The sequence below is a fragment of the Vulcanisaeta distributa JCM 11217 genome (assembly GCF_001316005.1).
Taxonomy (GTDB): domain Archaea; phylum Thermoproteota; class Thermoprotei; order Thermoproteales; family Thermocladiaceae; genus Vulcanisaeta; species Vulcanisaeta distributa_B.
The window spans coordinates 1-52,551 of record NZ_BBBJ01000003.1 but is presented as its reverse complement, the minus strand read 5'-3'; the positions used below and the strand labels follow the sequence as shown (position 1 = coordinate 52,551).

Annotated in this window: 79 protein-coding genes and 4 pseudogenes (1 of these 83 only partly in view); 44 read left to right on the top strand and 39 right to left on the bottom strand. The window is 49.1% G+C overall.

Annotation, left to right across the window (positions count from 1 at the left end; translation table 11 throughout):
- From JCM11217_RS03925 to JCM11217_RS03905, 5 genes and pseudogenes are all read left to right on the top strand, one after another.
- A protein-coding gene (locus JCM11217_RS03925) for a PaREP1 family protein (RefSeq protein ID WP_243678277.1) crosses the window boundary here: on the top strand, window positions 1-60 show its final stretch. 465 nt of this gene lie to the left of the window's left edge; 60 of the gene's 525 nt are visible here — the last part of the coding sequence; its start codon lies beyond the left edge, outside the window; the stop codon is at window positions 58-60.
- Between the two features lie 129 nt (window positions 61-189).
- A complete protein-coding gene (locus JCM11217_RS03920) occupies window positions 190-744 on the top strand; it encodes a PaREP1 family protein (RefSeq protein ID WP_243678276.1) in 555 nt (184 codons plus the stop codon).
- A 396-nt stretch (window positions 745-1,140) separates the two neighbouring features.
- Window positions 1,141-2,165: pseudogene (locus JCM11217_RS03915) on the top strand (ATP-binding protein).
- A gap of 553 nt (window positions 2,166-2,718) precedes the next feature.
- On the top strand, window positions 2,719-2,919 hold the full coding sequence (locus tag JCM11217_RS03910; protein ID WP_054842137.1) for a hypothetical protein: 201 nt from the start codon (window positions 2,719-2,721) through the stop codon (window positions 2,917-2,919).
- Window positions 2,898-3,110 (top strand): hypothetical protein, encoded by a 213-nt coding sequence (locus JCM11217_RS03905; RefSeq protein ID WP_054842136.1) that lies wholly within the window; start codon window positions 2,898-2,900, stop codon window positions 3,108-3,110. Before JCM11217_RS03910 ends, JCM11217_RS03905 begins: the two co-directional genes overlap by 22 nt.
- A 92-nt stretch (window positions 3,111-3,202) precedes the next feature.
- On the opposite strand, the gene JCM11217_RS13540 is transcribed toward JCM11217_RS03905, so the two are convergent.
- Complete coding sequence (locus JCM11217_RS13540) at window positions 3,203-3,364, bottom strand: hypothetical protein (RefSeq protein ID WP_243678275.1); 162 nt, start codon at window positions 3,362-3,364, stop codon at window positions 3,203-3,205.
- Window positions 3,365-3,751: 387 nt separating this feature from the next.
- Here JCM11217_RS13540 and JCM11217_RS03900 point away from each other — a divergent pair, with 387 nt between their 5' ends.
- The 4 genes from JCM11217_RS03900 to JCM11217_RS03890 all read left to right on the top strand — a co-directional run bounded on the left by JCM11217_RS03900 (window position 3,752) and on the right by JCM11217_RS03890 (window position 5,435).
- Window positions 3,752-4,324 carry a hypothetical protein gene (locus JCM11217_RS03900; protein WP_243678274.1) on the top strand — a complete coding sequence of 191 codons (573 nt, stop codon included), beginning with the start codon at window positions 3,752-3,754 and terminating at the stop codon, window positions 4,322-4,324.
- Window positions 4,325-4,431: 107 nt separating this feature from the next.
- Complete coding sequence (locus tag JCM11217_RS13535; RefSeq protein ID WP_243678273.1) at window positions 4,432-4,587, top strand: hypothetical protein; 156 nt, start codon at window positions 4,432-4,434, stop codon at window positions 4,585-4,587.
- Window position 4,588: 1 nt separating this feature from the next.
- A complete protein-coding gene (locus JCM11217_RS03895) occupies window positions 4,589-4,819 on the top strand; it encodes a hypothetical protein (protein ID WP_054842134.1) in 231 nt (76 codons plus the stop codon).
- A gap of 7 nt (window positions 4,820-4,826) precedes the next feature.
- Window positions 4,827-5,435, top strand: coding sequence for a hypothetical protein (locus JCM11217_RS03890; RefSeq protein ID WP_054842133.1), 609 nt, complete (start codon window positions 4,827-4,829; stop codon window positions 5,433-5,435).
- Between the two features lie 124 nt (window positions 5,436-5,559).
- Here JCM11217_RS03890 and JCM11217_RS03885 read toward each other — a convergent pair whose 3' ends face one another.
- Window positions 5,560-6,678, bottom strand: coding sequence for a glycosyltransferase (locus JCM11217_RS03885; RefSeq protein ID WP_054842132.1), 1,119 nt, complete (start codon window positions 6,676-6,678; stop codon window positions 5,560-5,562).
- 39 nt (window positions 6,679-6,717) lie between these two features.
- Between JCM11217_RS03885 and JCM11217_RS03880 the strand changes: the two genes are divergently transcribed.
- From JCM11217_RS03880 to JCM11217_RS03865, 4 genes are all read left to right on the top strand, one after another.
- Window positions 6,718-7,584, top strand: coding sequence for a hypothetical protein (locus tag JCM11217_RS03880; RefSeq protein WP_054842131.1), 867 nt, complete (start codon window positions 6,718-6,720; stop codon window positions 7,582-7,584).
- Window positions 7,581-8,519, top strand: coding sequence for a glycosyltransferase (locus JCM11217_RS03875; RefSeq protein WP_054842130.1), 939 nt, complete (start codon window positions 7,581-7,583; stop codon window positions 8,517-8,519). The genes JCM11217_RS03880 and JCM11217_RS03875 overlap by 4 nt, the downstream gene beginning before the upstream one ends.
- Window positions 8,520-8,614: 95 nt before the next feature.
- Entirely contained in the window at window positions 8,615-9,892 is a 1,278-nt protein-coding gene (locus tag JCM11217_RS03870) for a glycosyltransferase (protein ID WP_054842129.1), read from the top strand.
- Window positions 9,893-9,934: 42 nt separating this feature from the next.
- Entirely contained in the window at window positions 9,935-10,438 is a 504-nt protein-coding gene (locus tag JCM11217_RS03865; RefSeq protein ID WP_054842128.1) for a PaREP1 family protein, read from the top strand.
- Here the strand turns inward: JCM11217_RS03865 and JCM11217_RS03860 are convergent.
- The 16 genes and pseudogenes from JCM11217_RS03860 to JCM11217_RS03795 form a co-directional block, all read right to left on the bottom strand.
- Window positions 10,431-11,603, bottom strand: a complete 1,173-nt coding sequence (locus tag JCM11217_RS03860) for a hypothetical protein (protein ID WP_054842127.1) — start codon at window positions 11,601-11,603, stop codon at window positions 10,431-10,433. The genes JCM11217_RS03865 and JCM11217_RS03860 overlap by 8 nt on opposite strands.
- A gap of 13 nt (window positions 11,604-11,616) precedes the next feature.
- The gene (locus JCM11217_RS03855; protein ID WP_054842126.1) at window positions 11,617-11,970 is read right to left on the bottom strand and encodes a hypothetical protein; all 354 of its coding nucleotides are present in this window, start codon (window positions 11,968-11,970) and stop codon (window positions 11,617-11,619) included.
- A 117-nt stretch (window positions 11,971-12,087) separates the two neighbouring features.
- Window positions 12,088-14,496: a hypothetical protein gene (locus JCM11217_RS03850; RefSeq protein ID WP_054842125.1), complete on the bottom strand. Its 2,409-nt coding sequence runs from the start codon at window positions 14,494-14,496 to the stop codon at window positions 12,088-12,090.
- A complete protein-coding gene (locus JCM11217_RS03845; RefSeq protein WP_054842124.1) occupies window positions 14,487-15,953 on the bottom strand; it encodes a hypothetical protein in 1,467 nt (488 codons plus the stop codon). The genes JCM11217_RS03850 and JCM11217_RS03845 overlap by 10 nt, the downstream gene beginning before the upstream one ends.
- The gene (locus JCM11217_RS03840) at window positions 15,935-16,183 is read right to left on the bottom strand and encodes a hypothetical protein (protein WP_054842123.1); all 249 of its coding nucleotides are present in this window, start codon (window positions 16,181-16,183) and stop codon (window positions 15,935-15,937) included. Before JCM11217_RS03840 ends, JCM11217_RS03845 begins: the two co-directional genes overlap by 19 nt.
- Complete coding sequence (locus JCM11217_RS03835; RefSeq protein WP_054842122.1) at window positions 16,180-17,223, bottom strand: hypothetical protein; 1,044 nt, start codon at window positions 17,221-17,223, stop codon at window positions 16,180-16,182. Before JCM11217_RS03835 ends, JCM11217_RS03840 begins: the two co-directional genes overlap by 4 nt.
- Complete coding sequence (locus JCM11217_RS03830) at window positions 17,205-17,831, bottom strand: hypothetical protein (RefSeq protein WP_243678272.1); 627 nt, start codon at window positions 17,829-17,831, stop codon at window positions 17,205-17,207. Before JCM11217_RS03830 ends, JCM11217_RS03835 begins: the two co-directional genes overlap by 19 nt.
- Window positions 17,773-18,567: a hypothetical protein gene (locus tag JCM11217_RS03825; protein ID WP_054842120.1), complete on the bottom strand. Its 795-nt coding sequence runs from the start codon at window positions 18,565-18,567 to the stop codon at window positions 17,773-17,775. Before JCM11217_RS03825 ends, JCM11217_RS03830 begins: the two co-directional genes overlap by 59 nt.
- Window positions 18,479-18,859, bottom strand: coding sequence for a hypothetical protein (locus JCM11217_RS13530; RefSeq protein ID WP_243678271.1), 381 nt, complete (start codon window positions 18,857-18,859; stop codon window positions 18,479-18,481). The genes JCM11217_RS03825 and JCM11217_RS13530 overlap by 89 nt, the downstream gene beginning before the upstream one ends.
- Window positions 18,766-19,740: a hypothetical protein gene (locus JCM11217_RS03820; protein ID WP_054842119.1), complete on the bottom strand. Its 975-nt coding sequence runs from the start codon at window positions 19,738-19,740 to the stop codon at window positions 18,766-18,768. The genes JCM11217_RS13530 and JCM11217_RS03820 overlap by 94 nt, the downstream gene beginning before the upstream one ends.
- 523 nt (window positions 19,741-20,263) lie before the next feature.
- The gene (locus JCM11217_RS03815) at window positions 20,264-21,484 is read right to left on the bottom strand and encodes a hypothetical protein (protein WP_054842118.1); all 1,221 of its coding nucleotides are present in this window, start codon (window positions 21,482-21,484) and stop codon (window positions 20,264-20,266) included.
- Window positions 21,481-21,624, bottom strand: coding sequence for a hypothetical protein (locus JCM11217_RS13525; protein ID WP_243678270.1), 144 nt, complete (start codon window positions 21,622-21,624; stop codon window positions 21,481-21,483). Before JCM11217_RS13525 ends, JCM11217_RS03815 begins: the two co-directional genes overlap by 4 nt.
- Before the next feature lie 149 nt (window positions 21,625-21,773).
- A complete protein-coding gene (locus JCM11217_RS03810) occupies window positions 21,774-22,055 on the bottom strand; it encodes a hypothetical protein (RefSeq protein WP_054842117.1) in 282 nt (93 codons plus the stop codon).
- Between the two features lie 68 nt (window positions 22,056-22,123).
- Window positions 22,124-22,321 carry a hypothetical protein gene (locus tag JCM11217_RS03805; RefSeq protein WP_054842116.1) on the bottom strand — a complete coding sequence of 66 codons (198 nt, stop codon included), beginning with the start codon at window positions 22,319-22,321 and terminating at the stop codon, window positions 22,124-22,126.
- 6 nt (window positions 22,322-22,327) lie between these two features.
- A pseudogene (locus JCM11217_RS03800) lies at window positions 22,328-22,647 on the bottom strand (AbrB/MazE/SpoVT family DNA-binding domain-containing protein).
- 120 nt (window positions 22,648-22,767) lie between these two features.
- A complete protein-coding gene (locus tag JCM11217_RS03795; protein ID WP_054842115.1) occupies window positions 22,768-23,019 on the bottom strand; it encodes a hypothetical protein in 252 nt (83 codons plus the stop codon).
- Between the two features lie 164 nt (window positions 23,020-23,183).
- Between JCM11217_RS03795 and JCM11217_RS03790 the strand changes: the two genes are divergently transcribed.
- The 6 genes from JCM11217_RS03790 to JCM11217_RS13520 all read left to right on the top strand — a co-directional run bounded on the left by JCM11217_RS03790 (window position 23,184) and on the right by JCM11217_RS13520 (window position 26,810).
- Window positions 23,184-23,438 carry a hypothetical protein gene (locus JCM11217_RS03790; RefSeq protein WP_054842114.1) on the top strand — a complete coding sequence of 85 codons (255 nt, stop codon included), beginning with the start codon at window positions 23,184-23,186 and terminating at the stop codon, window positions 23,436-23,438.
- Entirely contained in the window at window positions 23,432-23,809 is a 378-nt protein-coding gene (locus tag JCM11217_RS03785; RefSeq protein WP_054842113.1) for a glycosyltransferase, read from the top strand. The genes JCM11217_RS03790 and JCM11217_RS03785 overlap by 7 nt, the downstream gene beginning before the upstream one ends.
- Window positions 23,775-24,089, top strand: a complete 315-nt coding sequence (locus tag JCM11217_RS03780) for a hypothetical protein (protein ID WP_243678269.1) — start codon at window positions 23,775-23,777, stop codon at window positions 24,087-24,089. Before JCM11217_RS03785 ends, JCM11217_RS03780 begins: the two co-directional genes overlap by 35 nt.
- Window positions 24,090-24,205: 116 nt before the next feature.
- Window positions 24,206-25,021 (top strand): hypothetical protein, encoded by an 816-nt coding sequence (locus JCM11217_RS03775; protein ID WP_054842111.1) that lies wholly within the window; start codon window positions 24,206-24,208, stop codon window positions 25,019-25,021.
- Between the two features lie 680 nt (window positions 25,022-25,701).
- Window positions 25,702-25,899, top strand: coding sequence for a hypothetical protein (locus JCM11217_RS03765; RefSeq protein ID WP_054842109.1), 198 nt, complete (start codon window positions 25,702-25,704; stop codon window positions 25,897-25,899).
- Between the two features lie 764 nt (window positions 25,900-26,663).
- Complete coding sequence (locus JCM11217_RS13520; protein WP_243678268.1) at window positions 26,664-26,810, top strand: hypothetical protein; 147 nt, start codon at window positions 26,664-26,666, stop codon at window positions 26,808-26,810.
- On the opposite strand, the gene JCM11217_RS03760 is transcribed toward JCM11217_RS13520, so the two are convergent.
- The 3 genes and pseudogenes from JCM11217_RS03760 to JCM11217_RS13515 form a co-directional block, all read right to left on the bottom strand.
- Window positions 26,805-27,146 (bottom strand): hypothetical protein, encoded by a 342-nt coding sequence (locus JCM11217_RS03760; RefSeq protein WP_243678267.1) that lies wholly within the window; start codon window positions 27,144-27,146, stop codon window positions 26,805-26,807. The two genes, JCM11217_RS13520 and JCM11217_RS03760, sit on opposite strands and share 6 nt — an antisense overlap.
- Entirely contained in the window at window positions 27,122-28,057 is a 936-nt protein-coding gene (locus tag JCM11217_RS03755) for a hypothetical protein (RefSeq protein WP_243678266.1), read from the bottom strand. Before JCM11217_RS03755 ends, JCM11217_RS03760 begins: the two co-directional genes overlap by 25 nt.
- A pseudogene (locus tag JCM11217_RS13515) lies at window positions 28,021-28,832 on the bottom strand (thermopsin). The gene JCM11217_RS03755 and the pseudogene JCM11217_RS13515 overlap by 37 nt, the downstream one beginning before the upstream one ends.
- Window positions 28,833-29,009: 177 nt before the next feature.
- On the opposite strand from JCM11217_RS13515, the gene JCM11217_RS13510 reads away from it, so the two are divergent.
- Window positions 29,010-29,204 carry a hypothetical protein gene (locus tag JCM11217_RS13510; protein WP_243678265.1) on the top strand — a complete coding sequence of 65 codons (195 nt, stop codon included), beginning with the start codon at window positions 29,010-29,012 and terminating at the stop codon, window positions 29,202-29,204.
- A gap of 163 nt (window positions 29,205-29,367) precedes the next feature.
- Here the strand turns inward: JCM11217_RS13510 and JCM11217_RS03740 are convergent, their stop codons facing one another.
- The 4 genes from JCM11217_RS03740 to JCM11217_RS03730 all read right to left on the bottom strand — a co-directional run bounded on the left by JCM11217_RS03740 (window position 29,368) and on the right by JCM11217_RS03730 (window position 33,190).
- Window positions 29,368-30,168 carry a hypothetical protein gene (locus tag JCM11217_RS03740; protein WP_243678264.1) on the bottom strand — a complete coding sequence of 267 codons (801 nt, stop codon included), beginning with the start codon at window positions 30,166-30,168 and terminating at the stop codon, window positions 29,368-29,370.
- The gene (locus tag JCM11217_RS03735) at window positions 30,123-31,955 is read right to left on the bottom strand and encodes a hypothetical protein (RefSeq protein WP_054842103.1); all 1,833 of its coding nucleotides are present in this window, start codon (window positions 31,953-31,955) and stop codon (window positions 30,123-30,125) included. The genes JCM11217_RS03740 and JCM11217_RS03735 overlap by 46 nt, the downstream gene beginning before the upstream one ends.
- The gene (locus tag JCM11217_RS13505; RefSeq protein WP_243678263.1) at window positions 31,922-32,452 is read right to left on the bottom strand and encodes a hypothetical protein; all 531 of its coding nucleotides are present in this window, start codon (window positions 32,450-32,452) and stop codon (window positions 31,922-31,924) included. The genes JCM11217_RS03735 and JCM11217_RS13505 overlap by 34 nt, the downstream gene beginning before the upstream one ends.
- A 474-nt stretch (window positions 32,453-32,926) precedes the next feature.
- Window positions 32,927-33,190, bottom strand: coding sequence for a hypothetical protein (locus tag JCM11217_RS03730; protein ID WP_054842102.1), 264 nt, complete (start codon window positions 33,188-33,190; stop codon window positions 32,927-32,929).
- Between the two features lie 336 nt (window positions 33,191-33,526).
- Here JCM11217_RS03730 and JCM11217_RS03725 point away from each other — a divergent pair, with 336 nt between their 5' ends.
- Window positions 33,527-35,476: a S53 family peptidase gene (locus JCM11217_RS03725; protein WP_243678262.1), complete on the top strand. Its 1,950-nt coding sequence runs from the start codon at window positions 33,527-33,529 to the stop codon at window positions 35,474-35,476.
- Between the two features lie 161 nt (window positions 35,477-35,637).
- Here the strand turns inward: JCM11217_RS03725 and JCM11217_RS03720 are convergent, their stop codons facing one another.
- Together JCM11217_RS03720 and JCM11217_RS03715 are read right to left on the bottom strand one after the other, a co-directional pair.
- Complete coding sequence (locus tag JCM11217_RS03720) at window positions 35,638-35,847, bottom strand: hypothetical protein (protein ID WP_054842101.1); 210 nt, start codon at window positions 35,845-35,847, stop codon at window positions 35,638-35,640.
- Window positions 35,848-36,170: 323 nt separating this feature from the next.
- Window positions 36,171-36,404, bottom strand: coding sequence for a hypothetical protein (locus tag JCM11217_RS03715; RefSeq protein WP_054842100.1), 234 nt, complete (start codon window positions 36,402-36,404; stop codon window positions 36,171-36,173).
- 248 nt (window positions 36,405-36,652) lie between these two features.
- Here JCM11217_RS03715 and JCM11217_RS03710 point away from each other — a divergent pair, with 248 nt between their 5' ends.
- From JCM11217_RS03710 to JCM11217_RS03700, 4 genes are all read left to right on the top strand, one after another.
- Window positions 36,653-36,913: a hypothetical protein gene (locus JCM11217_RS03710; protein WP_243678261.1), complete on the top strand. Its 261-nt coding sequence runs from the start codon at window positions 36,653-36,655 to the stop codon at window positions 36,911-36,913.
- A gap of 34 nt (window positions 36,914-36,947) precedes the next feature.
- Window positions 36,948-37,088 (top strand): hypothetical protein, encoded by a 141-nt coding sequence (locus JCM11217_RS13500; protein WP_243678260.1) that lies wholly within the window; start codon window positions 36,948-36,950, stop codon window positions 37,086-37,088.
- Window positions 37,054-37,281: a hypothetical protein gene (locus JCM11217_RS03705; RefSeq protein WP_054842098.1), complete on the top strand. Its 228-nt coding sequence runs from the start codon at window positions 37,054-37,056 to the stop codon at window positions 37,279-37,281. The genes JCM11217_RS13500 and JCM11217_RS03705 overlap by 35 nt, the downstream gene beginning before the upstream one ends.
- 124 nt (window positions 37,282-37,405) lie before the next feature.
- Window positions 37,406-37,642 (top strand): hypothetical protein, encoded by a 237-nt coding sequence (locus JCM11217_RS03700; RefSeq protein WP_243678259.1) that lies wholly within the window; start codon window positions 37,406-37,408, stop codon window positions 37,640-37,642.
- Here the strand turns inward: JCM11217_RS03700 and JCM11217_RS13495 are convergent.
- Both JCM11217_RS13495 and JCM11217_RS13490 read right to left on the bottom strand, forming a co-directional pair.
- Complete coding sequence (locus JCM11217_RS13495) at window positions 37,630-37,893, bottom strand: hypothetical protein (protein WP_243678258.1); 264 nt, start codon at window positions 37,891-37,893, stop codon at window positions 37,630-37,632. The genes JCM11217_RS03700 and JCM11217_RS13495 overlap by 13 nt on opposite strands.
- An 11-nt stretch (window positions 37,894-37,904) precedes the next feature.
- Window positions 37,905-38,612 carry a hypothetical protein gene (locus JCM11217_RS13490; RefSeq protein ID WP_243678257.1) on the bottom strand — a complete coding sequence of 236 codons (708 nt, stop codon included), beginning with the start codon at window positions 38,610-38,612 and terminating at the stop codon, window positions 37,905-37,907.
- Window positions 38,613-38,849: 237 nt separating this feature from the next.
- On the opposite strand from JCM11217_RS13490, the gene JCM11217_RS03690 reads away from it, so the two are divergent.
- Together JCM11217_RS03690 and JCM11217_RS03685 are read left to right on the top strand one after the other, a co-directional pair.
- Window positions 38,850-39,596: a hypothetical protein gene (locus JCM11217_RS03690; RefSeq protein ID WP_054842096.1), complete on the top strand. Its 747-nt coding sequence runs from the start codon at window positions 38,850-38,852 to the stop codon at window positions 39,594-39,596.
- Entirely contained in the window at window positions 39,593-39,817 is a 225-nt protein-coding gene (locus JCM11217_RS03685; RefSeq protein ID WP_054842095.1) for a type II toxin-antitoxin system RelE/ParE family toxin, read from the top strand. Before JCM11217_RS03690 ends, JCM11217_RS03685 begins: the two co-directional genes overlap by 4 nt.
- A gap of 54 nt (window positions 39,818-39,871) precedes the next feature.
- Here the strand turns inward: JCM11217_RS03685 and JCM11217_RS13485 are convergent, their stop codons facing one another.
- Window positions 39,872-40,060, bottom strand: a complete 189-nt coding sequence (locus JCM11217_RS13485) for a hypothetical protein (RefSeq protein WP_243678256.1) — start codon at window positions 40,058-40,060, stop codon at window positions 39,872-39,874.
- Window positions 40,027-40,941: an ATP-binding protein gene (locus tag JCM11217_RS03680; protein ID WP_243678255.1), complete on the bottom strand. Its 915-nt coding sequence runs from the start codon at window positions 40,939-40,941 to the stop codon at window positions 40,027-40,029. The genes JCM11217_RS13485 and JCM11217_RS03680 overlap by 34 nt, the downstream gene beginning before the upstream one ends.
- A gap of 100 nt (window positions 40,942-41,041) precedes the next feature.
- On the opposite strand from JCM11217_RS03680, the gene JCM11217_RS03675 reads away from it, so the two are divergent.
- From JCM11217_RS03675 to JCM11217_RS03660, 5 genes are all read left to right on the top strand, one after another.
- Window positions 41,042-41,404, top strand: a complete 363-nt coding sequence (locus JCM11217_RS03675) for a retroviral-like aspartic protease family protein (protein ID WP_243678254.1) — start codon at window positions 41,042-41,044, stop codon at window positions 41,402-41,404.
- A 44-nt stretch (window positions 41,405-41,448) separates the two neighbouring features.
- The gene (locus JCM11217_RS03670; protein WP_243678253.1) at window positions 41,449-41,838 is read left to right on the top strand and encodes a HEPN domain-containing protein; all 390 of its coding nucleotides are present in this window, start codon (window positions 41,449-41,451) and stop codon (window positions 41,836-41,838) included.
- Window positions 41,813-42,046 carry a nucleotidyltransferase domain-containing protein gene (locus JCM11217_RS13480; protein WP_243678252.1) on the top strand — a complete coding sequence of 78 codons (234 nt, stop codon included), beginning with the start codon at window positions 41,813-41,815 and terminating at the stop codon, window positions 42,044-42,046. The genes JCM11217_RS03670 and JCM11217_RS13480 overlap by 26 nt, the downstream gene beginning before the upstream one ends.
- Window positions 42,025-42,171: a hypothetical protein gene (locus JCM11217_RS13475; protein ID WP_243678251.1), complete on the top strand. Its 147-nt coding sequence runs from the start codon at window positions 42,025-42,027 to the stop codon at window positions 42,169-42,171. The genes JCM11217_RS13480 and JCM11217_RS13475 overlap by 22 nt, the downstream gene beginning before the upstream one ends.
- Before the next feature lie 108 nt (window positions 42,172-42,279).
- Entirely contained in the window at window positions 42,280-42,579 is a 300-nt protein-coding gene (locus tag JCM11217_RS03660) for an aspartyl protease family protein (protein WP_243678250.1), read from the top strand.
- 16 nt (window positions 42,580-42,595) lie between these two features.
- Here the strand turns inward: JCM11217_RS03660 and JCM11217_RS03655 are convergent, their stop codons facing one another.
- A complete protein-coding gene (locus tag JCM11217_RS03655; RefSeq protein WP_243678249.1) occupies window positions 42,596-43,234 on the bottom strand; it encodes a hypothetical protein in 639 nt (212 codons plus the stop codon).
- A gap of 91 nt (window positions 43,235-43,325) precedes the next feature.
- Window positions 43,326-43,878: pseudogene (locus tag JCM11217_RS03650) on the bottom strand (30S ribosomal protein S4).
- Between the two features lie 59 nt (window positions 43,879-43,937).
- Here JCM11217_RS03650 and JCM11217_RS03645 point away from each other — a divergent pair.
- The 6 genes from JCM11217_RS03645 to JCM11217_RS13465 all read left to right on the top strand — a co-directional run bounded on the left by JCM11217_RS03645 (window position 43,938) and on the right by JCM11217_RS13465 (window position 47,092).
- A complete protein-coding gene (locus JCM11217_RS03645) occupies window positions 43,938-44,702 on the top strand; it encodes an ABC transporter ATP-binding protein (protein WP_243678248.1) in 765 nt (254 codons plus the stop codon).
- Complete coding sequence (locus tag JCM11217_RS13470) at window positions 44,666-44,815, top strand: hypothetical protein (protein WP_243678247.1); 150 nt, start codon at window positions 44,666-44,668, stop codon at window positions 44,813-44,815. The genes JCM11217_RS03645 and JCM11217_RS13470 overlap by 37 nt, the downstream gene beginning before the upstream one ends.
- Before the next feature lie 188 nt (window positions 44,816-45,003).
- Window positions 45,004-45,561, top strand: a complete 558-nt coding sequence (locus JCM11217_RS03640) for an ABC transporter (protein WP_243678246.1) — start codon at window positions 45,004-45,006, stop codon at window positions 45,559-45,561.
- A 50-nt stretch (window positions 45,562-45,611) separates the two neighbouring features.
- Complete coding sequence (locus JCM11217_RS03635) at window positions 45,612-46,313, top strand: ribosome assembly factor SBDS (protein ID WP_054842228.1); 702 nt, start codon at window positions 45,612-45,614, stop codon at window positions 46,311-46,313.
- Window positions 46,314-46,365: 52 nt separating this feature from the next.
- Complete coding sequence (gene rrp4, locus JCM11217_RS03630; protein ID WP_243678245.1) at window positions 46,366-46,971, top strand: exosome complex RNA-binding protein Rrp4; 606 nt, start codon at window positions 46,366-46,368, stop codon at window positions 46,969-46,971.
- Window positions 46,922-47,092 carry a hypothetical protein gene (locus tag JCM11217_RS13465; RefSeq protein WP_243678244.1) on the top strand — a complete coding sequence of 57 codons (171 nt, stop codon included), beginning with the start codon at window positions 46,922-46,924 and terminating at the stop codon, window positions 47,090-47,092. The genes rrp4 and JCM11217_RS13465 overlap by 50 nt, the downstream gene beginning before the upstream one ends.
- Here JCM11217_RS13465 and JCM11217_RS03625 read toward each other — a convergent pair.
- Window positions 47,082-48,062, bottom strand: a complete 981-nt coding sequence (locus tag JCM11217_RS03625; RefSeq protein WP_054842092.1) for an acyl-CoA thioesterase — start codon at window positions 48,060-48,062, stop codon at window positions 47,082-47,084. The genes JCM11217_RS13465 and JCM11217_RS03625 overlap by 11 nt on opposite strands.
- A gap of 84 nt (window positions 48,063-48,146) precedes the next feature.
- On the opposite strand from JCM11217_RS03625, the gene JCM11217_RS13460 reads away from it, so the two are divergent.
- The 3 genes from JCM11217_RS13460 (at window position 48,147) to JCM11217_RS03615 (ending at window position 48,938) form a co-directional block, all read left to right on the top strand.
- On the top strand, window positions 48,147-48,341 hold the full coding sequence (locus tag JCM11217_RS13460) for an adenylyltransferase/cytidyltransferase family protein (protein WP_243678243.1): 195 nt from the start codon (window positions 48,147-48,149) through the stop codon (window positions 48,339-48,341).
- Window positions 48,314-48,667: a hypothetical protein gene (locus tag JCM11217_RS03620; RefSeq protein ID WP_243678242.1), complete on the top strand. Its 354-nt coding sequence runs from the start codon at window positions 48,314-48,316 to the stop codon at window positions 48,665-48,667. The genes JCM11217_RS13460 and JCM11217_RS03620 overlap by 28 nt, the downstream gene beginning before the upstream one ends.
- A gap of 136 nt (window positions 48,668-48,803) precedes the next feature.
- Window positions 48,804-48,938: a DNA-directed RNA polymerase subunit P gene (locus JCM11217_RS03615; protein WP_054842227.1), complete on the top strand. Its 135-nt coding sequence runs from the start codon at window positions 48,804-48,806 to the stop codon at window positions 48,936-48,938.
- Window positions 48,939-48,941: 3 nt separating this feature from the next.
- Here JCM11217_RS03615 and JCM11217_RS13455 read toward each other — a convergent pair whose 3' ends face one another.
- From JCM11217_RS13455 to JCM11217_RS03600, 5 genes are all read right to left on the bottom strand, one after another.
- On the bottom strand, window positions 48,942-49,130 hold the full coding sequence (locus JCM11217_RS13455; RefSeq protein WP_243678241.1) for a hypothetical protein: 189 nt from the start codon (window positions 49,128-49,130) through the stop codon (window positions 48,942-48,944).
- Entirely contained in the window at window positions 49,054-49,965 is a 912-nt protein-coding gene (locus tag JCM11217_RS03610; RefSeq protein ID WP_243678240.1) for an acetoin utilization protein AcuC, read from the bottom strand. The genes JCM11217_RS13455 and JCM11217_RS03610 overlap by 77 nt, the downstream gene beginning before the upstream one ends.
- A 127-nt stretch (window positions 49,966-50,092) precedes the next feature.
- Window positions 50,093-50,866: a hypothetical protein gene (locus JCM11217_RS03605; RefSeq protein ID WP_243678239.1), complete on the bottom strand. Its 774-nt coding sequence runs from the start codon at window positions 50,864-50,866 to the stop codon at window positions 50,093-50,095.
- A complete protein-coding gene (locus tag JCM11217_RS13450; RefSeq protein WP_243678238.1) occupies window positions 50,856-50,999 on the bottom strand; it encodes a hypothetical protein in 144 nt (47 codons plus the stop codon). The genes JCM11217_RS03605 and JCM11217_RS13450 overlap by 11 nt, the downstream gene beginning before the upstream one ends.
- Before the next feature lie 86 nt (window positions 51,000-51,085).
- The gene (locus tag JCM11217_RS03600; RefSeq protein WP_054842091.1) at window positions 51,086-51,595 is read right to left on the bottom strand and encodes an HIT domain-containing protein; all 510 of its coding nucleotides are present in this window, start codon (window positions 51,593-51,595) and stop codon (window positions 51,086-51,088) included.
- An 81-nt stretch (window positions 51,596-51,676) separates the two neighbouring features.
- On the opposite strand from JCM11217_RS03600, the gene JCM11217_RS03595 reads away from it, so the two are divergent.
- From JCM11217_RS03595 to JCM11217_RS13440, 3 genes are all read left to right on the top strand, one after another.
- Window positions 51,677-51,955 carry a hypothetical protein gene (locus tag JCM11217_RS03595; RefSeq protein WP_054842090.1) on the top strand — a complete coding sequence of 93 codons (279 nt, stop codon included), beginning with the start codon at window positions 51,677-51,679 and terminating at the stop codon, window positions 51,953-51,955.
- On the top strand, window positions 51,927-52,091 hold the full coding sequence (locus JCM11217_RS13445; protein ID WP_243678237.1) for an ATP-binding protein: 165 nt from the start codon (window positions 51,927-51,929) through the stop codon (window positions 52,089-52,091). Before JCM11217_RS03595 ends, JCM11217_RS13445 begins: the two co-directional genes overlap by 29 nt.
- A gap of 239 nt (window positions 52,092-52,330) precedes the next feature.
- Entirely contained in the window at window positions 52,331-52,537 is a 207-nt protein-coding gene (locus JCM11217_RS13440) for a hypothetical protein (protein WP_243678236.1), read from the top strand.
- Window positions 52,538-52,551: the final 14 nt, after the last annotated feature.

Genomic DNA, 52,551 nt, shown 5'->3' with positions numbered 1-52,551 from the left:
GACATAGAGAGGATGATTCAAGAAGCGCAGAAGATACTGGGCGGTGAGGGTAAGGAATAGTTAATTAGTGATGGTGTGATTGGTGAAGTGCCATAGAGGTAAGCTTAGAACGACGAGTTTACTACAGGTGAGTGAGTAATCCTCAAATAAGTAAGTAAATTATTTATGGAGCTGGTTGGGTATTGGTGTGTGGGTGTGGAGGTTCTTGAGAGGCCTTTGCCTAAGCCAACCACGGAGGATTACATAGCGGCTAGGTTGCTTGAGGCGTTAATCGAGGCTAAGCTCGCCATTGAGTTCTTAAGCAGGGGGGGTTTGGTCAGGAACTCAGCCGGCAAGGCTTTCCAGGCATGGAGGGCGTTTTTAGCCGCCTTACTGAGGCTTGAGCTTGATAAATTACTCCAGGTGGCAAAAACCGAGGAGGAGAGGAAGTGGTTAATGGAGAGGGCAGTACCCAGAGTACCAACGAGTAGAATGATATCACTGTCTCAAATGCTTGAGGGGGGGATTGGATATAGCGGATTATCCTTTGTAACTGCCATGGCACTTAACCTACATGACTACCAATATAATGGTCCAGACCCAGACCTAGCCCTATCAAAGTTCAGGGATAGACAGGAGGCTGCGGTGGCCGTGGCGGGCCTCGTAAGGGAGTTGGCGAATAGAATCGAGAACCTAAAGCAGAGGATAAAGTGGAGCAACGAACTCGAGAACGCACTAAATGAATTAAGGAAAGCCATTAAGTGAATGGGCGTTAGCAAATTAATCGATAAAGGTCTCACGCTGAGTAGGCCTTATGGATTTAGTGATTTAGCGAATATGGAATAATCACTCAAGCCTTTATAGGAGCTATACTAATTAACGACTTATAATTAACCCGCAACGCCTTAAAACCCTCCCCCCCTCATGCATGGAGCGCGCAGTTTAAGGCCTAAACCATCGTAGATAGGCATTCCTAGTAATTACCTCATTGCTAGTAATTTTCAAAATCATCACTTCCCTATTGGGAAGTTATGTTTTATGAGTATTAATGCGTCCTAATCCCTACGCAATGCACTTGATGGACTTATGGTTCATTGCATGTTCATGGAGTCCTTAATTAAGTTGAGAAGGGATAAAAGGGTGGGCTTAGGGATTAATATGGTGAGGAGGGTTAGGCTTAGTTTCGCCAATACCCAGGTGGAGTTCATAGATAGGGAGAGGGCCCTTGGGCAGGTTAGGGATTGGGCCGAGAGGGGGGCACATTCCCAGTGCAGGTGGTTTATGGCCCTGAGGGCTGCGGAAAGACGGCATGGCTCCTACAGTCGGTGGAGATGCTTAAGGAGCTTGGCTTTGACGTGATCTACATCAATATACCTAACAAGGAGGTTCTCGCTGAGTTCAACATCGCTGATTTAAGGAGTAAATTCATCACACTGGCCAGGGAGGCCATTGCCCAGAATGCCCTTGGTAGGTTGGCTTGGTTGGCCTTCGATATTGCCAAGGAGCTAATTAAGTTAACGAGGGGTAGGATAGCGGTCATCATAGACGACGCCTTCCAAGTAATTGGAGTCAGGGAGTCCGCGCTGTACGTTAAGGCCCTACTGAACCTAATCGAGTACCCGCCCGAGACGTACGAGAGGATAGTAGCAATAGTGGCTACGAGTGAGGGAGTCTCGAGGCGCGAGATCGGTAGGCACGCGTGGCTGAAATAACGCCAATGTGGAACATGAATAGGGAAGGATTCAAGCAACTCTACGAACAAGTGCCCGGAGATAAGCCGGGATTCGACGAAGTATGGAGGATAACCGGTGGTAACCCAAGGATGCTCGAGGAATTATATGGGGGGGCTGGTTGGAACAGTGATAGGGTGATTGAGGGGGGGTCATTAGGGGGGGTAGGGGGGCATCGACATATTCATTAATTCATTAGGCAGTGATGAGAGGCGCGTGTTGGTGGAGGCTGTGGATGACCCGGACGTACTCATGAGTAGGGAGGGAATACCACTAATGAACAAACTAATAGAACTAAACCTGGCACTCGACATATCAGGCAGGAAGCCATACCTATGGATCGACCAACCACCACCAGAGAAGGACCCAGAACTAGGCATAGGCAGGCACGTTGCCTGGCAAACACCACTCCATAGAGAGGCCGTGAAAAGGACTCTGGAAACGCATGGGCGGTAGGTCAATGACAGTAATCCAACGCCACCCTCAACAACGCGGCCTCAATAAGTATTTAGGGGGGGTTAATTTAATCCCGAACTGTGAGTGCCGAAGCCCGACGAGGCCTTTGCCTAAGCAGAGTAGTAGGATTACATTAACGTGAGTTTTAGAGTCGTTGGTTAGGTCTAGTTCAGTATTTGGATTTCTTAATGAGGATTAACTAGGAATGCCGCGGATTGAGGAGATGAGGCCAGGTAAGGCGACCTAATGAACTCGAGAATGACTAATGGAGTCAAGGAGGTAGGTGGGTTTGCTCATGATTAGTAGCCACGGTAGACCACCCTTTATTATAACGACTCAGGTAATCAAAACTCAACCATCACATTATGGTCATGCACCTCAACTCGAGTTGAGGCATTAGCGTCAATAATCGTAGTACTTAACCCAACGGTATCCATACTAACTATCATTGATATTTCATATATTTAATTAATAATTATTAATTATTTATACTCATGTAAAATTGAATTAATGAGTAAAGTTTATAAACCCATTAGCTAAAATAAGCAATGATATGCAGGGCAGGTGCCCGAGGTGCGGCGCACCGATTAAGGGGGGGATTTACAGGGTTGGTAAGAGTTCGAATATCTACTACGTCGCCGTGCACGCCGACGGCACCCAGCACCACCTGGGGGGGCCTCTGCACTATAAGTATGGGACTAGGACGAATAAGATAGTGGTTAGGGGGGCGCGGTGGACGTCAATAGGGAGTTGAAATACATGGAGGAGATCACGAAGGCAATAACAGAGGAGAGACTGGGCAGGGAGGACACCATAAACGTCATTGAGGAGATAATGAAGGCAACGGCGGAATTAATAACAACAGCAACACAGAAATACCCAGAGATAGCAGTGGCAATAACACCATGGATAGAATACATAAACAAACTAATACAAAGCCAATAACTAAGCAGGCAAAACCAAAACACTCAAAACAACCACAACCACGGGCAAGCCATGTTAATTCTCCAACCCCCCCCAACCACGTTTAGAAATTTCTAAACCTGCCCCCCCCTCAACAACCAACCCACGTAACCACGCGCCATGCCACTAATCGGCACGGCACCCACTAAGTTGCTGAGCAGCGCGTTACTTAATTTCGTGGATGCATGCCCTGCATTACTTACTGCTATGCTGCACGGCATGGAACCGATGCGCATAATCCAGGGTTGCGGTAGGTATTTTTTCAATTTTTGCGTTTAGAAATTTCTAAACGTGACGTGCAATAAAACCACTAATCGTGCCCCATCCATCGCCTGTTTCTCGTAATTTCCCCTACTTTCCTCCCCATGCCTTACATTACCTAGGCCGTGATTGTGCTTACTCAGTCAGTTGCGCAGTTGGGGGGGCATTGTCAATGACACTTTGGGTTGATTATGGTTCGTGCTCGCTGAAGTGTGCAGGGTGCTTAATGACCGTGTCTCGGCTAAGGGTATAACATGGCCATTAGCCTTCATTAAGTGTCCTTAAACGTAATTAATCAATGGCGTGGCTTGCGTGATCTTTTCCTTAGTGCTTTAATAATCTTAATGCTTAGTAATTATTTGGTGATTATGGTGAGCGTCGATGAATTACTTAGTAAGGTTGTTGATTGCGGGGGGGTTAGGCATGATAAGGAGCATGGTGGGGTTTACCAAGGCGTTGTTAATAGTAGTTCATTTCGGGACTTCATCAGGAATGCTGGGGTTAGGGAGATTTACTGCCTCGACGACTTGGCGTTAAGGGATCTTAGGTATGGTGAGAGGTATTGTGATGTTTACCTTGATACTGAGCGCGGAGATTTCCTAATTGATTTTAAGCTATGCATATCAACCGGCGCTTCGGCGGTTGAGGACTTGGAGGATAAGTTACGTGGCAGTGTCTCCCTGATAGGGAGAGTGCTTAAGAGGGATGTTAGTCCCAAGTACTTAATCGTGGTATTACCTAGTGGGCATTACGGCGATTTTAAGGGAAAGTTAATTCGTAAATTGAGGTTGAAGGTTCGTAGTGTAAGGTTTATCAGGGAGTCTCAGGCATTGGAGTTGGGTGGTGAGTTAGTGGTGATTAGGGTTAGGAAGGATGATAGGGATGATGCCGTTAAGATCGATAATGCGGTACTCGGGGGGGTGATGAGAGTATGACTATTGGGGGGGTCAAGCTTCTGAGCCCCCAGGTATGGATTGACGAGGGCGGGTAGCTTAAGGCGTCGCTTTACCTCGGGTTAGCACTGATAAACGCCATTAATAGGTTGGGTAGGTTTGAGAGGGTTAGCTCGTACATTTGGGAGGACGAACCAAGCAATAAGGTGAGGGAGTTGGACCTTAACTTCCTGACAACAAATCTCGATAACGTCGACGTGGGTGAAGTAATAAAGGGCGTTAAGGGGGGAAAGCGGTGCAGTTAAGTTGACTCGCGGGTTTAGGGCCGTCATTGGTGGTGAGCTGGATAATGCCAAGGTCAGCGTCTTCTTAACGGTTTACCCAAGCCGCGGCCTATCCGAGGCCCTGGGCTTTAGTGGCGGGCCTGACATCGTGCTCTCGGTGTTTGGCTACGTCGGTGAATCTAGGGTTGAGAGCTTCACGGCTTTAATAAGGCTCGTGAGTAGGCCCGAGGAAGTCCTCAGGGGGCTTCGTTGATAATTTCATGGCTTACCTAAACTACAGCATCAGCGTGAGGACTGCCCTGGGCTTCCCAATCACGAGGCCCCCCCTCGCCAGGTTCATTAACTGGGTCAGGGTTAGTAATGGTGATGACTTTAGAGACATCACGCGCTCGCTACCCATTTACTACTCCCAAATATACAGGCAGTTGGCGAGCGACCTGTACAGGCACCCAGGCATTAATAGGGACATCGTCAGGCTCGGTGGTAATGCCGGCGTCAGGGCAGTACTACGTGCGGCACTACCGCACCTACTCAAGGCCGTGTCCAGGTACGCAGAGTTAAGGTTCATAAGTAGGGGCAGGGCCATTCAATTATCCAGCAAGTACGTGGTGGACACCCTAGCCGCGACGAGACCAGGGAGGATAAAGGAACTGGGCATGTTCATAATACCCAGGGCAACCTCAAACCCGTTGGACAACCTCAATAAGCTGATGAACGAACTAACAAACGCACTAAACAAATCCTTCGAAGAAGCAGCAAGCATAGACCACATAACAAGGGCACTCACAGGCAGGAAAACACTCACGTGGAACGACATAGTGAGAGAAGCCACAAACAAATTCATAGAAAACATAAAACAAACACAATAAACCAAGACCAAGTCATGACAAGAAACCTTATTTCACCACATTTAGAAATTTCTAAACGCAACACACTACGAAAGCACACTCTTAATAACCCACGAACCCAGAAATAACCTCCTTAACCCTATCTCTAAACTTCTCGTATGAGAAATCCCCCCCCAGCCCTCTCCCTCACTAAGTTACTTAATCTATTAAACTCCCTATCGCTTGTTAAAACCTTGCATAAGGCCTCCACGGCTTCCTCCTTATTTGAATACCCATAGCCGTACTTACCCATGCTTATTATGTCGAACCAAGGACCACCAGACTTATGAACAATTGGCACTGCACCTGCCGCCATGGCCTCAACGACCACTATGCCAAAGGGTTCATTAGGCCTAACGTGTATGAAAACCATAGACCTACTAAGCACCTTATACACATCGTTAATCCCCCCCGGGTTGATTAAGACCTTAACCCTATTAGCAATGCCGAGCCTCCTTGATAACTCAAGTAAGTGCTTCACATACCTAGCCTCAACCATGTCACCCACAGAACCCATTAAGTAAAGCCTAGCATCATTAATGCCGCATTTACGGAGTGCCTCACTAAATATTGTTATTGCGAAGTCCCAACCCTTAGCACTACCAAACCTAGCGAGCATACTAACAATTGGTTCCTTATCACCCGCATACTTAATGACCCTGTTAATGTCAACGGGCGGATACAGAATCTTCGGCATGTAACCAAGGGCGTCCTTAGATAGCATCGCGGTGAATAGGCTATTGGCGTACACCCTATCCCTGGCACTAAGTATCCTATAGTTAGATAGGGCACTTAACAATGCATGCAAAAGCAACCTATGCGGCTTAAACGTTAATACTGGCCTCGGCTTATTAGTCATTATGGCACCATGTATATAATAAATATAATTAAGCTTTTTAATCAATATATTACTAGCTGGATAAAGAAATAGAGTGTCTATAAACACTAAATCATAACTACCCGCTATACCTGCCAGGGCGATGTTACCCTGAATATTATTAATTAAGTTACAGTAAGCTCCTTTGCAGTTAGTGGTTCCATATTTAATAATGCGTGCGTCTTTTATCTCGACGCCATGGTAATCCTCGATATCTCTTAAATTAAGTGACGATGGGATTAGCGCCGAGGTCTCAATACCAAGGTCCAGTAAGGCCCTTGTCAACAATGCATTGAACCTCTGAATTCCGCCTATACCACTTAGTGCCCAGTAAATCAACGTTTTCACAAATAATTTAAATATGCCCTTCCTTTAAAGGGTTATTGAATGGTTACCCTAGTTACGTATTTACCCTTTTACAGGATTCACGAGATTAATGAATACTTCATGAGAAACGTCGAGATATTAAAACCGAGAGATGCCATCGTCTACATAGATAATGTTTATCGCGAGAAACAGAAAGAAATAATCAGTAAGGTTGTGCCTAATGAAATCGAGGTCAGGGTAGGTAACTGGCGAAACAGGAATAATACATGGCTATCGATGCTCAGGGATTTCCAGAACTTGGGTGGTGAGGTCATGGTTGTCGATAGCGATAATGTAGTTGAGCCATTATTGGTGGATGTCCATAAATTATTAAATGTGCAGGGACCGATATACACAATACTTGATGAGGAGGCGTGGAGGAGAAATCCAAGGCATTTCCTAATTAGGAGTCGAAAAATAAACGACATTAAATTACCTGATGGCGTAAGGCCTGTTTATGCGTATAAGGTTTATGATGACTCAATCAGTGGCATGTTTAGGGGTGGCTCAGTATTCTTCATAGGTCCTAAACAGGTAGTTACCTTCATGAGGTTGCCTGACATTGAATTGATAGCTAGGGTTGAAAGGGCATTAAATAGGGTTGACCCATGGTTAAGAAACTTCATAAGTGATGAAACACTGCTTGGAATTCTCGCCTTTCTAATGGGCATTAGGGAGATTCCCTGGACAATAGCTAGTCATCATTATCACCATGGTTCAACCTTAGGTAAAGCTACCGAATTATTAGTTGCTGCCGCTCATTACCAATTTGCCAAGGAGTTATATAAGGAGTTTCATAGGCGGGAGTTCATTAGGTATAGGGTTAAGTACTTCTTATCAACAATCAAGAACTTAAGTAATATCATGAGTGCCGGTGACTTTAAGTGAGGGTTTCTGTTATAGTGCCTACGTATAAGAGGGCTTGGTCATTACCATACCTATTAAATGGCTTGGTCAATCAATCCATTAAGCCTCATGAGGTAATCATCGTATTGAAGCCGTCAGGCGATGGTAGTGAGGACGTGATTAGGCGTTATGAGGACAAACTAAATATAAGGGTCATAATCCAGGAAAGAGGATATGCAATAGATGCTTATGACATGGGTATTAAAGAGGCTGACGGCGATTTACTGCTGTTTATTGATGATGATGCAGTGCCACATGAGGATTGGGTAAGAAGATACATAGAATTATTTAGTAAATTAACAGATGCGGGCGCGATTGGTGGTTTATCATATAAGGCTTACGTAGTTAATGGAGAAGTTAAATTAACGAATGAGTTATTATTTAGTAATGAGATAACAAAAGACGTATTCTATAGGAAGCCGCTTAAGGAGCTTCATGATTACTGCCGCTGGTTATCAGTTAGTGGTTTTCCTGGTTCAAAGCCGTGCATAGGCCCTATTGTAAAATCAGTATTATTAATCGGAATGAATATGGGCTTTAAGTCTGATATATTAAGGGAATTGAATTTAAGCAAAGCATACATAGGCAGCAGGAGAGGTTTTCACTTTGAGTCTTATGTGGCATATTACGTGATTAAGAGAGGTTATTCCTCATACCACGTTTTAGATAATAAAATAGCACCCATCGTCTGGCATATAGAGAGTCATAGAGAGTCATTAACGAGAAAACCGGGTTTTTGGAGTGAGTTCTGGCTTCACTTTGATAGGTCAAGTATGTACTTTAGGCTTAAGAGACTAGGTGCTAATGTATCTTTACCCGCTTATTTAGCAGCGAATGTATCACTTATGAGGAGGAAGCCATTACCTCGCTTATTGGCAACGATTTATGCCATACTTTATAATTCACTGTTTCTATGACAGAAAGAAATAATGTTGTTCATAAAATCACGGTATATAATTCATCATACGCAGTATGTTGAAATACTTTTAATACTTAGGGAATTACCTTTACTGTGCAATCTATAGTGGCGCATCGTTACTGGGGAACGCCGGGTGGTGGACAGCTCGTCTGTGCCTCTGCGGCAGTTGCCCTGGATAAGATGGGACTTAAGCCCATACTCACTGGTACGTTTAAGTTTGACCCAGCTAGGTACGTTGATTGGTACGGCATTGACATTTCTAAGTATGAGGTTCATACGTTAATGCCCATTAACATTAAGGCCTTTGGGTTGTGGACCAGGCTTTATATGTGGAGACCAGCCGTAAAGCTATTGTCGAGGTATGACGTTAGGGCTTTATTTATTGATGATGAGACGTATAAGCCATTGGTTAGGTATAGGAGTATGGGGCTTAGAATTATTGAGTATATTCACTTTCCACTTGAGGTTGTTGTTGATCCTAGGTTTAGGGGGGGTAGTGGGCTTGCTTATGGTGAGGATCCGTACATAATGGAGAGGTATGGTAGGTTCCCAATGAATGTTTACTGGGGGGGTGTTTTCACAAGGCTGTTGCCTAGGTACTTGAGGGAGAATCCATTCCATGATGCTGACCTTGTCCTCACTAATTCGAGGTGGACCGCCAGTGTGGCTAAGATGGTTTATGGTGAGGAACCCATTGTACTTAACCCACCGATACCGCCGAACATTAGTATCCTGGGCTCCGTTAGGGCGTTTGAGGAGAGGGGTAACTTAGTCGTCATGCTTGGTAGGTTTAGTGAGGAGAAGCGCTATCACTGGGTTGTGACTGAGTTAATGCCCAGGCTCATTAAGGAGATACCCAACGCCAAGTTGATTATTTTCGGTGGCGCAACCACCAGGACTCAATTAAATTACGTTAATAGGGTTGCCGATCTAGCTAGAAGAAGCGGTCTTAATGTTAAGGTTGTTAGTGAGGGTTCCGTACTTAGGGAGTTAAATAGTGAGCACCAGGTTTACCTGAGGCTTAATGCCCCTAGGGCTGAGATTAACGAGGCCATGGATGGGGGGGCTAGGGCCTTCCTTCACGCCACAATCAACGAGCACTGGGGGGGTATTGCGGTTGCGGAGGCCATGGCTAGGGGCTTGCCAGTCGTTGTGCATAAATCCGGCGGCGCCTGGAGTGACTTGGCTCTGAATGGTGAGATTGGGCTTGGTTACGAGAATGTCGACGAGGCGGTTAATGCCTTGGCCAAGCTTTTGACCGATTCCAGGGCGTGGAGTAATTACTCAATAAGGAGCCTGGATAGGGTTAGGGACATAACCTTCGATAAGTTCGTCGATAGGCTTGCCGAGTTAGTTAGGAAGATTCTATGACTGCCCTGAAGGTTTTTAAGTCAGTAATACGTGGTATGAGTAATGGTTGTTTCACTTGAGTTGCCGAGGGTTATTTACGAGAAGGTTAAGGAGAGGGGCTTGGATATTGAGGACCTCGTGATGTATGCGTTAATGAATGCGATGAAGTTAGACCCTGGTGAACTGGCTAAGGCGAGGCTTGAACTCGCGGGTAAGTACTTAAGTGAGGCCAAGGAGTACATCGACAGAGGTGATGCGGTCCAAGCCAGTGAGAAGTTGTATAAGGCTGTTAAGGAGTGCGTTAAGGCGTTGGCCGAGAAATTCGATACACCTGAGTATCAAGAGGCCATTAAGGAGGGTAGGTGGTTCACCCACTTACTCGGTAGGGCAGCCAGGACGTTAAGCAGTAGGTTGGGTGAGTCAAGGATTGTTGATGCTTGGTCAAGGGCGTATGACCTACATGTGTGGGGTTTTCACGAGGGTAAGTATGGCATTGACCAGGTGAGGGTTGACTTACCGCTCATTGAGTGGTTCGTAAACTACACAGGGCAGTTGGTGGCTAGGTGAGTTCCTCGAAGTCATCCTCACCATGGTGCTTAACAACCTTAATGCCGTTAGCCCTCGCAAGCTCTATGGCCTTGCCCGTATCCCTCGCCTCATTCACATAGGCTATTACTGCAATGACTTCCTTACCTGCCTTAACGCTCCTTAACTTACTCACCTTATTCACAAAGTCCTCAGCATCCCTAAGCCTAAGTGTTGCCTTAACCTCGATGGCCACCACCTTATTATCGACCTCCGCATAGCCATCAAACTCACCAACACCCTCAATCCTAACCCTCCTAATCCTATCAACATGAACGCCGAACCTCTCCCTAACCCAACTAGGTAGGTAATGCCTAACATCACGCTCAACCAAAGCCCCCCCAACAGTCCTAGAAACGCCAGAAAGCTCACGCCTAATACTCCTCGTCTCCTGCCATAGTTTCTCTATATTCTCGTCTATCCTCCTTATCTCCTGCCAGATCCTGCTGTTCTCCTGCCAAAGCTTCTCGATGTTCTCGTTTATTCTCTTGTTTTCCTCCCAAAGCCTCTCTATGTTTTGATTAATCCTGTTGTTCTCCTGCCATAGTTTTTCCTGGTTATCAGCTAACCTCCTAACCTCCTGCCAAAGCCTCTCAATATTCTCGTTAATCCTCTTATTCTCCTCCCAAAGCCTATCCTGACCCTCCCTCAAAGCCTTCACCTCCTGCCACAACTTATTATTCTCCTCCCACAACCTATTCGCATCAGTCCTAATTGCCTCATAACCCTCACGGAGCGATTTAACTTCTTGCCATAGCCTCTCCTGATTCTCCCTAAGCGCCTTCACCTCCTCCCAAAGCTTGTTATTCTCCTCAAGCAACTTTGTTTGAACCACCTTCAATTCATTAAGCTCCTGCCAAATCTTATTATTCTCCTCCCATAGTTTATTTACGTCAACCCTAAGCGCCTCCTGACCCTCAGCAAGTCTCTTAACCTCCTGTAATAGGTTGGCTTGGTTCTCGGTTAATCTCCTTATCTCGGCTAACACGTTGTTCTGACCCTCCTGAAGCGCCTTGACCTGCTCCTGCAGGTTCTTAACCTCCTGCCAAAGCCTTCCCTGGGAATCGAGGGATTGCTTGAGTAGGTCGAGTATTTTGCCCTCTCCATCAATTAACTGCTTAACGGCCTCCCAGGTAACCCTCTGCACATCTGCTAATTGCTTAATGCGTTGCCGAGCCCCCCCTCCTGGCCCTTGGCAAGCTATCAACCATGTCGATTGTCCTGCTTAAAGTCTCTGCGAGGTCCATTATCATCTCATTTATCTTGGCGAGCATGTCAGTGACCTTACCGAGCATCTCCGTAATCCTGGCCTCACCCTCGGCGATGCCCTGCATTGCGTTGACAGACCTTGTCTGGGCCTCCGCGAGTTTATTAATGGCGTTTATTAACTGCCTGAGGGATAATTGAATGTCGGTAATGCCTAGAAGCCCCATCACCGCTAGCCTAAGCTCCTCATCCTCCCTAAGAAGCCTGAGCAATTCATCCCTATTGACCTTATCTGCCTTACTCACCACTATCTAACTCACGGGACTGGAATATAAGGTTGTTGGTTCTGAGGAAGGAGAAGGAAAAAGGAGAAAAGATTTGAAGGGAAAGGATTGATTTTAAGGCGACTTATGCATTTAAGGTTCTCACTTCGGCGGGCCCAGCAAGCCGGCTAGTCTCCTTCTCCTCCAGTTGCTGTACTCAATCAGCAGTATCACTATCAGTATTATTATGATTATTATCACCACAGCCAGCAGTATGAACGTGCTCACAGGCACGAAGCCCACGCCAGGTATGTAGTAGCCGCTCACCGGTATCGTCAACGTCCTCGTTATCGTCTGCCCAGCCTCACTACTCGTCAGCGTCACCGTCGTGCTCGCGGTCTTACCATAGCTATAGCCAGTTATTGTGCACGTTATTGACCCACTGCTCGGTATTGGAACGACCACGGTCTGCTGACCAACGCCGCTGGCGATTGGAACACCGGCGCATGTCACATTGACCGTTGCCTGCGTCGTCAATGGCGCACCACTGGCGCTTACTGGAGTCACTGTTAACTCGACGGCCGGTACCGATACCTGTATTGGTGTTGTTGCGTTGCTACTCGTTACGTAGTAGGTGTAGGTGTAGCCCAGTGGTATGCCCTTCCATGACTGTACGGTTATCGTTATCTGGGCCGCAAATGGAGCCACGGGCGTTACGAAAGTCGCCGTTGTTATCTGGCCCTGGGCATTGGTCGTTCCAGTGCCAGTTACTGCAGTGACTGGCTTGCAAACACTTGGTGATGGCATCAGCGGCGTCACGCTATACGTGTAACCAACTATCGTTGATGCCGGTGATATGGCAGTTATCGTCACCGGGCACTCAGGCTCAGACACGCTGTAGCTCAGGGTAACGCCTGGCGCTGGGCCGAAGCTCGATAGTACAACGACTATGTTAGCCGTGGTCAGTATGTTGCTTAATGTGAAGGACTCTATGGCCTCAGTGGCCGTCACAGTCCTCTGTATGCTGAAGGTGTTCTCAAACACAGGCACTAGGTATAGTGTTGAGTGGCTGCTTATAGCCTGCTGTATCTCCTGCCACGTCAGTGGTGTTCCGTTGGCCGCGTAGTAGGCAACTAGGTAGTAGTTGGTTGGTGGTAGCTGGCTTGTGGCTGGTGGGTATATCCTGTAGTCGACAGGCGTTATTGAGCCGTCGGTGCCGGTTACGTTGAAGGCTAGGAATTCATTACCCATTGTTGGCTGGTCAAACACAATAACTAGGGCGCCGGGTATTCCGGTTCCAGTGGCGCTCTTTAGGTATATGGTGGCTGGCACCACGTGGGTCTCAACTGAAGTTGCTGTGAAGGCATTGCCCAGCGTGCTTACGTCGGTGGCTATGTTGGTGTCGTATATGTCTATGTATGGGTAGGCGCCGCTGGTTATTGTGTAGAGTAGGCAGCTGTCGTACCAGTACACCACGGTCCTAGTGCCAACTGGCAGCGGCTGCAGTAGATGTCCATTAACGCCGCTGAAGTCTATGGCTATTGGCGCAGTGCCTGCGCAGAGCGCTGGCGTTGTGCCTGTTCCATACTCAACAATCACCTGGTTGGGTAGTGGCCTGCCGTCCCAGTCCTCAATTGCGGCTAGCGGTATTGATGGGTAGCTGAATGTGAATGCAAGTTCAACCTCTGTGTCGCTACTTGTACTCGGTAGTATCTCCGGCATTGTCTGCGTACCAACGTAGCCAGCTATGTTCCAGTACACATGCTCGCCACTGGCCAGCGTACTATATGTTGGGTATGGTAAGTTATCATGCACAAAGTAGTCAGCACCGACTATTGAGCTCGTAGCGTTGTAGTACGACTCATAGTACACGTTACTCCTGGCACTCTCTCCAAACTGCGGTATCTTAACTGACGTGTTCAACTGCATTAGCTCACTGCCGGCGTATAGCGTGGTGAAGTTAATCGTGTATGAGGTGGTTGGCACAAGCGGTGCCTCAAGCCCTGTTAGGTTGACTAATGGGCTGTAATACAGAGTTTCAGTGGGCGTCTCTATGTAAACTCCGCTGGAGTTTGCTATGAAGCTCAGTGCTGTTCCATTGGCTAAGTAGAAGGTGGCGTTGGGTGGCCTGTAGTAGACTGAGTACTGTAATCCAAAGTCTGGTATAAATGGTGTGTAGTTGCCTAGGTCACACCACGTTGATGTAAACTCATAGCTGCTGCCATAGATGTACTGCACCGGCACCTCAATAATCTCGCTAGTCTGTGGCTCCAGTACTAGTACTTTCGGCGTTATTGACACTGTGAACTGCATGCCGGAGTTGCTATATGTGAAGCCGCTTAGCGTGAAGTATATTGGGAATGAGGCGGAGTTCTGTAGATACGCCTCAACACTCTCCAGCGCTGTAGTCCTAATGTTATATACGCCGCTGACCGCCTGTATTGCGCTCATAGTCACGTTCCATAGATCCTCTGGGAACAACGTGTCGTACATGAGCATTGGGGGGGCTGATGTGCCGCCAGTGCCGGCGCCAATAGCCGTCATGTATAGCGTGCCATTACTCACAACCACGCCCGGCGGTATCTCGCCCGTGAATACCTCGGTGCTCCGCCACTTGGTGTTATGTAGTTCAGCAATACATAGCTGCTTATGGCTAGCTCAGGCAGTGGTGATGGAGCTGTCGGCGTGTACTGGCTTGGCGTGTAGACCGTGGTTATGCTTCCGTAGCCGATGTTCTGCGTGCTCGTTGTGCCCATCACCCAGAACCTAGCGATCCTAGTGCCGTAGGCGCCTGTCGTTGGTGCCCACCACGGTATGTCGAACACCGCCTCACCACTGCTTGGTATTGGTATTACAACGGTCAGTGGGCTTCCAAAGTATGGCATCCACGTGGCGTTAACCGTTGGGTACGTGAAGGTTACTGTCTGTGTTGTTCCTGCCATTGGACCTGTCGCGACCGTGTATAGGTTCTCAGTGTAGTGGTGCACAATACCGCCAAAGCCACTGCTTATTGGTGGGTACTCAATGTGCGTGTGATCGCCGTAGTAAGCTGGCGGTAGTATGTAGTAGGTGCCGCTGCCGTATACGTAGAGCACAACCGCAACCTCAGTCGGTGACTGAACCACGCTTGTTATCTCGCCGTAGTTCAGGTATACGTATAGCGGCACTGTCCTTACCATTGCCTGCTGGAATGTTGATGTTACGTTAACGCTGTACACGTAGTACCAGCCGGTGGCATTAGCGGCGTATATGCCTATTGTTGCGTTGGTGACTGACGTCATTCCAGTGGCGTTCACGTAGGCCTCCCACAGCCTATAGCTGGCTAGGTTGGGCACTGCATAGTACGTGAAGTTAACCTCACTGCTCTCTGACTGAGTAACCTCAACCGCGTAAGTTGTTGGGTATAAGCCGGTTAGCGGGCTGGCCGTTAGTGTGGTTGGTGAGCCGTCAATGACCGCAGGTAATGGCGTTACGGGCTCCATCAATGACTCATTAACTAACAGCCTATACTCACTGTAGGCTGGCTCAGCCGCGTATAGGAATGTGTCATTCGGGTATGCCGTTGCGATTATTGATGTGACGACGTGGGCATATATCGGTATGCCCATTGTTAGGTTGAAGGCTACGGCAGATGGAGTCGTGCTAAACACGTTCGGGTATATGCTAGTCATGTATAGTGGCGTTAGGCTTGTTGTTGGGCTGCTGGAGTTAACGAAGAAGCCCATCAGGTCTGGCAGTACGTAGCCAGCCAGTGAGTAGATATTATTGATTGGCTCCTCACTAGCCACAGCCTCTGGGTTGTAGTTCGTGGTTGTCGTCTGGTAGGTCTCAATTATCGAGTACGTGCCTTTCGTCAGCAACTCAAGCTCTGATGGTGTTAGTATTCCGAAGCTCGTCACGTTAAATGGATACGCCGTGTTGTTGATGTACGTTAAGGCTATTGATGTGCTTAGTGCTGAGTATGGTGGCATCACGTACTCCCTATAGAGTACGTCTGTGAATGTTAGTCCTAGGTAGGTGTTGCCCACTGGTATATGCCGCTCTTGCTGGTTATGTTGAAGGTTACTGGGTATACGCTGGTCTCGATTATTATCGTGCCGTTTGGCGGTATTGTCACTGCCTGCCCGGCTATGTAGACAGTCACTGGGCTTGTGGTGTACTCCACCTTACCCGTCGGCGTGACTATCACGTTCTCATTGGGTGGTGGTACTGGCACTATCTCGTTGAAGACCTCCTGGCCTAGGTAGTACACCTTCATCTGGAATGCCTGGCTGGCATGAATAACCTAACGAATATTGTACCCTCATGAGGCACTATTGATGGGAATGTGAATATGGCGAATGGTGATGACGTACTATAGTTAGCCAGCAGCGCAGCTAATGTGTAGTAGCTGTAGTTGCCCACGTACCACTCGACAAACTGCTGTAGACTAATCATGCCGCTCTGGTACGCCGCCTGGTCAGCGGCTATCAGTGACTGGAACGTGCTCTCCAGGGCCTCATACTCAGGCTGCATCCAGGTCTGCCCAACAACTCTGAAGTCAGTTAGGTTCAACCAGTAGGTTGGGAATACCAGCCACTGGCTGGATAGGTAGTACGGGCTGTACTGGTCATCGAGCACCAGCGTCACGTTGTAGTAGAAGCTTGGGCAGTAGCTCGGCGTGGCGCATGGGTAGACTGGCTGGCTGCTAAGGACATTGCCCTTCAGGTCAGTGACTACTATGTGTAGATTCTCAACTGGCACGGTGATTGGGAATACCTGGCCGCACGTTGTTGTTACTGGCACTGAGAACTGCTCATAGTATATCACTAGGTCCTCATCGAATGGTCCCCCCCTGGTACCAAGCGTGTAGGCGTAGTAACCACTTGGTATTCCTAAAGCACTTGCGTATGCCTGGTATGTCTGGCCATACTGCTGTGATACTGAGGCGTATGGGTAGACGCTGTCGATTGCTGGACTTATTGTCCTAACCTTAAGCATTACGTAGGCCTTGCCCTGCGGCTGTATGTAACTGGCGTTGAGTGGCACGTTCATTACATAAACATAGCCACTCGAGTTGGTTATTGCCTCCCACATCTTCTGCCCAGTCACTGCGCTGTAGATGTTCACCACGAAGCCCCCCCACAGTGGGTACTGCGGTGTTGTCTGGCTCAGAACCTGTATGTTAATGTCAATTAATGGGAAGTACACCACATTAATAATGCCAGGGGTCAGCATGTAGTTGTACTCGGGCTGTCTCGTTGTGTAGTTGACGCTCGGCATTATGTAGCCGTAGTAGTTCAGCGTGAAGTTAAACACAGGGACATAGTCTCTATGTAAGGCACGCCAGACACCGAGGATATCTCCAGGGCTATTGGTGCCGTTATCTTCATTATGTAGGCCGTGGAGCTCAACTGCACTGGTGGCAGTGTAACTGTTACGCCGCTCGGCGTTAACTCACTTATACTAACGATACCTGCGGTTATAGTCTCATTGCACAAGTTGAGGAACTGCACGTCATACACCGTGTAGGACACCGCTATGTAGGCAACCTCAGTGTACACACTCAGCGTCGTTATTTGCGCCGGCGCACCGCCCAGGAAGTTGCCTATGCCAACCTCACTGCTGTTGTCGTAGAATGACAACAGCGTTGAGTTGCTCTCGCTGATTGGGTAAACATCGAATACCGGCTGATACGTGAATGGCGCCGTGACGCCGCTCACTGGGTTATAGAAGTACGTTGTTGACGGCTCATAACCGAGCTCAAATAATCCATAGCCAACGGTTAAGCCGTTATAGGTCACCCAGAAGGCGTAGTAATAGGTCTGCCTCTGCGTCACGCTCTCGGTTAGACTCGTAGAAGTTGCGTTATACGTACCGCTCAGTGGTGGTGCTGGGAACCAGTTGACCTGAGGCGTCACAAGCACGCCCCCAAACAACTGACTGGGTGAATGGTGGGAAGGTGGCAAAGGCCGCAGGTAACTGGGAGACCGTTGGGTACGTAACATAGACGTTCTGGGCATAGTAAACACTACCCTGCGTTGCGTATGATGGTGGCATCGTCTGTATTAGCTGGCTAACACTTGGTGAGTAGGCGTAGTACACAGTTACTTTACTGGCTATGTTTGGACTGAGCTGTAACTGACTCGTCGCCGGCACGCCTGGCGCGTACTGCGTCAGGTTTATGAATACCGGCATTAGGGATACGTATACGTTATTAATGAATTGTATCAACGGCGATGACTGGGACGCACCAATTATCTGGGCTGTGAATACTGGCTGGCTCTCGAAGAACATCTGAACCTCTGGCGATACTGATAAGGCTGTGAAGCTTGGCGCCGATGGTCCTGTGCCTGTGAATTGGCCTACTGGTACTAGGGCTGGCGAGGTCTCGTAGTACGGTAGGTAGTTCTCACTTATTACCGTGGCCACCGGAGTCGTTTGCAGTAACCACTTAACATAGAGCTTACCAGCGACTATTGGGTTAGGCTCCGAGACTATCGTTGGTGGTACACTCAGCGAGCTTTCGATTATCGGGTTGGCCTTTAAGTCGTAAACATCGCCAATGTAGAACTCAATGACTGGAACACCAATTAGCCAATCCGGATCTGCCTGTGTCGTGTCTGATAACGCTGTTAAACTTACTGTATAGCTTGAAACCACCGGTGATGGCCATGTGTATGCCTGAGCTACATTGAATGACTCTGGGGGTTGTCTGGTAGTTTGATGTCGCGGTGGTGTAGTTGAAGAGCATTAGGGTTTGCCCGCTTGGGAATAATTCATTAACCGTTAGTGTCACTGGCTCCGCGGTGACCATTGGGTAGTTGTGGTCCGCTGGGTTTAAGCCGCTGAATTCGTTAGTTACGTAGTAGATTGGGCCGAAGCCCGTGTACGTGACTGTGTATATGTACTGCGATGCTGAGGTAACCGTGCTGTTAGGCGTTGACTCAAACACCGTGACTCCAGTCCCCCCAGCGTTAGTATGGCTTGTAACTGCACGGTTGATGGCAGTGATACCGGCTCCACCGATGGACTGACTGATGCGCCAGTGAATAGGAAGAAGAAGTATAGGTCTGGTAGTATTACGTATAAGTCACTGGGTGTTGTCTCAGCGCCATATACGGGCCTAAAGAGTGGGTATACGTAGGCCGTTACCTGGGTCCCATTGGGTAGTGTGTACGTTACTGTTGTGGTTACCTGCGGTATTAGGCTTTGGGCTATTGATGGTGACACCGGCACATAACTGCTAGTGCTCACTGTCGTTAGATTACCCATTAGGTCCGCCAGGTCCATGAAGGTGGAGGTCACGTTAAAGACCATCCAATTAGCTCCACCGTAGTTATTAAGTACGACCACGATAGTCCAGTTAGCGTAGACCTGACTCGGCGTTATTCCACCAGTCAATGTTGTGCTCACAGTCCAGGTGACACCACCTGTTGAGTTCGTCATAGCGGTTGCGTTCATACTAATTGGTGAGTAGAGTATGAATTGAGTGCCGTTCCAGTAATAAACATCAGTTGCGTTGGCTATGTAGATGCTGAAGGATTTACCGGCAGTGAAGTACCAAGGCACCATGTAATTAATTAAATAATTATAGGTACTAACTGCTATTGAATTAGTTGGTGTGACCCCGTAGGGCAGCCTAGCGTCGGTTAAGTTCCAGTAGAGAGTCCATGTATAGGTCACCGGCGGTACTGGCACCGAAGTTGGTCCATAGGACTGCGCAAGCAGCGGATGCCCAAGCCCAAGCGCTATGCCCATTACCAGTAACGTGATTATTACTGTAAGCGGTTTTAGTTGTTTAATTAGTCCTGCCTTTATCCCTAGACCTGCCATCACATGACCCTAACGGTGGGGGGGTTTTAAGGGACACGCTTGGAATGAGCGTTGTACATTCCCGTGGAATAATACGTCTCGATGAAACATATAAATAAAATACTTATAATTACCAATGAAATATTTAATTTATATAAATACCCACGCACGTAACCATGACTAGCGAAATAGAAGCCCAGTCCCACGCGTTAGGTGCCCCCCGTGAACCTGACCATTAATCCACGCCCACCGCGCCTTTCCTGAACCGGACCATTACGTAGTTAGTCCTAACCTCATAATCAATGTTTACCAGAAGCTCCCAGAGGGTGTCTAGGGCCTCGTCCTTATCAATGAGCCCCCCCTCCTGGCGTTGAGGATTGTTTCCAGGGCCCTTTCTATCAATTCCTCAATAATGCCCATACACATTATTAATGAACTCCTGTTTAAATTACTTTCTATTTCTAAAATCAACCCATTGGTCCGAAGGTGTTTCCTCCGTAGTATAGGTATAGGGTTGCGTAGTAGGTTGAGTCTCCAATGTAGACTAGGCTGTTGCTGTGCCTACCTCTGCGTACTTAATTGATTTTCCGAATACTATTGGGCCGTTGTTCATTAGGTAGTTTGGGTATAGGCCGTAGGGCACGATTATTGACTGGGCCAGTGGGACTGGGCCTGCCTGACCCTGCGAATTCCTAACCACATTGACTATTAGGAGCATTGGCTCGCTCGGTAAGTTCCAGTAGCAGGCTGAGTAGTCTCTGGCGTTTGTATTGGCCAGTAATGTGCAGGGTATTGGGTATGAGTGGGAGCCCCCCCTGCCCGGGTTTAGTGTGAAGTTTAATCCCTCGAATACGTAGCCATAGAGGCTCTTGTAAACGGCAATTATCCTAAGACCCAGCGATGTGGCGCTCGGGCTTTTGACTAGGCCCGATAGGCAGTTCGTGAATAGGTGTGGGTCCGCAAAGACTATGGAGTTGTAGGTGGTGCCCATCGGCAGTACACCAACCATGAGCAGTGGCGTTGATTGTGCTGGGTACTGGAAGTAGTAGTAATCGCCCAACCCACCGATGCTCACCCTAATTATCATGAAGTATGAGTTATCACCATCATACGAGAGTGGTAGCGTGAAGACTACATAACCACTCCCGTTCGTGTAGCCAACCTCAGAGCCCTCAATAATCAGCGGTTTTGTGGAGAGTATGGTAAACGTTGAGGCCGGAGGCAACTGGGCATTACTCGGTGCTGGCGTGCATGGCGTGACCAAGCCGTACTGGCAGGCCAGGTCGTTACCGGCTTGATCAATCGCGAAGTATTGAATAGTCACCTCAGCACCACTGATTGGAGTACCACCCGCACTATCCACAACCCTAATGACTAGGTTGAAACTTCCTGGGCCTGGGTTTGGTGGGAAGTCTACAACGGATATGTTCATAACCGGCGTTAGGACTAGCCTAAATTCATAGCCACTACCCAGGCCCAGCATCTCCTTAACCTCGGTGTAGTTGATTATCCACGGCGCGTAGGCGCCTGGTGTGAATAGCCAGTTACCGGTTATTGAGAGGGCTGTAACACCACTCTGGTTTAGGTACTCCCTGAAGCCATTACCGTTTATTTGGTTGAGGGTGCAGTAGCCACTTAACTCACTCCTCGGTATGAGCCCATTGGCGTAGTCCCAGTAAACCAGTGCCATCACCTTGAATGGGTCTAGGTGGTATGGTTGGTTTGGTTGGGCTAATCCGAAGGATGTTAATTGGCTCGCGTTCAAGCCCCAATTGGTGGGTTTCCCGGGTTCGTAACGATGTACTGGAGTAGTGACTGGGCCATGGCATTCAGCTGGAAGGCATTAACCTCAGAACCAGCCGAGTAGGAGTAATTGGGGGGGACCAGCAAGAGAAGGATCACCATCGCTATAATCACCACGGGAATTACCAGGCAACCTCAACCGCACTTATTTGACCCCCAGTCTCTGATTTGGGGGGGTTGGGCATTAATTATAGATTGAAAGTGAGCTTAAAAACCAGAGTTTCCGTGACCACCCAAAGAATTAACGCTAATCACCGGGTCATGCTAAACGCTTGGATCAACTCCCGCACCAAGTCACTGGGCTCCTCAACCCCCCCACCCCCCCCTCCATACTCAAGGCCTATTAACCGCCTTAAAGCATGCCTCAGCAACTCATCAATGCCAACCGCGTTGATGAGCCCATCAACAATGCTAAGCCAGGCCCTGTAGGCCTCACGCCTCGGTATTGGGCAGTTAACCAGCCTAGCGCCGCCCAGACCACGCCTGTACAGCTTCATTAACCCGTCAACGGACTTAGGTATTAGGACCACCATGCTCGGAGTCTTACAGCCAGGCCTTACGAGAGTTACGTCGAAGTAATCCTCAATCCCCGAGTCCTCTATTACCCAAGTGACGACCTCAGCATTGAGGCTTGGCTGCAGGGCTGCCCAGCTATATCCGTGATGACGCCCTCAAATATTAACTCGAAGCCCCCCCTAAAGGAACCCAGAGCCACGCACCAATAACTGAGGAATTCAACCCCGTTAATGCCCTCCCCCCCAGGGCACCTCCAGCTACCGTCGCTACTTATCAACCTCATTGACGATCACTGAATCACCCTGGCCTCGGAAGCCCTCAGCGGCTTCACCTCGAGTATCTCCACATTATCGAGAGGCTCAATACCGAACTCCTCCCTAACCTCCCTAGGAATCGTGAACTGCCTGCTAGCCGCCCTCCTAGCCCTCAGCAGTAGCACCCCCCCCTGAGCTTTATTAACCTCCCATTATGCCTAATGAGTATGTCCGCATAGCGAGCCCATTCAATGCCCAGCGCCCTCACGAGACTCGCAGGCAGTAGGACTTGGCCGTTTATGTACACCCTAGTCCCGTAGGGTAACCCGCTAACCTCCAAGCCCCCCCTCGGCATTTATTACTAGGTTCAATCCCGGGTTAAAAAGGTTTCTTGAGGAATTGACAAAGAGGAATTGACATAAATGGGCAATAAGTTAACCCACGGGCTGTGGGTAGGCCCTAGGCCTAATACTCACTATCTCCACGACATCGAAGGCCTGAATCCCAAACCTCTCCCTGACCCCCCCCTCGGTATTGTAAACTGCCTCGAAGCGCCACCCTTCACCGACCTAAGTAACTTAACACCGCTCAACTCAATGACCTCACCACCGTACCTGATAACCACGTCTACGTACTCCACGTCCTTAATCCCCCCCAGGCACTTGACGACATGGGCCGGACCAATACCTGATTGTTCACGTAGACCCTGGAAGTCACAGGCAGGCAATCACCCATTAATCCCATTATCTCCCTCACCCCCCCCTTTAAATCCTTTCAAAATAACTCACCATGGGCCACGTCGATCTCGCCCACCCAATTCATGAGCATTAAAGTCATAATTAGCTTTTTAAGGAAAAAGTTAAATTAACATTCGCAAATCATAAAATTAAAATGAGACTCATCAATACACTCATTGTCTCTTCACCATTCATCATAACGCTTGTTATTACTTCCTTTATTAAAATTAGGGGGGGTTGGGGGGGCATTGTCTTGGGCTACTTCATAGTGTTAATGATGGTCGTCTCCTTCCTGTCCATGGGTCTATTCATTACCTATTGGCTTAGGGGGGGTAAGGATTATGAAGATGCCGTACTAAGTAGGGCCCGGAGAATCAATGGTGTGGGTAATTATAGGATTGCTTGGTAATACCAGTATTTAATGAGTCTCCGAGGCTCGTCGCCGAAACCGCCATAATATCCAAGGCGGCGGTCGGCGAGTTAGGGGGGGATGTCTATGTGCTTGATGACTCGACTAGGGAGGACGTGAGGAGGGAGCTTGATTACTATGCGGAGGAGCTTGGCTTCAAGGTCTTCAGGAGGGGGGGTAGTAGGAGGGGGGGGTTTAAGGCTGGCGCTGTCAATGATTGGCTTAGGGCCTTTGGTGAGAATTATGACTACGTGGTCATCATGGATTCTGATCAGAGGCTTCTGCTCGGTGTCTTTGAGCATGTCATGCAGTTCTTCGATGACCCAAGGGTCGCCTTTGTACAGGTTCCGCAGTACTACTCGGGGGCTTGATACAACGATCGCCCTCTCCGCCTGGATACAGCAAATACCCTTCCTGAGAGTTATAATGAGGGGGGGTAGGCACATGAGGAACTCGGCGTTTAGCCTGGGCAGTGGTACTATTTACAGGGTTAGGCATTTGTTATTGATCGGCGGTCTCTATGAGGGTAGTGTGACTGAGGATGTATACACATCCGCGATGCTTCACGAGAGGGGCTTCAGGAGTGTCTACGTTGATTTACCATTCGTGTGGGGGGCGGCGAGGCTCCTAAGGACCTGCCGAGCTATATAACGCAGCAGAGCAGGTGAGCCCTCGGCACCTTCCAATTAATTAAGAAATTACTCAACGCTAGGTTAAGTGTTTCGCAACTACTGGATTACATTAACGGTGTTTATTACTGGTTCTTCGTGAGCATCCTGACCATAGCTAGTATACTGGCGCCAAGCATATTCCTCATGTTCAGGGTATTCTTCCTAAGTATAAACCCAATACTCTACCTGATCACGTATATCCCTGTGTTCCTATTCTCATTGATACTTTACCTAGCCATAATGGGTAGGTATGGTTATGGACTTAGGGAGTTCATGTATCATCAGGGCATTCAATTTGTAGTATCCCTACCGGTCACCATAGCATTCATCTGGTGGGTCCTGAGGAGGAGGAAGGGGTTTAGGGTCACGCCGAAGGGTGTTGGCGCATCGCACTTCACCATCTACCACACATACTACCTGGCCATCATCGCCTTCTTAACGGCGGCTATAGTCATTGGCGTGTTTAATGCGATTCACACAAGCGGTGATTTATTCTATGCCTACGTGATCAACCTGTTCTGGGCTGGCTGGTGGTTAGTCATGGCGTTGCTTGGTTTTTACATTAGCCTCGCCCTTCCTGTGCCGGAGAATGCCGTTATGAGGGTTTCCCAGTCTTACGAGGGCCTTGAGCATCATGCATTGCAGCTGCTCACCTGCGGTATACAGCTGGAGAGGGTCATTGCTGTGCATTACTTCAGGCTTGCAGAGACGCATAGAGAATACTCGGAGGTGTTTAGGAGGATTGCTGAGGACTCGGTGAGGCATGCTGAGATTTACTCAAGGCTTCTTAAGTCGCTTAGGCGCTTGAGGGGGGGGTTGTCCATGGAGGAGGTGTACTGTGGGTGGACTAGGCCCACCGTTGATAAGGTGATTAATAGCCAGAGACTAAGTGTTGGGGGGGCAGAACTATAATATTGGCTCAACGTATAGTATTGGCTATAATGGTTGGGGGGGTAGCCACTATGGAGTGGGCCGTTTAATGCAATGCCAACGCCATCGCCAATAAGCCTTGGCTGGTGAGCCCTGGGCAAGCCAGGGGGGGCTTTTAAAATCAAAAACAATCAGGCTTTTATTTCTTCCTGAAAAAGCCCTTGATGATTGCGGGGGGGTGGGGCTAGCCCCCAAGTGGCGAGCCGGTGTTCAGCTGAGGCATGATGAAGGCTCTCCCAGCGGATGGGGGACCAACCCACCCCCCCGCCATTTTTCCTGCTCCAAACCCACTTATATGCCTTTCCCCCCCGAGGAAACTCAAGGCCTAAAGCCAGGGCTAGGCACAATAGGCGTCTGATTAACCACCTCAGGCCAAGAGACAACCGCCCTACCATTACTCCAGTAAATCCATGAGCATATGTCCTGTATCCAGTATTGCTTAATTAAGCATTAAAGAAGTTTTATTAAATAGGTGCTTGGTACTGCTTTGGAAGGATACACTAGGGCTGGGCTGAATGGGTAATTCACGATTCCTGGGGGGGAGGTTAGGAAGGGGGGGGTTCAGTATTGGGGTCTCTGAGCTGAATTGAGATTGTTGGCGTTAGGCCATCGATTATTTGGGATAGAAAGGCTTTTAAACAAAGCCTAGGCGAGGGTTTCGAATGGTCCGGAGGCAACGTGGTGGGCAGTTAATGGGTGAATCAATCGATGGACTCATAAGCAAGGCATTCAAGGTTATTGAGCTTAGGAAGAGGGGCTTAATAAGCGACGACGAGGCACTAGACGCACTTTGGGAAATAATCATAAACATCGAGTATGAGACTAGGAGAAGTGAGTCATTGAGAGTTGAGGGTTGGTGAATTAAGTAAGTTGTGCGCTAGCTTAGGCGCAATCAAATCATTAATACCCACCTGAGGTGTAAAGCCACGGCCTACCCATGAGGTACTTCCGGCATTTGGATTCGCTGGGTTGGGAATTAACGAGTAATTGATTACATCAAGGGGGGGAGTGTAAAGGACAGGTGCACAGGCGAGGATTGGGCTAAAGATCTATGAATTCGAGACCGCCCGAGTCGGGGCACGCAAGACCAAAGCCACCGACTAGGACCCTAACCATCACTAACCACCCTAAACTCCTCCCCCCCAACCTCGCCATCGCTTAGGGGCCTTATTTGAACGACCTCAACCTCATCCAGGGGGGCCTAATACCGAGGAGGAGCCTAATGCCTTTCGGAATCGTGAACTGCCTGCCCAAACCACACAAAGGCTGGGCGTGAGTAGTGCATCATAAGCAGGATCGCCACATCAACGACTCATTAATGTATAGTCAACAGGCAAGACCCGTACGTAAGCCTCAACACTAATGATGAGTCACGCGATCCAACAGTGAATTAACAGCCAATAACAGGTGCATTGGCTGGTTCCCATTTCATACCTGCCGTGATGGCCATCTTCAATTACGCGAACTTCGAGACACTACTAATAATATGGGTCACCGAGGCGTTTCATACCTACACCGTGACCGTGCCCAGCGAAACAGGACAATAGCGGTTACACATCAACGAGGATTGAGCCCGGCAATGCTAGGTAATACTATTAAATTGAGTCGTGTTAGCAACCACGTTATGAGGTGCATTGAGTGCCTCTGGATTGCCCTGGCGCTGGCTGCGCTAGCAGCGCAATTCCTAATTCACTCACTAAACCCCCCCGCATTGCAGGGTCACGCCCTCTTCGCGGCTATGGCGACCCAACCACGCGTGACCTACCTATAACTGCACCTCCTCACCCCAGGACTCACCATGGCCTAGGCGCCTCGTCATTAGGACGACGGCCAGCGCAAGGGCTATGAGGAGCATGAGCAGGAGTAGGTTTGCGTAGTTTGGCGTGTAGGCTATGAATAGCCTTACCGGCCTGTTAACCACCATGACCAGTGAAGTGGCGTTTGGACGCATCACCACGAGGCCCAGGTACTTCACCACAGGCTCAGCCCTTACTACAAGTACTGAGCCAGCCCTAACGTAGGCGCTGTATACCCTGGTCAAAGTCCCATTAACCCGGACCGGGTACTCACCAGTTATGTTCACTAGGTAGTAGGGCGTCCAACCCATCGCCAGGTTAATGGGGGGGAGTTAACAGTCAATGATTCATTGCCCACAGATGGCATGAGCATCGTGCCATTGCCCAGGAAAACCACGCTCGCATTCACAACCACGGTAGAGCCAGGCCTAAGCCAGGCAGTATAGTTCGTGGTTGCCTCCCCATTCACCCTAACCGGCACTGGGCTAACAATACTCACTAGGTAGTATGGGGGGGTCCAGGTAATGCTTATTGTTGTGGGTGAGTTCACGGTTATTGTCTCGTTACTGATTGACGGCTTGAACATAGTCCCATTACCTAGGACGACGTTGTTAGCCTCAATGAGGAGTATTGAGCCCCTAGCCAACCAATTGGCGTAGTTAATCACCTCAGACCCATTCACGTAAATGGGCAACACACTCTCAACACTCACCAAGTAATTCGGCGTCCAGGAAATGCTTAGGTTTATTGGTGAGGATACGATAATCGACTCATTGCCAATTGAGGGGGTGTACATGGTGTTGTTCGCCAGATACACATCGCCTATTGCTAGGTTGAGGAGGGAACCCGCCACAACCCAGGCCGTGTAGTTTGTGGTTTCCGTGCCATTGACAGCGAGTGGCAGCGGACTCACTATACTCACCAGATACTCCTCCTGGTACTGGGCCTCAACCTCATACGTCGCAAACCAGGTGCCCGGCTCAATAACCGGTGGATTTGCCGTGAATTCATCATTCACGTAATAACCAGTGAGTACGTACCTAGCCCCCCCTGCCCCACATAAATCACCTGGGGGCTGGCTCACCGTGACTGGCTGAGTCACGTAGGTGGCGTTGAGGCTGTTCGTGACCGAGTTGTAAACCGCGATGTAGGTCATGGGCAGCGCCGGAGCCGGAGGCTGAGGACTTAATAAGCCTGGGTCCGGCCTCCCAGTGCTGACCATGGCCAGGGCCCCCCCTGCATCAGTACCTTAAGGTCCGTGGCCGACCCCCCCACGGGGTTTAGGGAGTAGTCGTAGATGCTTGGCGGCGAGACCCAGCCAGACCCATTCCAGTAGGCCAGGGCTAGCTCGGCGCTTAGGTTGTTGAATGTCGTTGCCTCGCCAATTCCGTAACCCCCAAACGTCAGCTCCATGCTCATGGGTCTCCCAGAGCCCGTTAACCTACCGTTGTACGCCTCAATGAAGGCACTCACCACTGGGGGGGAATCCGGCATTATGGTCACGTTATCAAACCAAACCACCTGGGGGGGAGGCCTGTAGGCTCCGCTCTGTATTATGGCGTAGCCAAAGCCTATGACTGCAGAACCCCCAGACGCAGCCACGCCAATGATTAAGTAACCACTAAGTGGTAGTTTGTAGGTGCTGAAGGGGGGGTTGAATATTCATAGGCTTCATCAGCGCCGTAGGCCGTGACCCCTCCATTACCCGCAACACCATTGAGGACGCTGGGCGCCGTGGTCTCGTTCCAAACCACGTCAGCCACGGAGTAATACCCACCCTGGGTCTCCAGCCTGAGTATGTCCTGGGCCAGGTAGTACTGTATTGAGCCGTCAGCAAGCTGCAGGACAATCACAGCACCCAACTGCAGGCTAGCTCCATCAGAGGGAGCCCCGTACTGGCTGGCATTGCTGTTGTAGGCACTTATTGAGGATATGCTGAAGTACCCAAGGACCTCCCCAGTGCTTATTGGGTTATTGGGCAGGCTAGCAAGCCCCATGGCCAGGCCCTGGCTAGGCCCAATGATTGATAGACAGGCATTATAATTGCTTGGTTCTGGGTATACCACGACGACGTAGTTCCCAGGGCCTAGGTAAACCACTGTTGCCCCCCCATTGATGAACTCACCAGCGAACACAACCTCCGCCGTCTCCCCCCCCGAGGCCCAGGCACTGTATTGGCTAGGCGTGAATACATACAGGTTATAGGGCTGCTGGGGGGTTGCAGCCGGCGAGTAGCAGCACCAGGTAGCTGGGTGACTGAGTCGTCACGCCCTCGCTCAGCCAGGGACCCTGGTGGTGGCACGAGTACCTGGGCGTTAACCACGGCGCTGGCTAAGATTAAGGTTAATAATCCAATAATCACCGCGTAAATCCTCAGTGAGACCTTCATCAGGTCTTTGGAAGGGTGGCCTTACTTAATCCATACATGTAAAATAAATTGTTAATGCGCATGTATTACTGGAGGAATAAGGAGGAGGGGAGAGGAATAAGGGTTGATTTTGAGTTTTTAGGTGCTTAAGCCTTAGGTGGCTATCACGATATTGCGGTGTATGAGTAGTACACAGTGACTGGCGAGACTGATGATGCCGACGTCACGTATATGTCAACCCTCCAGCCGGACACCGTGACTGTGTAGCCCATGCTACTCGTCACCTGTAGCTTCACAACATGCGTTGTGTCGCCGGGTATTGGGTATACGTAGATGTACACCGTGCTGTAGCCGGTGTAGTACAGCGTCACCGTTATCTGGCCTACGCTTGAGCTTTGGTATATCGTGTACGTACCCGGCGCCGTGAATGTGTAGCTTCCGTAGCCAGTCATCACGCTCGGCACGACGGTCTTAACACTCTGCACTGTGGCGTTAATGCTCTGCACGGCGCTCAGTATGTTGCTTCCGTAGTACGTAACGGTCTTATTAACGCTGACAAGCTCACTGCCAATGGCGCCCAGCTGACCCTCTATTGTGCTGTACTGGCTTGATATCGTCGTCTGCAGGCCCTGTATCATACTCTGTATGTTACTTACACCACTCAGCAACTGCTGGGCGTAGTAGGTCACTGTGCTGTTGACACCAAGCACATTGTTGTTTATTGTGGTTAACTGGCTCTGTATTGATGATAAGTCGCTAATTACTGTTGAGAAGTCTGCCGTCAATATGCCCTGTATTGTCGTTAATGCATTGCTTATTGATGATAGCGTGCTCTGTATGCTCGTGAGCGTGCTCTGCATTGATGATAGTGTTGAGCTAATGCTACTCAGCGTACTGCTGATTGATGCCAGCGTGGAGTTCATGCTGAGTACCGTGCTGTACACCGTACTAACCTCGCTGGCCACCCCCCCTCCACCTCACTCATTAGCTGCTGTAGCGTTGCATTAACACTGCTGCAGCACTGCAGTAGCTTTTCTAAGTCATCAAGCACTGCTATGTAGAAGCTCACTATGGTTACTGTGGCTGTGGCGTTACCAACGGCATTCGGTGGTGTGCCGGCAATATAGCTTGTGTAATTCTCCTCAGCAACTATGTAAAGCACACCGCTGGTTAGGTAGCTCGGTATTGTGTATACGACGCTGAACTGACCGTTGGAGCCAACCTCTGTTGAGGTCACGTTTGTGCCATTAATAATTATGGTAACTGGGCTATTTGGATAGAAGTTGTAACCGGTTATTAATATTTGCTGCCCACCAACGGCCAACGTTGGGGTCACAGTTATGTAGGAGGGCTGTACAGTGAAGCTCGTGGTTGCGTATAACGTGTCGTTGGGTGCCGTTATGAATGATGGGACAATCTCTACCTGCTCAGTTGATGGGACGCCTGTGGGGCTAATGAGTGATTGGTGCACTGTTGAGTTAACGTATACTGTGTATGTACCTGGCGTGGTCACGGGAACGACCACCGGCAGTATCACAGTACCGTTCGGGTATAACGTAACATTTTGACTACAGGAAATCCCAAATGCATTGGCTACTGATGATCCATTCGCGTACTCGCTATAGATTCCGTATGTGTAGGTTACACCGTTTATGGTTACGGCAACGCTATAGAGCGTGGTGTTTGCGAAGTTTATGCCCTTAATCACGAAGCAGCTACCCTCACCGCCCGCCGTAGGCGTTACTGAGACTATCTGCGGCTTTAGTATTGTGACGCTGGCGTTTATACTACTCGTGATGGTAGGTGTATAATTACCCACAACAGCGTATACTGTGTAGGTACCCGGCGGTAGTAGTGGTAGGTTCACGTTGACGCTGAAGCCACCGGTGCTATTCGTTAGAGTTACATTTAGATACTGAACTTCGTTAATATACAGAGTCGTATTGCTATTTGGCGGGAAGCATGCGCCGCTAACGGTAACTGTACCACCCGCTATACCTGAGGCGCTGCTCTGCCCGTTGACCTGCACGTATGGTGGCATAACGCTTATACTTACTGGTGTTGGGTAGCCCATGAATGTCTCATTAACGGTTATTACGTACGTACCGGGTGTCGTTGGCGCAGGGAAGGTTACTAGCTTTTCAAACGTACCATTACTGCCTATTAGCGAGTAGCCCACTAACGTACCGTTAAGGTACACGGTTACGTTTGTACCTGGCCAGAATCCGTAACCAACAACGCTTACGCCGAAGGTCGGGCATGTCTGCGTTACATTAACCACCAGGCTTGGTACTACGGTTAGGCTTGAACTTGCGTAGCCACCCTCATAAGTCTCGCCGATGAATGGGCACTGCGAGCCTATGGGTACCGCGTTTAGTGATGCCATGGCAACCACTGGGTAGGTCCCGTTTGGCGTCTGCGGGACTGTGAAGTTGGTTACGAATGTACCGCTTGAGCTTGTGTACGCCGTGTTGACTACAACGTTGTTGAAGCATAGGACTACGTACTGGTTCGCTGGGAATCCTGAACCACTCACTGTTATTGCGGTGCCCACCGTGGCCACCGTCTGTGACAGTGCTATCTTGGCGACGGTTACGTAGAAGAGGGACACGTAGGTAACACCACTTGTCTGGCCGACGGCAACCACGGTGTGCGAGCCTACGGCTGCGGTTGATGGTACTGTGAACGAACCACTTACATAGCCTGTACCATTCGCCGTTACCGTGGCAACGACAGTACCGTCGAAGTACACCTTAACCGTTTCGCCGGGCTGGAAGCCGAAGCCCGTGAAGTAGACGGTGCTTCCCGGCGAGCCAAAGCCGGGCTCAGTGAGAACTTCTCAGAGAAGACGCCGCTGGTTACATTTATTGGAGTTCCAGAGGGCGCGGTGCCTATTAAGTAGATTGTGTAGTTGGCCGCTGTTAGGTTGTATGGTATTTGTATCTTTACGTTTAGGCCTCCTGTTGCGTTTGCGGATACCGTGGTCACATACGTACTGTTGAAGTAAACCTCAACAGAGGAGTATGGTGCAAATACTCCATTTGGTATGTTAAATGTTATTTTGTAACCGGAGAACCCACTGGTTGGTGAGAACCCTGGGTATAAGGTGAATAATACGCCCTGGTAGTAATAATTGTCGCCCGTTGCGTTGCTGTAAACCGTTATGTTGTAGTCACCCGGTAGTAAGGAGAGTATTGTGAAGGGTGGCGGTAAGGTGCCATTTGATACAGTTGTACTGTAGCAGGCCACGGCCTGCCCCCCCGTTACTGGATTTATGAAGTATAGTGTGTAGGTAACATACTGTGTTCCTGTTACGCCAGTGGCGCCTGTTGGTAGACTTGTGAAGGTTATCGTTGTTCCGGGGTATCCACTGGTTGGTGAGTATACTAATCCTGATTCATTCGTTACGGTTGCTAGGCTTGGGCATGTTACTGGCGTCCATTGTTGTGCGTGCGCGATTCCCGTGAGTGCTAGTGTTATTGCCAGTAGTGTTATTATTATTTGGTATTATTACTTTTCTACTCCCGGTTACTGATTTTGGGTTCATCAGGGCACCTTTGGGTTGGGGGGGTTTTTAAAGAACACCCTTGGAATGTTCGTTGAATAATTCGTTGCTATTTAGCGGTTCGTTGGAACTTATAAATAAAATATTTATAATTCCGTGGTCAATATATACTAACCCCTCGATAGCCTCACAAGCTCGTAGAGCCCTACCCCCGTAGATTACCCACCTGAGCCTAGGGCTGCTGCTGAGGCTCTTAGGCCTATTGTGAAGATTACCAGTGTTGTTGCTAGTCCTAGGGTTAGGGTTGTGGCTGTTACTGCGGTTAGTGCCTTGCTTAGCTCCTTGTTTAGTGCGTATGCTGTGTATAGGCTTAGTGCTATTGTGGTTGCGGTGAGTATTGCGATTAGTGGTATTTGGTATATGCTCGTTGTTAGTATTGAGACCAGTAGGTATAGGGCCCCCCCTGCGCCCGTTATGGCCATCAGCGCCTCCCTAACCGCCGGCTTTCCATGCGCCTGCAGTTGCTGCAGTTTAGGACTCCATTATTGAGCTCACACCTCTCGCAGGTTATCTCCTCGACCACCAGATACAGGGGGGGCAATCCCGGAATTTAAAGGTAACCCACCCGGCGTGGTGTGGTTGCTTAGGAATTAATTCCTTAATAATAATTTAATAAAAATTATGGAATTAGAGGTAAAGGGCTGTTTTTACCATCGTCCTAATGCTCTGCGTATTCGTTGACCATATTCACATTACTTGCTGAGGTCTCTTTAAAAATTAGGGTAATGCTTAAAAGGTGTGTTGGCGTGCTTTGTTTTATGACGAGGAAACTAGCCTATGTGGTTCTGTCCCTCATAACTGTGTTGGCGGTGATGGCGCTTACGGTTCACGCCCAACAAGCCCAGTACTTCACTTGTGAGGAGGTTGTCCCAGGCGTGCCTGGTTCAAACCCAAGTCACGTGATTGTCTGGCTTAGGCTAAGCAATGAGTCGAGCCTCGTAAACCTACTGAATCAGATGTATTACAATGCTTCAAGTCCCTACTTCCACCACTTCATTACTCCTCAGGAGTTTGCTGAGTGGTATTCGCCGCCTGGTTATGTCTTTAGTTATATAACGGGTCTTGCTGAGGAGTATGGCTTAGTCGTTAATTACACATTCCCAATGCTCATAGAAGCCACCGGCAACGCATCGGCAGTAGACAACTTCCTAACAGCCCTACAATCGGCGCCGAGCAACATAACGCAGTGGATATTGGCTGGGGGGGAGTGTATACCACTGGGTTACTTTGCGGTGCATAGTAAGGCGCCTCAGTACCAGCCAATGATTGTTAAGGAGTCATTACCCCTTGGCTTGAGTCCAGGTCAGTTGTTGGGTAATGCGGTTAGGGTTAATGGTAAGCCGGCGTATGCCAGGCTTAACATGGCTCAGTTGATTGCTCAGTACTTAATGGCTAGGCCGAGCCTCATGGGCATGGTTTACGCCCTCAATGCGTTGAGGAGTGCTCAGGAGGAGTGGGGTTACGCGGTGATTTGGTTCCCATTCGGCCTTGAGTGGATGTATGATGAATTACCGCTGTTCTACAGTGGTTACTCTGGCCAGGGCTTGACGATAGCCATTGTTGATGCCTTTGGTGATGTTAACTTCACATTGGCCAGTCAATATGTTTACCAGGACATTGCCTGCCAGGACCTGGCGACTTTCGACAGCATATTCTACCTACCGCCGCCTGCTTCATGCCAGGTCATTTACCCAACCGGCGTGCCCACATTAACGCCTTATAACCTGCCCTATGCTGAGGGTTGGTCTTGGGAGACTGCGTTGGATGTTGAGTACTCACACACTATGGCTCCTGGAGCTAAGATACTCCTTGTTGTGGCCCCCCCGGACTCTGGTGATGACTTATTCGTTGATGTGGAGTACGTGGTTAATAACTCCCTGGCAAACTTCATTAGTATGAGTTGGGGGGGCTCCTGGGAGGACATGTTCTATTACCCACCGCCAAGTTACAACCTACTCTATGGCTATGACGAGATATTCATGCAGGCAGCCGCGGAGGGCATTGGCGCATTTGCGGCGTCAGGTGATTGGGGGGGTGCCTATGACGTTTATTGGTTCGCATTTAACATGCCCATGGAACCAAGTGTATTTTATCCAGCCAGCGACCCATGGGTAACCGGTGTTGGTGGTACTGAGTTGTTTGCCCAGTTTGTTGGTGGTTATGCACAGCGCATGGAGACTGCTTGGAACTGGAATCCATTCATAGTATGGGGTAGTGGTGGTGGTTACTCCTTCACCTTCCCAGAGACACCTGGCCAGAAGTTGATCAGTATGCCCTATGAGTTGCAGTACGTGTATGAGCCTGACCTCGGGATTTGGTTTAATACTACGGGAATGAGGGGTGTTCCGGACATTGCCGCTGATGCCGACCCATACACTGGCGTCTTCATAGTCCTTAATGGCGTTATACCGCCGTACTTCATAGGCGGTACTAGCCTAGCGACGCCTCTATCAGCAGGCATGACAACCACAATACAGAGCTACCTATACGGCACTGGCGTTAATTACGCAATTGGTGACTTGGCACCAAGCATGTACTTGATTTACCACTACATGCCCAGCGAGGCTTATGTTAGCAACATCACGATAACATCGGCAAGCTTCTTCACAGGGATCTCTGGAGCTATGTTCCGACGCTGGGTGGCGATAATGGCCTATACTGGTCAGTGCCGGGTCAGTGGAGCCCTGTCACTGGGTTGGGTCAGTTGAATGTTTATGGGGGGGCTGCCCAGGCATTATCAACGCTACTGGGTAGGTAGTGAGGGAGGGGGATTAGGCCCCATTTAAAACTAAGCAATTTCTTCTTAAAGCTGTTCCACCTCAACCTCCGGCTTGCACGTGGTCATCATCCTCATGACCTCATAAACCAACTATCTCCTCATCCCTGCGTCCCTCGGTGCCATCTCCTTAATGCCGTGTCTTTCCAGGCTGAATGCCCGTGTATTGCGGTGGTTCGTAGTCCATGGGCCCCCCCTTAGAGCCTTTACTACCTCAGTGAGGTTTATGCCGCAGTTGGTGAGGACATAGGCGGCGTAAGCTATCAACCCCCCCTCCTTCCTGCCCTGCGTTAGGTGAGCCAACGTGGACGCCTCAGTTAGGGCTTAAGCGGTAATAATCACCGGTGGACTAAGTCTCGGCAAAACTTATCCTTAGTGGGTATGTCTCTTAATTCAGTTACCTTACCATTATGCCTAATTACTATGCACGCATAACGAGCTCAAGCAATGTCCAAGGACCCCCCCAATAGGCTCAGCAGGAAGAGGGACCTTACTTGGTGGGCTATTTCCCTCATTGGCAATAACGGGTCAAGGGCGCTAACTTGGGAATTCTGCTGCGTAATGTCTAAATGAGCGGCTAGGCATAAAAGTGGGTTAGGCGTGTTCCCTATGTTGATGATGGGAATTCATGCTGCTGTAGGCTGATGATCGAGACCTGGCTGATTAATGTTTTCATAACCTCGGTTTGATTGTCTCATAGCCAGTGCTATTGAGACCACCGATGCTGAGGATATCATGAGCATTGAGGCTGCGACCATGGTGTGTGGGTTTCTGGTGATGAGGCCGAGTACTGTCACGTAGGCGCCAATAATTGCCAGTGCCGTCATCATCACGCCGAAGGCGTAGTCCCAGAGGCTCATCGGTAGTAATCAGTGGTCTGGGCTAATAAGATAACCAAGTAAAATAAGTGAGTGGTATATAGGCCAAGAGCCAAATTAATAGATTTTTCCAGTGTCGGGTCGTGAGCCATGTAATCTAAAGCCGCTAGAGTGGCCCGCAGGCCTGTGTTATTTGAGGATTAACTATTTATTACCCGGGGGGGACAATCAAGTTGGTGAGTGATTGAGGGCTTTATCAAATGTCTGGGCCTTGGGCGTGGGGTGACTCCATGAGGCTGATAGCCTATATACCGGGCGGTGTTGGGAGTCGCGGAGACGTGCTTAGGATTAATGCTGAGGTGGTGAGGCCGAGTGGTGTCGTGGTATTCACGGACAATGCCCACGGCTGTAATGGCGAGTTATTGAACGTGGATGAGGTTCACTGCGTTGGTTATGGGGGGGTGCCGAGGCGCTGCTTAGGATGCTCAGCATTGCGGAGGTGGGTGACGTGGTGGTTAATGGGGGGCTGTCCTCGAAAAAGCATTTGCTGAGCGCTACGAAAACGCCAGGAAACTTGGGAGTAGATTGGTTGGGGGGGTTGCTGATGTTGGTAAGAGGCCTGGGCCTAGGGATCTGGAGATCGGTGGTGTTCCTCATGCAAGGATAGTCCATGGGGGGGGCTCAATAGGCTTTGGCCCCCACGCTAGCCTTAATCATAAACCATAGGCCAGTTGCTGAGTACATAAATGACCTATTGGGTGTTGTTGGGGGGGGTGTTCCTAAGGCTGTTAGGCAGTGTGTTGATGAGGGCGTGGTGTTGGGTATTTATGCGTTAATGATTGGCCAGTTGATGACGCCTTGGTTTCCAGGTGCCCGTGGGATGGGGGGGACAACAGCGGTAATTGCAATGAGCACTTAAGTGCATACGCGAATTATATGCTTCTTAAGTCGTTGATTAGGAGGGGGGGAGTTCACATAACAGGCATTAACAACTATGCGTTAATGATTAAGCACCTACTCAGGGCGTTGACTCATTGGTGATAATGCCAATGTTATTCACCATAGGTACACTGAGGATGTTGCTTAGTGATTTCGGGAGTGATGCGGGGGGGGATAGGGCGAAGCTGAATGCCTTTTATGCGTTTCTTGTCTTTAGGGGGGGTTACGCAACGGCGTATAGGGTCTTGAGGGATAGGCTTGTGGCTGGGGGGGGTGAGTCGATATACACCTGGTTAAGGCTCTATAGGGAGTTGCTGGGTCATAAACCTCAACCATCATAAACCACGCTCGCGGGTGGTCCACCGGCGTCTAGCCAGGTTGGGTAGTTAATGATTGAGTAATTGGTTATGTTCCATACGAACCACTCATCCGGGAGGTTGTCTATGTATGTTATGGTCATCACTAGGTAGTAATTCCTTGGCACTTCCTGGTGGAAGTTGACGATTATGCTGTAGTTGAGGCTTTGCTGTAGTGTTGAGTAGATGGTGTTTATTGTGAATGAGCAGTCCCCCCCATACTCATTGGCTCCCACGCACGTTGCGTTTAACCACTTGGCGTCTCCTTGGTCCAGGAAACTGAGGGTGAAGTGCTGGGGGGCTTTGCTGAGAACTTTGTTCCCTTTGTGAAAGTTACCTCAATGCTTACTGCGGTTGTGTTCACAGGCTTTATGGATATCTCAGGCCAGTAACCCTGGTATAGGAGTGTGGTTATTGGGCCTGGCGGTGGTGCTGGGCACGTAGTATTACTCTGTGGTTCATTGACGAACCAGTTCCAGGGGGGGAATGAGTAGAGTGCCTCGCAGCCGTACTGTCCAATTCCGTAGTCACGCAGTACGTAGGCGTTACTCCCCGTTAGTGGTCCCACTATGTAGTTGGGCTCGTTATCCCTGGATATGTGCAGTAGGTAGGGTTCATTGCCAATCATTACAATTACACCGCTAAACACTTGCTCATTGCCTTGCCCAGTGACTATTACGGCCTCAACCCAGTGATTTAGGTAATTAACGATGATGTTGCTACTAAGCTCAGCATCAACCATCGACTGCTGGGCTGGGTCTAGCATTACCGGGCCCACGTTTGTTAATAACAACTCAGGCCCTGCGCCCTCGCCTGAGTACTCATACGTGGTCTCATTAGTGAACTTAAAACCGTCTGGTGTCACTACGCCTATTATGGTTACTGGGCCCTTGGTACTTACTAATGTGTTTCCCTGCGTTATTAAGCCGCTGTACGTGGCGGCTGCCCTGCCCACGGCATTCACGTGTTAGCAGCTAGGTTCTCCAGGGTTATTACAGCGGACATGACCTCAACGGCAATGCCAATGCCCATGAGTAAAGCAATTAGTACTAGTATTCCGGCGAGTATTGTTGATAGTGAACCCCTGCTCCTCATCAGTAAAGCATTACCAACTTAATTAATAAGGCACTACGATGACCGGTATTAACCTGAGACGGGAATGATTTTTAAGAGAAATTAAGCAAAAATTAATGTGGAGACGCTGACTGTATTGCAGCAGTACTTGATTCCGAGGCCCGTGGGGGGGCTTGGCGGGGGGGCTGCAGCATTAGTTGTTAAGCAGTCCATTGATTACGTGACTGCCCTGGACATACCAAGGGATTTAATAGATAATACCTTGAGCGCCTTTAGGGATGCGTTGGATAATGAGGTTCGCACCGTCCTGAGTGCCGACAACCTCAGCAATGCATTCCTAACAAATCTCTCGACATTCACTGTTAAGATTATAAACCCAATAATCAAGCTAACCCAGCACGTATCCAGCAATATTGGTTTGGGGGGGAGGATTAGCATTAATGACTTTGGCAGGGTCGAGTTGGCGCTTGGTAGGGAATTGGCTAGGTTGATTAGGTCAACCAATTACTCACGTGCCGAGGACCTCGTCTACGCATTATCCATACTCATTGAGCATGATCAATGGGTCATAAATAACGTGGTTAAGTATGGGTTTGATGGCCTCATGGACAGGATCAATGAACGAGCGCTTAATGAGGTTGGTGAGACGTCGGCTTACCTAATGGCTACAATGTTCGCGTGGTACTCATCAACAACCGCGGTGCTGGGCATTGTTAAGGAGTTCAGGAGGGAGAACCTTGATTCTCTTGCCCAGTGGTCTAGGGCATATGCGGAGGAGCTTGACACGTACATAGACACGCTAGACCTACTAATTAGTGACGAGACCTACAAAGCATTGAGGGAGGAGGGCGTGATTAAACAATGAATAGTTACAGGGTGGAGTTTTCGCGAGAAGCAGAGAGGTCATTGAGGGATCTTCCTAATGATGTGCGTGATAGGATCCTAGAGAGAATTAATGAACTAGCTAACAGCCCAATTTGTGAGAAGGAGCTTAAGGGAACGCTTAGGGGGGGGTTATGCCGAGCTAGGGTGGGTGATTACAGGATAATCTACCAAATAAACCATACGCAGCGCATCATAAGGTAATCATCATAGGTAAACGAGAGAATGTTTATGAAAAACTGTAGATGCCGTAATTAATTACCTCGTCTTAAGCACGGCGTACCTAATTATTGGATCCGGGATGCTGTACCAATCACCATCCTTGGCGAGAAAACCCATCTTAACTAGGTTATTTAGGTCCCGGGACAGCGTTGCGTTGGTTGGTCTCTCACCAACTCTAGCCATTAGGTACTTCATGATGTCGCTCCACCTAGCCCTACCGAGCACGGCAACCGCTCCATTATGTACCGGTAATACTGACTCCTTGAGAACAACTCCTCAAGTTCAGTCCTAACTAGGTTGGCGCCGATCTCCTTAACCTCGTTGATCGCGTCCTCACCCTTCTCGGGGGGGTAAAGCCTGCCAAAGTAAACTAGCCAACCTGCAATACCGCCCAGCTCGTCGACAGCCCTCTCAATGACCCTATCATCCACGTTAATTCCCAACTCCTTGAACCCCCTCCTCAGGAACTCAATGGATCTCTCCCTATCGAATGGCCTAAGCTCAATGACGAAGTAGTACCTACCGTAAAGCTCCGATGATGGGTCATTAAGTCCCAGGAAATCGTGTAGGAGACCGACCTCGCTGCCCGTGAGTACGAGGGTTACGTTCCTAAGGTAATCATATGTATACGCCAGTAGTGGTCTGAGACCAATCGTTGAGTACCTAAGGTACTGGGCCTCGTCGAAGACGAGCACAACGTGCCTACCGACATCATTTATTGCCTCAAGGATCCTCGCAATCCCATCCCTGATCCTCGAAGTGCCAAGTCTAAACCTAATGGGTCCGAGGGACACGTCGATTTCATTAATGACTCCCTTAATCCTCTCCCAAAAGCTAAGCCTGCTCAGTGATGACCTTAACTCGTTGTATATTCTCTCCGCAGGTACCTTCCTCGAGACATTGTCGTAGAGCTTCCTAACGTCGATGAATACGTAGTCGATGCCTAGAGAATTAAGCACCGAGAGCACGAGGCTTGATTTACCAACCCTCCTGATCCCAAGCACGAGGACCAACCGCTCATTAAGGCCGTTCCTAAGCCTCTCTATCTCGACCTCCCTATCAAAGAGCTCGCTTAGCGAGGTCTTCGGCTCGGTACTGAAGAGCAAGTATCACCCCCCCCGATACTAAGTATCACCCCCCCCAATACTTAAGTTTTCCGAAATCAATATTAATGGCTTAAGGGCCTTAGGTTGATGATGGGGGCACGTGTATGTCGATATTGAGTTAATTGGCGGTAAGGGGGGGATTGGTAAGTTCAGGGCACTTGTGGATACAGGCGCCACGTACACAGTAATCCCCAAGAGGACTGCTGAGGAGCTTGGCATTGCCAGCACCGGTAGGCGTGTCAGTGTAGTGACCGCGAGGGGGGGCGAGACCACGCTTGAGGAGGGTGTGGCGGTTATTAGGTTGATGGGTGAGGAGAGGACTAACGTGGTTTTAATTAGCGATGAGGTTGAGCAAGTACTCATTGGGGGGGTAACTACGCTGGAGACCTTCGGCTTGAGGGTAGACTCAACCACGGGCAAGCTAGAGAGGACGGGTGTGCTGCTCTTGGCCCTGCATCAATAGGTTTATTACCCTGGATGGGGGGGAAGAAATGTCTTGCTAATTTCATGAGCCTTGACGCTGCGGAGGACTTCATGAGGAGGGCTGAGGAGTACATGGTGGTTGCCAGGGTATCTTTTGAGAGGGGGGGGTTTTACAACGCCGCGGCGGTTAATGCTGAGATAGCTGCCCAATTATCAATTAAGGCGTTACTCATAAAGCTCGGGATTGAGCCGCCAAGGACGCACAACATTAGGTTATTACTGGGGGGGCTCGTGGCTAATCAGTTAGGAGGTAGTGCTGGTGAGGAGGTTAGGGCGTTTGTGAGTAGTAATCGTAGGGAATTAATAATACTTGAGGACTCAAGGGGGGGCCTCGGCCAGTATGGAATGCCCAGTGTTGATAGGGATAGGGCTGAGATTGCCCTAGGGATTGCCGAGTCCATTATTGGTTGGTGAGGAGGTTATGGAGCCTATGAGGAGGATTAGGCTGCTCAGGGATTGGAGGTCGTTAATTAATGAGGTTTCGCCAATACTTAGGAAGTACGGCGCTGAGTGCTATGTCTTTGGCTCCGTGGTGACGGGTAGGGTCACGGGCTCGAGTGATGTGGATATCCTATTGGTGATTGATAGGGGGGGGATCCATTGGATGTTAAGGTCAGGGTAATAGAGGAAATCGAGGATAGGTTCGGCGACTTAGCGCATCTATTCGATGTTAAAGTCGTTAGTGCCAGGGATAGGGATAGGCCGCCGTACGCGTGGTTCCTGAGGAATGCCGTTAGGGTCTTTTAGGTAGGGACTAAGGACTTATTTTGTTTAATTCAATGTGTTTAAATTGGCCAGGGTGAGGTCTGGGTTAGGGCTAGGATTGGTTCGCTGGACGGCTCCGTAATTAAGGATGTGAATGCCTTGGTCGATGCCGGCGCTACGGATACGGCGATGCCCAGGGAATTGGCCGATGAGTTAAGGTTACCCATGTTCTATAGGGATGTTGCCGAAACTGCCAGGGGGGGTGAGGTTGAGTATGTGGCGAGCGCCGCGTTGATAGAGGTTGAGGGCCGTAGGAGGGTCGTGCCTATAATGATAATTGATGGCTTGGGTAAGGTCCTCATTGGGCAGACGACCCTGGAGACGCTAAACCTAGTGGTTGATTCAGGCACTGGCAGGTTGGTTAGGAAGGGAAGAGCACTGCTTTATTAGCACTAAAATTGGTGCATCACTGCCTTTGTTTTTCCTGCTCCTTCTGTCCCTGTTGCTGCTGGGACTGCCTCCTAATGGCTTCACCAACCATTATACTTGCGTATATATGAAGCTTCCAGGCCTCCGGATACTCCCCCCCATACTCCCTAACCACTTTCCTAGCCAGTTCACGGAGTTCAAGGGCCTCCTCAAGCGTTAATTCATCCTTGTCAAGAAGCTCCTTAATCCTATCCCACTCCTCCTTACTCAATGGGTTGCCGGAAGCGGCTAGCCTCATGACCCTCCTAGCCTCATTACGGAGCATTGCGGCCTTCTCAGCCTTCAACAAGCCCTCGGCTGTGAGGTACTCAACGAAGAACTCCTGGTAATCACTATATGCCTCAGCCAACCTACTAATCCTCGTATTAACCTGGTTAAACCTCTCATCAACGTAATTCCTCAACTCATTAATCTTTATATCGACATAGCTCTTTAGGTCCTTTTCTAATTTGTCAAATCTATCGTCAATTTTTTCGAACCTCTTATCTATTTCCTCGAATCTTTTGTCAATTTGCTTGAATCTCTCGTCAATCTGCTTGAATCTTTCATCTATCTGCTTAAACCTCATGTCGATCTCCTTAAACTTACCGCCAAGCCAGTAAAGCGTCGTACCCAAAATCGTGACTATAGTAACTATGGGCCAATGATGCCTAGGATTAATGATACATCCATCGGTATGTAGTCTATGAACTTGAATAAAACCTTCCTTAGGTTGATTGGCCTTGCTGCGCCTGTTGTGTCTCCTGCTGTGGCTGTGCCAGTAATCTCTTTAGTATTGGGCTTGTTATTGCGTAGGTCACCCTGTCCTCAAGCTCCCTAGGCACTAAGTAACCTGGTGACTTAACAACCCTGCCATCAACCGCTATGTGGCCGTGAGTCACCAACTGCCTCGCCTCATAAATAGTCTTCGCCAGGCCCTTCCTATAGACTATTGTCTGTAGTCTCCTATCCAGTATTGCCCTAACATCCAGCGATAACACGGCATCGAGTGGTATGTCCTGCTCCGGTATGAACCAGCCTTAAACAGCCTCGCCTTAAACTCGGCCTCCAACTTAGCCCTTTGTTCAGCCGGCATTGATAATAGCGATCTAGCTCTATGCTTTAACTCCCTGAGTATCGTCCTAGCAAGCCAAAGCTCCCTCTTATTCCTGAGGCCATACTCACCAATTAGCCTAAGCTCCTCCTCAAGCAACTGCCTATTCCAAAGTCTCCTTGCTTACCGCCCAGGTACTTCTTCCTTGGCTTCCTTGGATCGCCCATTCAAACGGCATATGCATAGAACCCTTTTTAAATTTGAGGTCTCCCAACAAGCCATGTAAATGCAGGCAATAATGGTTAAGGGATTAAGAAGGAGCTTTGGAGCCAAGGAGGTTTTAAGGGGGGGTATAGATCTCGACGTTGGCTACGGCATGATAGCCACATTACTTGGCCCAAACGGTGCCGGTAAAACAACGCTCATTAGGATATTAACGACCGAGCTGATGCCTCATGGTGGCGAGGCCTACGTCGCTGGCTTCAACGTCGTTAGCCAAGCCTCTGAGGTTAGGCGTAGGATTGCCGTGATTCCACAGGATGCCAGGCCCATATCCTACATGACTCCTCAAGAATTTGTTTACTCATACTTACTGCTTCGTGGCTTACCTAGGAATGATGCGAGGAAGGCTACCAGGGATTCACTTGAGGAGCTTGGCCTGTGGGACCTTAGGAACACGCCAATTTATCAATTGTCCGGTGGCATGACCAGGAGGGTCCTGGTCGCTGCCATACTTGCCTCGAATGCCGAGGTAGTATTTCTTGATGAACCAACGGTAGGACTCGACGCGGCGTCTAGGCGAGTTGTTTGGAACTCACTGCGGCGATATAGTGATAGCGGGGCTTCGATATTTCTAACGACCCATTATATTGAGGAGGCTGAGCAAATATCGGACATTGTTTTCCTAATAGATAGTGGCTTGATAGTATCGCGTGGTAAGCCTAGTGAGCTCGTTAATAAACTGCCTGGTAAGTATGTTGTTGAGTACCCCCCCGCATCCATGAGTAATGGACCGTGCATTCGGTTGGTTCTTCATGCTTTTCCTTCGTAGATTCTCTCGATGAGGTTGGGGATGGCGCCATTAGGGTTTCGCCTAAGTCCCTTGAGCACTACGTGCTCGTGACCATAAGGTCCTGGGGGGGTGAGGAGGGTGAGGAAGGTTGAGGGTGGTTTGAGGCATCAATTAAGGGCTGTCCTGGTGCTTGCCTGGCTTAATGGGTTACTGCCGATACTTAGGTCGCCGCTTTGGACCGTATCCACCCTGGCAACGCTATCTCCCTGTTAATATTGCTCACCGTGCTTTATCGGGGCATTGGCATGGTCATGGTATAATCGGTGGTCTCGTCTGGACAATGTTGTCAAGTGGCACGGCCCTAATTGGCGACGCAGCTTATTACAGGCTTGAACTTAAGTTCCAGCAGATGATTGTGGCTACGCCAACAAGCCCTCTGGCTTACACCATAGGTCTCGCACTTAGTGAGGTCATATTTACACTGCCTGGCATTGTCTTATTCGCGGTATTAATGGCGCTTAAGACGACAATTGATTTGTTGGATATTCTGGAGATTACGGCTTCGTTAGTTCTCCTTTGGTACGCCATCTCATCCATAGCCTTCTACTCGTCGACTCTATTCACATACATTAGGTATACCTGGGCCGTCGTTAGCTTACTAACGCTCGCGCTCGGCGTACTACCCCCCCCTGTTTACTACCCAGCCACGTACTTAGGCAGTGCCTGGTGGGTTGCATATTTAGTGCCGACCTCAGCCACCGCCATGGTTATACAAAACGCCGTCGGTGTAACGCATTATTCCGCGCTACAAATAGGCATTGCATATATCTCCAGCGCTGCTTGGTGTATTGTCGGTACATTGCTTACCCTGAGGGTTGCCAGGTGGAGATCTCCATAGGCTATGTTGTGGAAGAATTAAAAATTCCCCCTGCATAGGGCTAAATGAATATGAGTAGGAGGAATTATGTGATTGCTAGGTATGAGAAGGATGGCTACGTCTTCGAGATACTCGTTGACCCAGACGCGGCCCTTGACCTGAGGCTTGGTAAGTCTGTGAGCATTGATAAGGTCTTGATAACGGACACGATATACAAGGACGCCAGGAAGGGACTCAGGGCGAGTGAGGAGTCGTTGATGAGGGTTTTCAAGACTACGGACCCCCCCAGGAAGGTGGCTGAGTTCATAGTTAAGAATGGCGAGTTGCCACTTACGGCTGAGCAGAGGAGAAGGCTCATTGAGCAGAAGAGGAAGCAGATAATTGATTGGATTAGTAGGAACTGCATAGACACGAGGACTAGGACTCCTGTACCTCCGCAGAGGGTCGAGGCTGCTATGCAGCAGGTAGACGTGGCCATAGACCCATTTAAGCCCGTTGAGGAGCAGGTTAATGCCATAATAAAGGCTCTCCAAAAGGTTTTGCCTCTCAAGGTGGCTGTTAGTGTCCTCGAGATTAGGGCTCCGGCTGAGCATGCCCATAAGGTTAGGAATACGCTGTCGAGGATGGGTAGGGTTATTAAGGAGAGGTTTGAGGGTGATGGCTCGTTGGTGATGCAGCTTGAGGTTCCTGCTGGCCTTCAGGATACGATAATCGCTAAGGTTAATGAGTTGACGCATGGTTCTGGGGATGTAAAGATTATTTCCACATCGTAATTGCCAGTTTTGGGATTAAAAATAAAATTGGAGAAATTAGGGTATCTCTGCTATGCCGCTATACGTTAGTGATAAGCAGATAGTACTGCCTGGGGGGGATGCCGTGGCCACCAGGGACTACAACGTTAGTGGCAGTATTTACTGGGATGGTGATGTGGCCTACTCAGCGGTTGTTGGGCTCATAAACATAAGGGGGGGTGAGAGGGACGTAGAGGTCATACCGCTTAGTGGTATTTATAAGCCTAGGGTTGGGGGGGATATAGTCATTGGTTACGTTGTTGACATTGGGCTCACTGGGTGGGTCATAGACATTAAATCCCCTTACTCAGCGTACTTGCCTGTCCAGGAAGCCACGCTCAAGCCCATTGATTTAACGGCAGTTGACTTGAAGAACTTGTTGGGTATCGGCGATATAGTGCTCGCCAGGATAATAGACTTCAACTTAACCAAGGATTACCCAGTCACGCTGACGCTTAAGGAGACTAGGCTTGGTAGGATTGAGGGTGGGACGCTGGTTGAGATTGACGCGAGTAAGGTTGCCAGGGTGATTGGTAGGAGGGGATCGATGGTTAGTATATTTAGTGAGGAGCTTAATTGTGACGTGACTGTTGGTCAGAACGGTAGGGTCTGGATTAGGTGTAGGGATCCTGGGGGATGAGTCATTCGTTGCGAGGGTAATAAAGTTAATAGAGAGTGAGAGCCACACAAGTGGGTTGACGGATAGGGTTAGGTCAATAGTGACTCAGTACAGGGCTAGGAAAGCCAGCTCTAAGTCCTAGGGCTTAACCACATCCTCTTAATCCTAGCCAACTCCTCATCCCTAACCTGCCTTCTCTTCTCGCCCTCCTCGAATAACCTCCTCTCATAATCATTACTGGGAACATACTCAGGAACGGGCGCTGGCCTTCCACTACTGTCAACGTGGATGTACGTGTAGTATGCCGTGCATACATGCCTGGCTTGGCCGTAGGTGCCTTCGGCAATTACATCGAGCATTATCTCCATGGATGACTTACCAACGTAGGTAATCCCAGCCCTCACGGTGACGATATCCCCCCCAACCCTAATTGGTGCGTAGAATGCCGTCTCATCCACGGAGCCCGTCACAGCGGCGCCGCCTGAGTACCTAGCCGCGAGTAGGCCAGCTATTTCATCAAGCCACGCCAATAACCTGCCACCAGACACTAGATTACCGACGAAGGCGTCTGACGGTGTTGCCCAGCGGCTGGACTCAACGCGCCACCTGAGTCCCTTAGTTGGGTCAGTTAGGTCGAACCTCTTGAACTTCCTATCCTCAATCTTCTTCTTCCTCTCCTCATACCTCCTCCTGGCATCCTCGTAGATCTGCTTCTCATCCTCAGCGGGCTCGAGTACGTTATTTATGGGTCTTGGGACACCATACTCATCAACAGCCACGTAGGATGCCGTAGTCATCGTCACTAATTCCTGCTTACCACCTGGGCTTTCCTTCCAAGCCTCTATCCTGATTTCAAGGGATGATGTGCCCACGTACTCAACCCTAGCCTTGAGTATCACGAATTCACCGAGTCTGACGGGCCTTATGAAGAAGTGCCTGTCTAGATAGGCAAGGACTGCGGGGCCCCCCCTTGAGAATCGGGTGGCGGCTACAGTGCCTATGTTTGCCATCCACTCAAGCATTCTACCACCGAATAAATTACCCAGGGAATTAATGTCGAAGGGTTGGACAGCCTCAACAAGCACGACCTCGGTATCCCTGATACTAACCATACTAACTACGTTTCTTACGCATTAATTTAAGCATAATTACTCCCTGGGAAATAGATAAAATGGCTCTGCACTAATTAGTGCTGTATGGTTAGGGCGTTGTTCGTTGGGAGGTTTCAACCATTGCATAGGGGGGGTCATGAGGAGGTGATTAAGTGGTTGTTGGGTAGGCATGATGAGTTGGTTATCGCCATTGGGTCTGCCAATGAGTCATTTACGCCTAGGAACCATTCACCGTTGGTGAGAGAATTGAGATGCTTCACTCAATGCTTAGGGAGTTAAACCTGGTTGATAGGGTGCTTTATTGCGCCGTACCTGACACAAAGGGCGACTCAGCGCTCTGGTATGCCTATGTTCGCGAGCAATGCCCGTCCTTTGACGTGGCATATACAAACGACGAGTTCACTAGGCTATGTCTCGAGTATGGTGGAGTTAAGGTCCTTAATACGCCACTCTTTAATAAGGAGGTTTATAGTGGTACGAGGATTAGGGAATTAATGGCTATGGGTGATAAGTCGTGGCAGAGTCTCGTGGCAACAGGGGGGGTACTGCCTGTACTGAGTAGGATTAATGCTGAGGATAGGGTGAGGAGGATAATGCAAAAATAATTTAAGGGGCTTACTTCAGCGAATCGGCGTGAGTGAGGAATTCTTTGAGGAGGGTAATGAGGAAGAACAAACAAAGGCGTTAGGTGAGGAGGGTGGTGAGGAAGCGGCTGGTGAAGCCGCCGGTCGAAAGATATACATGTGCCTTAGGTGCGGTAGGGTATTCTCACTTGAGGACATGATAACGCCCGGTGTGCACTGCCCATACTGTGGTTATAGAATCATCGTTAAAATAAGGTCATTCCAGACAAAGAGGATCTCGCACATTGAGTAGGGTTTACACGCCGAATCTTTGCTTCACGGCATCGATTACATACAGCGCCTCCTCATAATAACGCTCTGGAGTTCTTGTGGATTCTTTATCGAAATAACTCGAGTACTGGCTGAGCCTACTGGGGGGGTCTGTGAGGAATACTGTGGCTAGGAACCAGGTCTTGACGGTGTTCCAAACATCGTAACCCCCCACCGCCGGTTAAGACCAACTTACCGCCGGCATACCTATGGGCGATTTCATGAACCGTATTAAGTACCTTGAGGTATGATTCTGTGGTTAGGTCCAGTATACCGAGCTCATCACCTGTATGAGCATCAACGCCAAATTGAAGTATTAGGAATTCTGGTGAGTACCTATCAAGTATGGGCTTTATTATTTCGTCAATCACCATGGAGTACACGTCATCACCCGTATGAGGCGGTAGTGGTATGTTTACCTTAAGCCCCCCCTTACCAGCGCCCACGCCGTCCTCATCAATCCAGCCAGTGCCTGGGTAAAATCTGCCATCATAGCCATGTGTTGATATTAGAAGAACGTCCTCATCATTAAAAATTGCTTGTGTGCCATCAGCATGGTGAACATCAACATCAACCACAGCCACGCGCCTAACGCCGTGATTCCTAAGCCACTTAACTGCTATGGCTATATCATTGTACACGCAGAACCCCCCCGCCGCCTCACTTGGCTTAGCGTGGTGAAAGCCACCGCCAGGATTGAAGCCGTGGACGTACTTACCCTCGTTGACGAGTTTCGTGACGAGTAATGTACCGCCAACCCTAATGGCTGCCGCCTCATGAACACCCCCCCTGAAGGCCGGTGTGTCGCCGTAGTCCAGATAACCAACACCATTAATGCTCGCGCTCTTAACATACTCAATGTAGTCCTTAGTGTGAACAAGCATTAACTCCTCATCGGTCGCGGGCCCAGGCTCCACTAAATCAACGTAGGAACCCAACAACCCATGTTCCTTAAGCAACTCAACCAACTTCTTCTCCCTATGGGGGCTTAAATGGGTGCCATGGGCCAAAATTATAATCCAAATACTTATCTGAGTACGTAAGTACGAGTTTCTCCATAATCTAATTATGCAAAGTTAGGGAATAATAAATCTTAAGTCTTTTGAGTAATTATTTATTTAGATAAAGTTCAGGGAATTATTGAAGATGAATCTCTGAAATCTCAACATCGAAGTAATGCTCTATTAAATTATTATCTATCAACGCGTTCAGTAACAACTGGGATTTATTACCTGCCCTAATAATTAATTTATTCCCATCAATACCCACTAGGAAGCCGTGAAGTCTAAGTATGTTGGATATATTGTCAATATCGCCGTGAACCCTAACCATAACCTCCAGGGGGGGCTTACTCTCCTGTACCTTAGTGCTGTGTTCCTTAATTAATTGAATTACCTCATTGGCTATTTCACGTGGCTCCGCATCCCTGGGCACCGATAGTATTATCGTGGGGGGGTAACTCTCGAGGGAGAAGTGATGCGTGAAGTCGGCTGGGTCTGGGTTGACTGTGCTATACTCATCAATTCTTATTGGCTCTGGTGTCGTTATTGACCACTTGTCAGAGCTTACGAGCATTATTATTAGCTCTGGATTTACCTCATGCACGAAGTTATGAAGCTTAATTGAGTACCTACTTCTGAGCGTCAGTGCATCGTATCTCACGGGAATACCCTCATCATCCATTGAGTAAAATGGGCTTTTGCCTCGGATAATGTCCCATGAGTTAAATGGCCAGGGATTCGCCATGGGTATTACCCTGACGGTCCATTTACTTAACTGTGAGGCGCTAAACGTAGGTATTGAGTACACGTGATTCATGCACTTATTAAGTAGCATGTAAATCAGTGTATTGCTTATCCTGTAATCATTTATTGAGAAGCCGGTCACTATGAGTACCTGTCTAACCCCCAATGCCCATTGTTAAAATTGGAAACTCCCTATTAGTTACTGATCCGCATTTAAGGGACTCCATCAGCGAGTGTACGTACTTGGGCGTAACCACGTCCGTGAGTAATGCCTTTAATGGCTCACCTGCGAATGGCACATTAATTTTCGCCAACTTAAGCGTTTATAAAAAGTACATCTATTCACTAATTACCTAATGTATTTACGTGATTAATGCGAAATCACCTATGAGATATTGATGGCTTCACTATTTAGAAGATTGGGAATCACCTCCCTAAGCCTAGTCGCTATCTCCCTGGTCTTATTCATCACGAATTCGGGATTCACAGATTCGAAGGATATCACCGAGGGTTTGGGAACAACGTGTATGTGCATGTGTTCCTCAATACCCGCGCCAGCGACCCTCCCGATGTTTATGCCAACATCGAAATCTCCATAGCCGATACCGAGGACCTTAGCCAAAGCCTTAATGATGATTATTAAGAGCGTGCTGCACTCACTCAATTCGTTGCTATCTAAGTCTGTTATTGATGGTACATGCCTATTGGGCACTATCATAACGTGACCAATATTGTACGGGTACTTATTCATAACAATGAAGCACTGCCTACCTCTATAAACCACTAATCCATCATCGTCGTTACCGCGTAGGTAGGCACACAACGCGCACTCACCACCCTTATTATTCGTTGACTTTATGTAGGTCCATCGCCATGGCGTAAATACAACCTCCATTTGGATACAGTTACATTCCAATTAATAAAAGGCTTATCTATGTGGAAAGGTATTTTACTCATAGGGAGGTGTTGAATTTTAATGACTAGAATAGTGCATGTTAGGAAGTTTGTACCACTAAACGTGAGTGTTGGTCAATTAGTTAGGGGGGGCGTTGAGTTCGATGTCGCGTTGAATAGGCTTGATGAGTCGTTAAACAAAGCATTAAGTGAGTTAAGTAGTGTCGTGGGGGGGTCACGCAGTGTTAAGCAGGTGGGTATTAACGTTAGTAATGTTAGTCTTGGTAATGTTAGCGGAATATTAATAATAGCCTATGCATTGGTTGATGAGGATGACGAGACTCATAAGGGCGGTGGTTAAGGGATTCAAGGGCTTGGGTAAGGGGGGGTTGGCGGTTGACCTTGATGGTAATACGGTAATTGTTGGACGTAGTGGGTCGGGTAAGACAAGCTTAATGGAAGCCTTAGCCCTACTAATGCAGAGTAGGGGGGGGTGAGGAGTGGCTTGTCCTTGAGGGAAACCTGTTAATTATTCACGAGCCTGAGGACCTAGCCTATGGCTTAGACCCTGGTGAGGCTATAACGATTGGTGTTTATTACGAGGTTGATGAGGATGGGGGGGAGAGCCTTGGGCGTAGCACAGGCCTTGAGTTAAGTAGGGGGGGGTCCGTCATTGGTTATCACTATAGTTTTAGGCTTAAGGATTACTGGGTTCGCCAAGAACTGTACCTAGACAATGAGTTGGTGGCTGTTGTTGAGAAGGTTGGTAATGAGGGGGGGGTTCATGAGGTATCCAGTAAATGCTAAACTCTGTGTTGCACCGACTCACGTAATGCATGAGGATGCGTTCATCACCTGTGGCGGTGACGAATCAAGGAGGGCCTACTCACTGGCGTTTATCCTAAGGAATATGCTCAAGAATAAGTTTTACTACCTTTGGTGAGGGCAAGGGGGGGG

What these genes read in the sequence shown, in the direction of transcription:
- JCM11217_RS03910 (WP_054842137.1), top strand. Translation starts at nt 2,719, where the DNA reads ATGCAGGGCAGGTGCCCGAGGTGCGGCGCACCGATTAAGGGGGGGATT.
- JCM11217_RS13540 (WP_243678275.1), bottom strand. Translation starts at nt 3,364, where the DNA reads ATGCGCATCGGTTCCATGCCGTGCAGCATAGCAGTAAGTAATGCAGGG.
- JCM11217_RS03890 (WP_054842133.1), top strand. Translation starts at nt 4,827, where the DNA reads ATGGCTTACCTAAACTACAGCATCAGCGTGAGGACTGCCCTGGGCTTC.
- JCM11217_RS03880 (WP_054842131.1), top strand. Translation starts at nt 6,718, where the DNA reads ATGGTTACCCTAGTTACGTATTTACCCTTTTACAGGATTCACGAGATT.
- JCM11217_RS03865 (WP_054842128.1), top strand. Translation starts at nt 9,935, where the DNA reads ATGGTTGTTTCACTTGAGTTGCCGAGGGTTATTTACGAGAAGGTTAAG.
- JCM11217_RS03840 (WP_054842123.1), bottom strand. Translation starts at nt 16,183, where the DNA reads ATGAAGGTGTACTACCTAGGCCAGGAGGTCTTCAACGAGATAGTGCCA.
- JCM11217_RS03820 (WP_054842119.1), bottom strand. Translation starts at nt 19,740, where the DNA reads ATGGCAGGTCTAGGGATAAAGGCAGGACTAATTAAACAACTAAAACCG.
- JCM11217_RS13525 (WP_243678270.1), bottom strand. Translation starts at nt 21,624, where the DNA reads ATGGTGATCCTTCTCTTGCTGGTCCCCCCCAATTACTCCTACTCGGCT.
- JCM11217_RS03810 (WP_054842117.1), bottom strand. Translation starts at nt 22,055, where the DNA reads ATGGTGGTCCTAATACCTAAGTCCGTTGACGGGTTAATGAAGCTGTAC.
- JCM11217_RS03805 (WP_054842116.1), bottom strand. Translation starts at nt 22,321, where the DNA reads ATGAGGTTGATAAGTAGCGACGGTAGCTGGAGGTGCCCTGGGGGGGAG.
- JCM11217_RS03790 (WP_054842114.1), top strand. Translation starts at nt 23,184, where the DNA reads ATGAGACTCATCAATACACTCATTGTCTCTTCACCATTCATCATAACG.
- JCM11217_RS03765 (WP_054842109.1), top strand. Translation starts at nt 25,702, where the DNA reads ATGGTCCGGAGGCAACGTGGTGGGCAGTTAATGGGTGAATCAATCGAT.
- JCM11217_RS13520 (WP_243678268.1), top strand. Translation starts at nt 26,664, where the DNA reads ATGAGGTGCATTGAGTGCCTCTGGATTGCCCTGGCGCTGGCTGCGCTA.
- JCM11217_RS03760 (WP_243678267.1), bottom strand. Translation starts at nt 27,146, where the DNA reads ATGGGTTGGACGCCCTACTACCTAGTGAACATAACTGGTGAGTACCCG.
- JCM11217_RS03755 (WP_243678266.1), bottom strand. Translation starts at nt 28,057, where the DNA reads ATGGTCAGCACTGGGAGGCCGGACCCAGGCTTATTAAGTCCTCAGCCT.
- JCM11217_RS03730 (WP_054842102.1), bottom strand. Translation starts at nt 33,190, where the DNA reads ATGGCCATAACGGGCGCAGGGGGGGCCCTATACCTACTGGTCTCAATA.
- JCM11217_RS03725 (WP_243678262.1), top strand. Translation starts at nt 33,527, where the DNA reads ATGACGAGGAAACTAGCCTATGTGGTTCTGTCCCTCATAACTGTGTTG.
- JCM11217_RS03715 (WP_054842100.1), bottom strand. Translation starts at nt 36,404, where the DNA reads ATGAGCCTCTGGGACTACGCCTTCGGCGTGATGATGACGGCACTGGCA.
- JCM11217_RS03710 (WP_243678261.1), top strand. Translation starts at nt 36,653, where the DNA reads ATGAGGCTGATAGCCTATATACCGGGCGGTGTTGGGAGTCGCGGAGAC.
- JCM11217_RS03700 (WP_243678259.1), top strand. Translation starts at nt 37,406, where the DNA reads ATGCCAATGTTATTCACCATAGGTACACTGAGGATGTTGCTTAGTGAT.
- JCM11217_RS03685 (WP_054842095.1), top strand. Translation starts at nt 39,593, where the DNA reads ATGAATAGTTACAGGGTGGAGTTTTCGCGAGAAGCAGAGAGGTCATTG.
- JCM11217_RS03670 (WP_243678253.1), top strand. Translation starts at nt 41,449, where the DNA reads ATGAGCCTTGACGCTGCGGAGGACTTCATGAGGAGGGCTGAGGAGTAC.
- JCM11217_RS03645 (WP_243678248.1), top strand. Translation starts at nt 43,938, where the DNA reads ATGCAGGCAATAATGGTTAAGGGATTAAGAAGGAGCTTTGGAGCCAAG.
- JCM11217_RS03640 (WP_243678246.1), top strand. Translation starts at nt 45,004, where the DNA reads ATGTTGTCAAGTGGCACGGCCCTAATTGGCGACGCAGCTTATTACAGG.
- JCM11217_RS03635 (WP_054842228.1), top strand. Translation starts at nt 45,612, where the DNA reads ATGAGTAGGAGGAATTATGTGATTGCTAGGTATGAGAAGGATGGCTAC.
- rrp4 (WP_243678245.1), top strand. Translation starts at nt 46,366, where the DNA reads ATGCCGCTATACGTTAGTGATAAGCAGATAGTACTGCCTGGGGGGGAT.
- JCM11217_RS03625 (WP_054842092.1), bottom strand. Translation starts at nt 48,062, where the DNA reads ATGGTTAGTATCAGGGATACCGAGGTCGTGCTTGTTGAGGCTGTCCAA.
- JCM11217_RS13460 (WP_243678243.1), top strand. Translation starts at nt 48,147, where the DNA reads ATGGTTAGGGCGTTGTTCGTTGGGAGGTTTCAACCATTGCATAGGGGG.
- JCM11217_RS03620 (WP_243678242.1), top strand. Translation starts at nt 48,314, where the DNA reads ATGCTTCACTCAATGCTTAGGGAGTTAAACCTGGTTGATAGGGTGCTT.
- JCM11217_RS03615 (WP_054842227.1), top strand. Translation starts at nt 48,804, where the DNA reads ATGTGCCTTAGGTGCGGTAGGGTATTCTCACTTGAGGACATGATAACG.
- JCM11217_RS03600 (WP_054842091.1), bottom strand. Translation starts at nt 51,595, where the DNA reads ATGGAGGTTGTATTTACGCCATGGCGATGGACCTACATAAAGTCAACG.
- JCM11217_RS03595 (WP_054842090.1), top strand. Translation starts at nt 51,677, where the DNA reads ATGACTAGAATAGTGCATGTTAGGAAGTTTGTACCACTAAACGTGAGT.
- JCM11217_RS13445 (WP_243678237.1), top strand. Translation starts at nt 51,927, where the DNA reads ATGACGAGACTCATAAGGGCGGTGGTTAAGGGATTCAAGGGCTTGGGT.
- JCM11217_RS13440 (WP_243678236.1), top strand. Translation starts at nt 52,331, where the DNA reads ATGAGTTGGTGGCTGTTGTTGAGAAGGTTGGTAATGAGGGGGGGGTTC.